Source organism: Edwardsiella sp. EA181011, from assembly GCF_000800725.1.
Lineage (GTDB): Bacteria > Pseudomonadota > Gammaproteobacteria > Enterobacterales > Enterobacteriaceae > Edwardsiella > Edwardsiella anguillarum.
Map to the genome: position 1 here is coordinate 1 of NZ_CP011364.1, position 57,671 is coordinate 57,671.

A 57,671-nucleotide genomic window follows, 5' to 3' on the forward strand; every position below is an offset into this window, starting at 1 on the left:
CCCTATACGAGAGCGGGGTCGCAAAAGCGACCCCGCGGTGGACATGTAGCGGATAACGCGGCCGTTACGCCGCCGCTTTCTGCGCCGGCAGCACCCGCCGTAGCAGCAGATAGCCCACGATAGCCGCCAGGGAGGAGCCCAGCAGGATCCCCAGGCGCGAGAAGACGGCCAGCGCCGGATCCGCATCGCCAAAGGCCAGCGAAGCGATGAAGATGGACATGGTAAAGCCGATGCCGCACAGCACGCCGATGGCAATAATCTCCTTGAAGGTGGTCCCCTGCGGCAGCGTGGCCAACTTCAGCTTAACGGCCAGCCAGCAAAACAGACTTATCCCCAGCGGCTTGCCAATAAACAGGCCGGCGATGACTCCTAGCGGCAGCAGAGAGAACAGACCTGACAGCGTCACGCCATCCAGAGAGACCCCGGCGTTGGCAAAGGCAAACAGCGGCAGAATCATATAGGCCACCCACGGATGCAGCGCATGCTCCAGCGAACGCGCCGGTGACTGGCCATCCTGCTCTTTCAACGGAACGAAGAAACCGATCACCACGCCGGCCAGCGTCGCATGGACGCCGGACTTCAGCACCGCGGTCCACAGCACCACACCGACCAAAATATACAGCCCGACGCGACGCACGTTAAACAGATTCAACAGCGCCAGCGCCACGATCGCCGCCCCGGCCACCGCCAGCGACAGGATCGACAGATCGCTGGTGTAAAACAGCGCGATGATGATGATAGCGCCCAGGTCGTCGATGATGGCCAGCGCCAGCAGGAACACCTTCAGCGCCAGCGGCACCCGGTTCCCCAGCAGCGCCAATACCCCCAGAGCAAAGGCAATATCGGTCGCAGCCGGGATAGCCCAGCCGGTGCTGGCAACGGCATCCTGACCGTTAAACAGCAAATAGATCAGCGCCGGCACCACCATCCCACCCAGGGCGGCGATCACCGGGAAAGCCGCCTGACGGGTGCTGGCCAGCGAACCGCACACCAGCTCGCGCTTCACTTCCAGACCGATCATCAGGAAGAATATTGCCATCAGGGCATCGTTAACCCACAGCAGCATATTTTTATTGATGTGCAGGCTACCTACGCGCACCTCAACCGGCGTGTTGAGGAAGGCCTGATAGATATGGCTAGTCCAGTCCGTATTGGCCAGGATCATGGCCAGCGCGGCGGCGATGATCAAAATCACGCCGCCAAAGGCATCACTGCCGACGAAACGCTGCAAACTCTTTATCATTGCACTCATCCAAGCTACTGAAACAAAGAAGATAGGAAACTCTTATTATCAGCATACTCCCTCTTATAGCTCGAAAAAAGTAATTTATTTTTCGTATATAATTCGGAAAAATAGAACTATTTTTTATAAAACAGGCACCATTAACGAACTGAGCTCGGCACGCGCACAAAATTGAGCTCAGCGCGCGCAATAAAAAATCCCCGGCGCAGCGCGCTGCCCGGGGATTGGATTGAATACGCAGAACGAACGGAGTATCAGCGCGTCAGATCATCAAAGAACTTCTTCACTCCGTCGAAGAAACGCTTGGAGCGGGGACTGTTCTTATCGCTGGCGGGGCCGCCGAAGCTCTCCTCCAGCTCACGCAGCAGCTGTTTCTGCTTGTCGTTCAGGTTCACCGGCGTCTCGACCACCACGCGGCACAGTAGGTCGCCCTGCGCCCCACCGCGCACCGACTTCACGCCCCGGCCGCGCATACGGAACATCTTGCCGGTCTGCGTCTCGGCCGGGATCTTCAGCTTAACCCGCCCATCCAGGGTCGGCACCTCAATCTCGCCACCCAGCGCCGCCATCGCAAAGTTGATCGGCACCTCGCAGAACAGGTTATTGTCTTCCCGCTCGAAGATCGGGTGTGCCTTCACCTGCACCTGTACATACAGATCGCCGGCCGGCGCCCCGTTCTCACCGGCCTCGCCCTCGCCCGCCAGGCGAATGCGATCGCCGGTATCGACCCCGGCGGGAATTTTCACCGACAGGGTTTTGGATTTTTCAATCCGGCCGTGGCCGTGACACTTGTTGCACGGATCCTTAATGATGGTACCGCGCCCGTGGCAGTGCGGACAAGGCTGCTGTACGGTGAAGAAGCCCTGCCGCATCTGCACCTGACCGGCGCCATGGCAGGTCGGGCAGGTAATCGGCTCACTGCCCTTCTTGGCACCGCTGCCATGGCAGACGTCGCACTCAACCAGAGTCGGAATTCGAATCTCTTTGGTGACGCCGCGTACCGCCTCCTCCAGCGTCAGATCCATGTTGTAACGCAGATCCGCGCCGCGCGCCGCGCGCTGGCGACGACCGCCGCCGAAGATGTCGCCGAACACGTCACCGAAGATGTCACTGAAATCCGCACCGCCGCCGAAACCACCGGCGCCGCCGCCGCCCATGCCGCCCTGCTCAAACGCCGCATGACCGTACTGATCGTAGGCCGCACGCTTCTGCGCATCGGTCAGGATTTCATAGGCTTCTTTGATTTCCTTAAACTTGTCCTCGGCCTCTTTGTCGCCCTGATTACGGTCAGGGTGATACTTCATGGCCAGGCGTTTATAGGCTTTTTTGATTTCGCGCTCATCCGCTTCACGGGATACGCCCAAAATCTCATAGTAGTCTTTCTTCGCCATTTCGGTTGCTTTGCCCCTAACATAGAGGCACGGGCGTTGAGTTTCCTCGACGCCCGTGCCGGTGAATAACGGCGGCTTATGCCGCCGTTACCATGCCCGCTTAAGGGCGATTATTTTTTATCTTTCACTTCTTCGAATTCGGCGTCAACCACGTCGTCATCTTTCTTAGCGCTGGTGTCCGCCTGCGCTTCACCGGCCTGGGCCTGCTGCTGCGCCAGCTCCTGCAGCTTGGCAGAAGACTGTACCAGCGCCTGGATTTTGGCTTCGATATCCGCCTTATCCTCACCCTTGCTGGCCGCTTCCAGCGCCTTCACAGCCTCTTCGATCGCGCTCTTGTCGGTCGCCGGCAGTTTGTCACCCGCTTCTTCCACCAGCTTACGGGTGCCGTGCACCAGCTGATCGGCCTGGTTACGCACCTGGACCAGCTCTTCGAACTTGCGATCCGCTTCGGCGTTGGCCTCGGCGTCACGCACCATCTGCTTGATCTCATCTTCGCTCAGACCAGAAGAAGCCTTGATGGTGATGTTCTGCTCGCGACCGCTGTTCTTATCCTTAGCGGAGACGTGCAGAATACCGTCGGCGTCGATGTCGAAGGTGACTTCGATCTGCGGCATACCGCGCGGCGCCGGCTGAATGCCATCCAGGTTGAACTGACCCAGAGACTTGTTATCCGCCGCACGCTTACGCTCACCCTGCAGGACATGAATGGTCACGGCAGACTGGTTGTCTTCTGCGGTCGAGAACACCTGGCTGTGCTTGGTCGGAATGGTGGTGTTCTTAGAGATCAACGCCGTCATGACGCCACCCATGGTTTCGATACCCAGAGACAGCGGGGTAACGTCCAGCAGCAGTACGTCTTTCACATCGCCCGCCAGCACGCCACCCTGAACGGCTGCACCGATGGCCACCGCTTCATCCGGGTTAACGTCTTTACGCGGCTCTTTACCGAAGAAATCAGCAACCTGTTTCTGCACCATCGGCATACGGGTCTGACCACCCACCAGGATCACGTCGTCGATGTCAGAGACGGACAGACCGGCATCCTTCAGGGCCACCTTCAGCGGCTCCATGGAGCGAGCAACCAGATCTTCAACCAGGGACTCCAGTTTAGCGCGGGTCACCTTGATGTTCATGTGCTTCGGACCGGTGGCATCTGCAGTGATATACGGCAGGTTCACGTCGGTCTGCTGAGCAGAAGAGAGCTCGATCTTCGCCTTTTCTGCGGCCTCTTTCAGGCGCTGCATCGCCAGCGGATCGTTGCGCAGGTCGATACCCTGCTCTTTCTTAAACTCATCAACCAGGTAGTTGATCAGACGGCTATCAAAGTCTTCCCCGCCCAGATGGGTATCACCATTGGTCGCCAGAACTTCGAAGGTCTTTTCGCCGTCGACATCATCGATTTCGATGATGGAGATATCGAAAGTACCACCGCCCAGGTCGTAGACCGCGATAGTGCGGTTACCCACCCCTTTGTCCATGCCGTAGGCCAGCGCAGCCGCAGTCGGCTCGTTGATGATACGCTTCACATCCAGACCGGCGATACGGCCGGCGTCTTTGGTCGCCTGGCGCTGCGCGTCGTTAAAGTAAGCCGGAACGGTAATGACCGCCTCAGTCACCGACTCACCCAGGAAATCTTCCGCCGTTTTCTTCATTTTCTTCAGGACTTCAGCCGAGATCTGCGGCGGTGCAATCTTCTGGCCTTTCACTTCTACCCAGGCGTCGCCGTTATCGGCTGCCACGATCTGGTAGGGCATGATGTCTTTATCGCGCTGTGCTTCGGCATCTTCAAAACGACGGCCGATCAAACGTTTGATCGCAAACAGCGTGTTTTGCGGGTTGGTGACCGCCTGGCGTTTTGCCGGCTGGCCGACCAGAACTTCGCCATCCTGTGTATAGGCGATGATGGAAGGCGTGGTGCGATCGCCCTCAGCATTCTCCAGCACGCGGGCTTTGCCGCCATCCATAACTGCTACACAAGAGTTAGTTGTACCCAGGTCGATACCAATGATTTTACCCATCGAACGTCTCCACTAAAAATTCGGTTTTCAAGCTCGTTGTTACCTTAGGTGGGGGCGAGTTTTCGCATTTCAACCACCGTTCTCACCACATTTGCCGAACAGGGTAACAACTTCGATGTTACTAAGATGGGGTCGCCTACGCGGGCATCAAGGGGGAAGATGCAAAAAAAAACGGATTTTTTATTACCAGAGATTGTTTCTTGTGCGATGCCTCTTTATTATGCCGCGCGCTCGGGAACAGCGGCCGTTGTGGCGGCCCGGCGCACGTACCTACGGGCCCAAGCCCGTTTCTACATTCTATAATTACAGAGGCTTTATGCACACCAACAAGTTGGCAAATCCCGGCCCCCTGGGTCTGATGGGTTTTGGGATGACTACCGTCTTGCTGAACCTGCACAACGCAGGGCTCTTTCCGCTGACTTCCGTTATTCTGGCGATGGGGATCTTCTTTGGCGGTATCGCCCAGATCCTGGCCGGACTGCTGGAGTATAAGAAGGGCAATACCTTTGGGCTGACCGCGTTTACCGCCTACGGCGCCTTTTGGCTGACCCTGGTGGCACTGCTGACGCTGCCGAAGATGGGGCTGGCCGAGGCCACCGACGCCCTGTCACTGGGGGCCTACCTGGCGCTGTGGGGCATCTTTACCCTATTTATGTTCTTTGGCACCCTGCGCAGCAACCGCGTCCTGCAGTTTGTCTTCGCCAGCCTGACCGTACTGTTCTTCCTGTTGGCCTATGGCAACATCACGGCGAATGCCAGCGTGCTGCACATCGCCGGCATTGAAGGGATTATCTGCGGCGCCAGCGCTATCTATCTGGCGATGGCCGAGGTAATTAACGAGCAGTATGGCCGCGACGTATTGCCGATCGGCGCTAAGCACGCCTAACCGCGCCACCACGCAAAAGGCTTCCTGTAGGAAGCCTTTTTTGTATCCTGTTTTACACCGCGCGTAGCAACGCGCGCCGGCTAGTGCGACAGCCGCGCCTCCCCCTGCGCTGCCCGCAGCGGAGAGCGCTGAAAATAGAATCCCAGCGCCACGCCCAGCAGCGAGAGCAGCAGTACATACCAACCCGCCGCCAGCGGCGTCAGGGTCACCGCGATCGGCGTCAGGCCACCAAAAACCGCATACGCCAGATTATAAGAAAAGGAGATCCCGCTGAAACGCACTTCAGCAGGGAACGCACAGACCATCACAAAGGGCACCGCGCCGATGGTGCCGATGCTAAAACCGGCCAGTCCATAGCGCCAGAACAGCTGAGCCGGTTCGATCTGCGGCGACAGGCTGCTGAAGAACTGCCAGGTGCACAGCGCCAGCAGCAGGCCGCCACCGATAAACAGCCGCCCCGCCCCTACGCGATCCACCAGCCCACCCGCCAATACGCAGCCCAGGGTCATCGTCACAATCGCCACGCTGTTAGCCTGCAGGGTCAGCGCCGCAGGCAGGCCATACTGCGTCTGCAGCAGGCTCGGCGTCATCAGGATCACCACGACGATGCAGGCCGACAGCAGCCAGGTCAACAGCATCGATACCGCCACCGCCCTGCGGTGATCGCGCACCACCTGCTTCAGCGGCAGCTCCGCCGCCAGCGCCCGACGGGCCTGCATCGCCAAAAATACCGGCGTCTCATGCAGCCAACGCCGCAGGTACATCGCCATCAGCCCAAACAGCCCGCCCAAGAAGAAGGGGATACGCCAGCCCCCGGCCAGCACCTCCTGAGGCGTAAGCCAGCTGTTCAGCCAGGTCGCCACTAGCGACCCCAGCAGAATACCGGACGTCAGCCCCGAGGTGAGAACCCCGCAGGCAAAGCCGATGCGCTGCGGCGGGACATGCTCCGCCACAAAAACCCAGGCGCCCGGGACCTCACCGCCGATCGCGGCCCCCTGCAGCACCCGCATCAACAGCAGTAGCAGCGGCGCGGCGATACCAATAGTTTGGTAGGTCGGCAGCATCCCCATCGCCAGCGTCGGCAGCGCCATTAATAGAATACTGAGAGAGAACATACGCTTGCGGCCAATGCGATCGCCGAAGTGCGCCATGATAATTCCGCCGAGCGGACGCGCCAGATACCCCGCGGCGAAAATGCCAAAGGTTTGCACCAGACGCAGCCACTCCGGCATGTCCGGCGGGAAAAACAGCGCGCCGACCACGGCGGCGAAAAACACGAAGATGATGAAGTCATAAAACTCCAGCGCCCCACCCAAAGCGGCCAGCGCCAGCGTTTTATAGTCCTGATGGTTCAGACGACGATGATTGTACAATTCCATATGTCTTGACGGCCCTATTTTTGTGACACTGATTGTTCATGTTGTGTTGCAAAAATAGAAATATAACGTTAGTCACAGACATACCAGTCATTCTGAATCTTATCTTGCAATGGCGCTAACTTCAGTTGATTGTTTCGCGCCGGGCACTTTTTGGCCTAAATGCTGCTATTACCGCAGAATGGGTTTCCACATAGGGTCCCTCCAGCAGCTGAATACAGTACGGGACGCTGGCAAAAATCCCGTGTACCACCGGCGCGCCGGTGGCATCCTTCAGCCCCTCCAACGTTTCGCGGATCGACTTCGGCTGACCCGGCAGATTGATGATCAGCGCCTGCTTGCGGATCACCCCCACCTGACGCGACAGGATCGCCGTCGGCACAAAGCGCAGGCTGATCTGACGCATCTGCTCACCGAACCCCGGCATCTCACGATCGGCGACCGCCAGCGTGGCATCCGGCGTCACGTCGCGCCGCGCCGGGCCGGTACCTCCGGTAGTCAGAACCAGATGACAGCCGCGTTCATCCACCAGCTCACACAGGGTCTGCTCGATCAGCGGCTGTTCGTCCGGGATCAGTCGGGTCTCCAGGGTATAAGGGGTGGCCAACGCGCTGGCCAGCCAGGCCTCCAGCGCCGGGATTCCCAAGTCCTGATAGACACCGCTGGATGCCCTGTCAGAGATCGAGACTAAACCGATGCGTAGTGTATTCATGCAATAACCTCAACGACGATGCCTTCCGGCTGTGGATGCAGGATGATACTACGCCAGCCGCCGATCACCACGTCCGCGCGCTGTAAAGAGTGACGAGGCCGACGGTGGCTCAGGGCGATGACCGTCATTCCCGCGGCCTGAGCCGCACGGATGCCGACCTCGTCGCTTTCGATGACCAGGCAGTCGCGGGGATCCAGGCCATAGTGGCTGGCGGCCAGCAGATACGGTTCGGGATCGGGACGACCGCAGCTGACCTGCTCTGCGCCGATCACCAACGGCGGCGGGCACATGCCGCTGTGGGCAATCTGCTCTGCGGCGCGCGGCTGCCCGGCCTGCGTCACTACGCCCCAGGGCGTTTCACCCAGCGTCGCCAGCCACGCGGTGGCGTCCTGGCGCAGACGGCTACGCCGTTGACGCACCGCGGCCAGCAGCGCCTGCTCCAGACGCTGGCACTCCACCTCATCGCTGTAGCGGGGCGCCAGCTGGCGCAGGGTCTCCTGTACCCGCTGACTATAAATGCGCGGACGCAGCAGGGCGTGGTCTATCTGGCGCTGATGCGCCCACTGCTCCCATACCTGCTCCGCATGACCGTCGCTGTCGAGCAGCGCGCCGTCCATATCCAGAAAGATGGCGGCGAAATGTTTTCTCCACATGACCCAATCTCCTCTGTCGGCAATCTACGATGTCGTAATGGATGCTCTGGCAAAACGTTAGCGCCATCGCCGCGAAGAGGCAAAATTTATCGAGCGGAAGGGGATGGGGAAACGGCACAGAAAACTGCCAGCGTACGCTGGCGCGCCGCGATTAACGGCGCGCCGCGCTTCTACAGACCGAGGCACAAATATTTAATTTCCAGATAGTCCTCAATGCCGTATTTGGCGCCTTCCCGGCCCAGCCCTGAGGATTTCACCCCGCCAAACGGCGCCATCTCATTGGAGATAAGCCCACTGTTGATGCCGACGATGCCATACTCCAGCGCCTCGGCGACGCGGAATACCCGCCCCACGTCGCGGGTATAGAGCGACGCGGAATACCCGCCCCACGTCGCGGGTATAGAAGTAGGAGGCCAGGCCGAACTCCGTCGCATTGGCCCGGGCGATGACCTCATCTTCGTCACGGAAACGAAACAGCGGTGCCAGCGGGCCAAACGTCTCCTCGCGCGCGACCTGCGCATCGGCGGGCACGTCCAGCAGAACGGTCGGGCAAAAGAAGTTCCCACCGCGGGCATCGGCCTGACCGCCGCAGGCGATACGGGCGCCGCGCGCCACGGCATCCGCAATATGCTCCTCCACTTTGGCCCGCGCCCGGCCGTCGATCAGCGGACCGACGGTCACGCCGTCATCCAGCCCATTGCCCATCTTCAACGCCTGTACCGCACGGCACAGCTTCTCGGCAAAGCGCTCATAAATGCCCTCCTGTATATACAGGCGATTGGCGCACACGCAGGTCTGGCCGGCATTACGAAACTTACTGGCCATCGCCCCCGCCACCGCCTGATCCAGGTCGGCATCATCAAAAACGATAAACGGCGCATTGCCGCCCAGCTCCAGAGAGACCTTCTTGATATCGTGCGCGCACTGTGCCATCAGCTGACGCCCGATCTCCGTCGATCCGGTGAAGCTCAGCTTACGCACCTGCGGATTGGCGGTCAGCTCATCGCCCACCGCCCCGGCCGAGCCGGTCACCACGCTAAAGACCCCCTGCGGTACCCCGGCACGCAGCGCTAGCTCCGCCAGCGCCAGCGCAGAGTAGGGGGTCTGGCTGGCGGGCTTCAGCACCATGGTACAGCCCGCGGCCAGCGCCGGCCCGGCCTTGCGAGTGATCATCGCCGCAGGAAAATTCCACGGCGTAATCGCCGCCGTCACGCCGATGGGCTGCTTGATCACCAGCAGGCGCTTATCGCCCTGCGGAGCGGGGATGGTATCGCCGTAGACCCGCTTGGCCTCTTCGGCAAACCACTCAATAAACGACGCCGCATAGGCTATCTCGCCGCGCGACTCCGCCAGCGGCTTACCCTGCTCCAGGGTCATCAGCCGGGCCAGATCGTCCTGATGCGCCAGGATCAGATCAAACCAGCGGCGCAGGATCTGCGCCCGTGCCTTCCCCGTACGGGCGCGCCAGCCCGGCAGCGCGTGGGCGGCAGCCTCGATCGCCCGTCGGGTCTCCGCCGCCCCCATCTTCGGTACGCTGCCCAACGTATCCCCGTTCGCCGGGTTAATCACCGTCATGACGTCGCCGCTATCGGCATCGCACCACACCCCGTCAATCAGCGCCTGTTGACGAAACAAGCCCATATCATGGAGCTGCATCATGTTTCACCTCGCTTATCGGCGTCAGCGCACCGCTATCCGCCTTGAGCCCACCGCTGCGACGCGGCAGATAAAAAAAGAACACCCCGGGCGCACGCGCGGCCGGGGTGTTCGGGATATTCGACAAAACGCGCTTACAGCAGCGCGCCGATCATGCTTTCCAGCTTACCCTGGTCAACGGCGAACTTGCGGATACCGTCCGCCAGTTTCTCGACCGCCATCGGATCCTGGTTATGCTGCCAGTAGAACTCGGCCTCGCTCATCCGCGCCGGGCGAGCCTTGATCTCACCTTGATAGGCCAGCTTACGCTCGACGCCACCCGCGCTTTCAGACAGCTCCTTAAGCAGGGACGGGGAGATGGTCAGGCGGTCGCAGCCGGCTAGCTCCAGGATCTCGCCGACGTTGCGGAAGCTGGCGCCCATCACCACGGTTTCATAGCCATGCTGCTTATAGTAGTTATAGATTTCGGTAACGGAAATCACGCCCGGATCTTCCGCCGGCGCGAACTCGCTCTTACCACCGTTGGCCTTGTGCCAGTCAAGAATACGGCCGACAAACGGTGAAATCAGGAACACACCGGCTTCGGCGCAGGCCCGGGCCTGAGCAAAGGAGAACAGCAGGGTCAGGTTACAGTTGATGCCCTCTTTCTCCAGACGCTCCGCGGCGCGGATGCCCTGCCAGGTTGAGGCCAGCTTGATCAGGATACGATCGTTGCTGATGCCGGCATCGTTATACAGATTAATCAGGCGCTTCGCCTTCGCCACGCTGGCTTCGGTGTCATAGGAGAGACGGGCGTCCACCTCCGTGGAGATGCGGCCCGGGATCAGCTTGAGGATCTCCAGACCGATATTTACCGCCAGCTTGTCTGAGGCGTCCACGATCTGCTGCGCGCGATCGCCGCTCTGGGCACGCGCCCAGGCAATGGCATCGTCGATCAGTTTACGGTATTCCGGAATTTGCGCGGCGTTGAGGATCAGAGAGGGGTTCGTCGTGGCATCCTGAGGCTGATACTGCTTCATCGCGGCGATATCGCCAGTATCAGCGACAACGGTGGTCAGTTGACGCAGGGAGGTCAGTTTATCGGTCATTTTAGCGTTCCCATTTTGGTGTATTAACCAGCTTGATACGCCAATTGTTATCTCCCCCGTCGCTTACGGCCTAATACCTCGCCGCTATCAGGGGTATCACCTTGCGCAAAGGCGAAAGCGCTAACAAATTGTGCATGAGCTTGTGACGTGCCTGCTCCGATGATAACACGCTGTTTGCGTTGCGCAATGGAGGAAACAGCACAGGGAAATGCACCGTTTTTCCACATTCTGGCCGTAAATTGTTGGGCAACCGTTTACCCAGTGACAATGACTACAGAGCAAGCGTTAACGCGAATATTCTGCCCTACCTATTAAAAATCATGCTACATTCTTGCCGCCTTTATCGGCACGGTATCGCGCCGCGTTGCGCAACGGGCGGCGGTGCGTACCGTATCATCAGGGAGATGACATAATAAAAGAGGAGCACGCATTGACGGATCTCATTAGTTTTATCAACAACATCTTATGGGGCTCGGTACTGATCTATCTGCTGATCGGCGCTGGCCTGTATTTCACGTTCCGCACCGGTTTTATTCAGTTTCGCCATTTTGGCCACATGTTTTCTGTTCTGAAGAACAGCAACAAGGCCGACAGCGGCGGTATCTCCTCCTTTCAGGCGCTGTGTACCAGCCTGGCCGCACGCGTCGGCACGGGTAACCTGACCGGCGTCGCTATCGCGCTGACCGCCGGTGGACCGGGCGCCATCTTCTGGATGTGGATCATCGCCCTGATCGGCATGGCCACCTCCTTTATTGAGAGCACCCTGGCACAGCTGTACAAGACCCGTGACGATCAGGGCAACTTCCGCGGCGGTCCGGCCTACTATATGGAAAAGGGGCTCGGCATGCGCTGGATGGGGATCCTGTTTTCCCTGTTTCTGCTGGTTGCCTTTGGGTTGGTCTTCAACGCGGTGCAGGCCAACTCTATCGCGCAGGCGACGGCCGTTGCTTTCCATATTCCGCCGCTGTACGTCGGCATCGCGCTGATGCTGATGTGCGGCGTCGTCATCTTTGGCGGCCTGCGCTCGATTGCCCGAACCGCCGAACTGGTGGTGCCGGTCATGGCGATTGCCTATCTGCTGCTGGCATTCTGGGTGATGGGACACAATCTGGCCCGAATGCCAGAGGTGCTGCTGCTGGTGATTAAAAGCGCCTTTGGCCTGCAGGAGGCCGCCGCCGGCGCCATCGGCTACGGCATCTCTCAGGCGATGACCCAAGGGATCCAGCGCGGGCTGTTCTCCAACGAGGCCGGCATGGGATCAGCGCCCAACGCCGCCGCCTCCGCCACCCCGTATCCGCCGCACCCCGCCTCACAGGGCTACGTGCAGATGCTGGGGGTCTTTATGGATACGCTGGTTATCTGCAGCGCGACCGCCGCCATCATCCTCTCCTCCGGCGTCCTGGACGCCGCGCCGGGCACCATCAGCGGCATTGAGCTGACCCAGCGGGCGCTCTCCTCCGCCGTCGGCGACTGGGGCGGCATCTTTATCGCCGTCGCCATTTTCTTCTTCGCCTTCACCTCGATCATCGCGAACTATGCCTATGCGGAGAGCAATCTGATCTTTCTGGAGCACAACCATCCGCACGGCCTGGTTTTCCTGCGCCTGTGTACGCTGGGCATGGTGATGTTCGGCGCGCTGGCGGAGCTGCCTCTCGTCTGGAAAATGGCCGATCTCTCCATGGCCCTGATGGCGATAACCAACCTGATCGCCATCCTGCTGCTGTCGGGCGTCGCCTTCAAGCTGGCGCGTGACTATAACCACCAGCGCCGTCTGGGACTACTGCCGACGCTGGACCTCAGTAAGTATCCCGAGATCCAGCAGCAGGTTGAGCCCGGTATCTGGGAAAAACCACCGCGGCAGTAAGTGATCGCCAAGGGGGAGTGTCGCCTCCCCCTATCACAGCAATTCTCCCCGCCGCCGGCGCAGTTTGCTACAGTAGACGAGGTCACTCATCTTCTTTTGCAGGACGCCGCTATGCTGACAATTATCTCTCCGGCTAAAACGTTGGATTACACCTCTCCGCTGGCCACCCAGCGCTATACCCAGCCGCAGATGCTGGCGCAGGCCGAAACCCTGATGCAGACGGTGCGCACGCTGACGCCGGCGCAGCTGGGCTCGCTGATGAAAATCAGCGACAAGCTGGCCGGACTGAACGCCGCCCGCTTCACCGAGTGGCAGCCCCGCTTCACGCCGGAAAATGCCCGTCAGGCGATCCTGGCCTTCAAGGGAGACGTCTATACCGGACTCCAGGCGGAGACGTTCAGCGAGCAGGACTTTGACTTTGCCCAACGGCACCTGTGCATGCTGTCAGGCCTGTACGGCGTGCTGCGCCCGCTGGATCTGATGATGCCCTACCGCTTGGAGATGGGAACCCGTCTGCACACCCCGTACGGCAACGATCTGTACGCCTTCTGGGGCGACAGCATCACCCGGCAGCTCAACCAGCAGCTGCAGCAGCAGGGCGATCGGGTCGTCGTTAATCTGGCCTCAGACGAATACTTTAAGGCGGTCAGACCGGCGGCGCTGGAGGGCGAGCTAATTAAGCCGATCTTTATGGATGAGAAGAATGGCAGCATGAAGGTCATCAGCTTCTACGCCAAGAAGGCGCGCGGGCTGATGAGCCGCTTTATTATCCAGGCGCGCCTGCGCGATCCGGAGCAGCTCAAAGCATTCGATCTGGAGGGCTACGCCTTTGCCGGTGAAACGCAGGGACGCCAAGGGCGCGAGCTGCTGTTTACCCGTCGCCACTCGGCGATATCCCCCGCCCTCTGACCCCTCGCCTTACTACGCCGTACCGTCCTTCTCCCCCGCACAGCGGCGGGGGAGCGAGCATCATGGGCGTCCCAGCAGCGCCGCCCGCAGACGGGAAAAATCGGCGGGCAGCGCCTGTGACAGCAGCGGCAGTTCAGCCCGCGCCGCCAACGCCTGCGGTAGCGGGATGCTCCGCTGCAGGATCGCCTCGACAGACTCTTGGAACTTGGCCGGATGGGCGGTACCCAGAAACAGGCCATACTCGCCGGGCTGTAGATTGTCACGCAGCGCCCGGTAGGCGATAGCGGCATGGGGTTCGCTGACATACCCGAGCGCCGCGAGCTCACGCATCGCCGCCGCCGTCTGCGCATCGCTCAGCGCCCCGTACCCCAGTGCGCCCAGCGGCCACACCCTACGCCGGAACAACTCCTCCACCCGCGGCCAGTTGTTGGGACGGCTGACGTCCATGGCATTGGAGAGGGTCGCGACGGTCTCATGGGGCTGCCAGACACCGCTGGATAAGAAACGCGGCACGGTATCATTGGCATTGGTCGCGGCGATAAAACGCTTCACCGGTAGCCCCAACGACTGCGCCAGCAGCCCGGCGGTCAGATCGCCGAAGTTGCCGCTCGGCACCGAGATCACCAGCTGATTGCGCGCCGCCTGCGGCAGCTGGGCTACCGCCTCAAAGTAGTAGCAGATCTGCGCCAGCAGCCGGCTGATATTGATAGAGTTAGCCGAGTTTAGCCCCAGCTCGCTGCACAGCGTCTGATCGTCAAACGCCTGTTTGACCAGCGCCTGGCAGGCATCGAAGTCGCCCTCAATCGCCAGCGTGCGAATATTGCCGCCCAGGGTACAGAACAGCTTCTCCTGCAGCGGACTGACCTTGCCGCGCGGGTAAAGGATCACCACCTGGACGTTTTTCAGACCATAAAACGCATGGGCGACCGCGGCGCCGGTATCGCCGGAGGTGGCAGTCAGAATGGTCACCGGCCGCTCCCCCGCGACCTGCTGCAGCATCTGCGCCATAAAGCGCCCGCCAAAGTCCTTGAAGGCCAGCGTCGGCCCGTGAAACAGCTCCAGCGCCGTGATATCATCGCTGACCGGCACCACCGGCGCAGGAAAGTCAAAGGCGGCCTGAACCCGATCGCGCAGCGTCTCAAAGGGGAACTCATCCCCCAGATACGCCGCTAGAATATGCGCGCTGCGGGTTACAAAATCCTGCTCCAGCAGGGCATCGATCTGCGCCCGCGCCAGGGCGGGCAGCGCATGGGGAAAGAACAGTCCCTGCTGGCGCCCCAGCCCCTGCACCAGCGCCTGCGCCTGCGCAAAGTTAACCTGCTCGTTGTGATCTTTTAAATTATACAGTTTCATGGTTTATCCCAGTTGTCGTGCGCCCGCCGTGTCCAAACGGCAAATGTGAACAAAGCCCTGTTCATTCTGCAGATAGTGCTGCGTTAGCCACTGCGCCACCGCCTGCGCCGCCGCCGGATCATCGCAGACGGCAAACAGCGTCGGGCCGGAGCCCGAGATCCCGCAGGCCAACGCGCCCAGCTCACCGGCGGCCCGGCGGGCATCGGCAAAGCCCGGCAGCAGGCCACAGCGGTAGGGTTCGGCGATCACATCCTGCATCAGCGCCGCGGCCAGCGACGGCTGGCGGGTATGGCAGGCATGAATGAACCCCGCCAAATGGCGGCCGTGGCGCACGCAGTCGCCGCGTGAGTAGTGCGGCGGTAGGATGGCGCGCGCCTCGGCGGTAGAGACCTTGATCCCGGGATACGCCATCACCCACAGCCAGTCGTCAAAGCAGGGCACGGGCTGGCTGATGATCCCCTGCGCCTCCAGCATCAGCTGCAGACCGCCCAGATAGCAGGGCGCGACGTTGTCATAGTGGACGCTGCCGGAAATACGCCCCTCCAGCTCTCCCATCAGCGTCAACAGCCGCTGGGCATCCAGCGGATCGCCGGCAAAACGGTTCAGCGCCGCCAGCGCCGCCACCACGGAGCAGGCGCTCGAGCCGAGGCCTGAGCCTATCGGCATGTTCTTTTCCAACACCATCTCGACGGCGAGCTCGCGCCCCGTCACCTCACAGAAGCGCTGCCAGCACTGATAGACAATGTTCTCCTGAGCGGCTGCCGGCAGACTGTTGACGAAGCGTCCGCGGCAGTGCAGCGCAAAACGGTCGCTGGCCTCCACGCTGACGCAGTCGCCCAGCAGCGTGCCGTCCAGCGGCGTTACCGCGGCGCCCAGGACGTCAAAACCGACGCTGACGTTGCCGATGGAGGCCGGCGCATATATTTTCACCATGTTAAACTCCCAGCTTCCATGACAAGGTCCGCAGCAGATCGGCAAAGACGCCGGCGGCGGTGACATCGTTACCCGCGCCATAGCCGCGTAGCACCATCGGCAGCGGCTGATAGTAACGGCTGTAAAACGTCAGGGCGTTTTCGCCATTTTTAACCTTATACAGCGCATCATCGCTGTCCACCTCCGCAATGCGCACCGCGCAGCGCCCCTGATCGATCTCGCCAACGTAGCGCAGCACGCAGCCACGCGCTTGCGCAGCGGCGACCCTCGCGCTAAACGAGTCATCCGCCTGCGCCAGATTGGCGAGGAACGTATCGACGTCACCGCGGGCATCGAACGCCGCCGGCAGCACCGGCTCGACGCAGATATCGTCCAGCTCCAGGGCATATCCCGCCTCACGTGCCAGGATCAGCAGCTTGCGCGCCACGTCCATGCCGGAGAGATCGTCACGCGGATCCGGTTCGGTATAGCCCAGCTGACGCGCTTCACGGGTTGCCTGTGAGAAGGTCGCCCCCTCCTCCAAGCGGCCAAAGATAAACGACAGCGAACCGGAGAGAATGCCGCAGAACCGCTGCAGCTCATCGCCGGCGCTCAGCAGATTTTGCAGGTTTTCAATCACCGGCAGCCCGGCCCCGACGTTGGTATCGTAGAGAAACTTGCGCTGGCTGCCCGCCGCCTTCTGACGCAGCAGGCGGTAATAATCCAGGGAAGCCGTATTGGCCTTTTTATTCGGCGTCACCACGTGAAAACCATTACCGAGGAAGTCAGCGTACTGATCGGCCAACGCCTGGCTGGAGGTACAGTCGACGATCACCGGATTCAGCAGGTGATACTCGTTCAGCAGGCGCATCAGGCGCCCCAGGTTAAACGGCTGCGAGGCCTGCTCCAGCGCCCCGCGCCAGTTCGCCATATCGATACCGTGTACATGGGTCAGCAGCGCTCGGGAGTTCGCGATGCCGCACACCCGCAGATCGATATGCTTACTTTTTAGCCAGGCCTGCTGACGCTCAATCTGCGCCAGCAGCGCGCCCCCCACGCCGATAACAAACACCTCGATCACCTGATCGGTGTTGAACAGCATCTGGTGCGTCACACGCACGGCGGTCGTCGCCGCATCATTGTTCACCACGACGGAGATCGAGCGCTCAGAGGAGCCCTGCGCAATCGCGACAATGTTGATGTTCGCCCGCGCCAGAGCCGAAAAGAACTTGGCCGAGATGCCGCGCTGGGTCCGCATACCGTCGCCGACCACCGAGATGATCGCCAGATGCTCGATAACATCCAGCGGCTCCAGCAGGCCATCCTTAAGCTCCAGGAAGAACTCATCCTGCAGCGCCTGGCAGGCCCGCGCCAGCTCCCCCTGCGGTACACAAAAGCTGATGCTGTATTCAGAGGAGGACTGGGTTATCAACACCACGGAAATACCGCTGCGCGACATCACAGCGAAGACCCGCGCCGCCATGCCGACCATCCCCTTCATCCCCGGGCCCGAGACGTTGAGCATCGCCATATGGTTCAGATGGGTGATCCCCTTCACCGGCAGCGCGTCGTCGGCGCGGCGCTGCGCGCCGATCAGGGTGCCGGGCGCCTGTGGATTGGCAGTATTTTTGATCAGGCAGGGGATTTGAAACTGGGCGATCGGTGCAATGGTGCGCGGGTGCAGCACCTTGGCGCCAAAGTAGGAGAGCTCCATCGCCTCTTGGTAGGACATCGACTCCAGCAGACGGGCGTCTGGAACCAGACGCGGATCGCAGGTATAGACGCCGTCAACGTCCGTCCAGATCTCACAGCACTCTGCGCGCAGGCAGGCGGCCAACACCGCCGCCGAATAGTCTGAGCCGTTGCGCCCCAGCACCACCAGCTCGCCGCGCTCGTTACCGGCGGTGAAGCCCGCCATCAGGATCAGGCTGTCGGTCGGGATCACCTGGGCGGCAATACGCCGCGATATCGACGCTGGACTCCAGATAGCCACCGCGGGCCAGCAGGCTGTTGACCGGATCGATCACGGTCACCGGACGTCCGCGCGCCCGCAGCAGCGCCGCCATGATCGCGATGGAGAGCGCCTCTCCGCGGCAAATCAGCGCCGCGTTGACGCCGTCCGGACACTGACCCAGCAGGGCGATGCCGTGCAGCACCTGACGGATCTGGCCAAACTCCTGGGACACCCGCAGACGCAGCGGCGCGGCGTCGAAGCCCGGCTGCGCCAGGGCTAAGCCATCGATCAGATCGCTAAAAATCTTCTCGGCGTCGCCGAGTATCGGCTGGATATCTTGCCCAGCGATGGTGCGTTCAATCAGCGCAACCAGATGGTTGGTGATACGGGCCGGGGCGGAAAGCACGGCGGCGACCTGTCCCTGTGAGGCCTTACTCTCCAAAATATCGGCAACGCTGAAGACCCGCTCCGCGTTGGCGACCGACGTGCCACCGAATTTTAATACTCTCATCTGACTCTCTCCGAATTTGGCCGAAAAAAAAGCCCGCACTGTGAGGTGCGGGCTTTTTCGTTTTCACTTTTCTGTATGCGTCAGCCCGCCCCGTTACCTGTGGTTCCGGTGGTGGTAATTGTTGTGGTGATATTCAGGCTGAAGTTACGCATCGTCTGTCCAATTAAATTCCTGTGTCTGCCCTATATTGGTTAAAGCAAAGCCAGCGCGGAGTCAATCGTTTTCTATTTTGCGACACCGATCTCAGTCAATTTTATACAGCATGAATATCTAAATAATAGAAATTCAAAGAATAAAACAATGGGGGTTCGCCAGATCATCACGATATAACAATAAAAAATGGCCATAACTTCCCATTATTACCCTTTTTACATTTTCTTACCTGGCACGGACCTTTCCAGCGCGGATTCGATATCATGCAGCAGACGGTGCAGCATTGCGGTATCGCGCTGGGCCAACAGACCGATGCGCTGATCCAGCCAGTCGCTCAGCTTGGTATCCCCGTCGACGCCCAGCGTCGTCAGCAGACGATCGGTACGGGCGCGCAGCGCGGCCAACTGCTCCTCCTGCGCCGCAGGAGCCTGGGCCGCCTGTACCTGCATCAGCGAGGAGAGCTGATAGCAAAACACCATCACCGCCTGCCCCAGGTTGAGCGACGGATAATCCGCCGCCATCGGCACCCCGGTCAGCAAGTCCACCAGCGCCAGCTCATCGTTGGTCAGGCCGGAGTCCTCGCGGCCAAACACCAGCGCGCAGCTGGCCATCCAGCGCTGCTTCTCCTGCAAGATCGTGCAGAGCTCCTGCGGCGTGCAATAGTAGTGAAAGCGCGCGCGGCTGCGGGCCGTCGACGCGACGCTAAAGTCAACATCCTCCAGCGCCTGCGCCAAGGTATCAAAGTGGCGAGCACCGTCCAGAATATCACCGGCGCCGTGCGCAACCCAGCGCGCCGCCGGTTCGCCGTCCACCTGACTGTCCACGATGCGCAGCGAGGTAAACCCCATGGTTTTCATCGCGCGCGCCGCAGCCCCCACGTTTTCAGCTCTGGCCGGAGCGACCAGGACGATATGAATTTGCATGCTTAGAGCCCATTTTGTTACTTAGGCGCACACTCTACCCCGCGAGACATCATTTTTCCACGCCGCTTTTAGTTACACATTTTTAACAAAAAATAACGTTTCAGTTTGTTAAATAACGTTCTTCTTAAAAATTTCCAGCAATTGATGGCCAAACGTAAATTTCGCAGAAAACGCTGCAGCATTATCATTATATTCATACAGTTAAGCTACAATAAAAATTAAAAATAGCCGCGAATACGCTATCACCGCCGTGCGGGCAGCAAGGGGAGAAGATCTCCGGGAGATAGTCATTAAGCACGCAAACTTGTAAGTGTTTTTCACAAATCTGTTAACGTGCTACAATTGGACTTGATATATGTCAACAAAGGATAGTTTTGTTAGGTGGCATTTGACGCATGCGCTGTTATATTGCTGTTAATAGGGTTAGGATGTGCGCCGCTTTTGGCACCACCGGGGCTGTAGGGAGTGACACCCCCTGACCAACCTAGCGATGTTGTTGACGTTGATGGAAAGTGCATCAAGAACGAGTTTACGTACCGTAGTCACTAGAGCCCCGCGGTTAAGCCGCCCATAATTTGGTGTTCTGGGTTCCCGGACTGCTGTACACCCCCTATTTTTCTATTTGTTGGCAATTTTAGGTAGCAAAACATGCAGACCCCGCACATTCTGATCGTCGAGGACGAACTCGTCACTCGTAATACGTTAAAAAGTATTTTCGAAGCGGAAGGTTATATCGTTCATGAAGCCAATGATGGTGCCGAGATGCATCAGATTCTGTCTGAGTTCGACATCAATCTGGTCATCATGGACATCAACCTGCCTGGGAAAAACGGCCTGTTACTGGCGCGCGAACTGCGTGAACAGGCAAATGTCGCGCTGATGTTCCTGACCGGTCGCGATAACGAAGTGGACAAAATTCTCGGCCTGGAAATCGGCGCCGATGATTACATCACCAAACCGTTTAACCCCCGTGAACTGACCATCCGTGCCCGTAACCTGCTCTCCCGCACCATGAACCTGGGCAGCGGAACCGAAGAGCGTAAAAGCGTTGAGCTCTATCGCTTTAACGGCTGGGAGCTGGACATCAACAGCCGCTCGCTGGTCAGCCCCGATGGCGAGCAGTACAAGCTGCCACGCAGCGAGTTCCGCGCCATGCTGCACTTCTGCGAGAATCCGGGCAAGATTCAGTCTCGCGCCGAGCTGCTGAAGAAGATGACCGGCCGTGAGCTGAAGCCGCACGATCGTACGGTCGACGTCACGATCCGCCGTATTCGCAAGCACTTCGAATCCACGCCGGACACACCGGAGATCATCGCCACTATCCACGGCGAAGGCTACCGCTTCTGCGGCGATCTGGAAGAGTAAGCGTCGCAACTCATCGCAAACCAAGAAAAAAGGCCGGAATATCCGGCCTTTTTTATGCAGGTCACGTCAATTAACGCGCATTCTGTCGCCACCATTCGGCCAACATAATCCCCGTGGCAACTGACACATTCAGGCTTTCAACGCTGCCAGTGCCACCGATAGAGATGCTCAGATCGCCCTGCTGCAGCGTGCCGTCAGACAAGCCATCGCCTTCATGCCCTACCACCAGCACGATTTTCGCCGGCAGCGTCGCACGGTGCAGCTGCGTCGTCCCCTTATGGCTGGAGGTCGTCACAATGGTATAGCCGGCGCGACGGAAGGTATCCAGCGTCGCAGAAAAATCCTCAGCGTCGATCGCCTGTACGTGCTCCGCGCCGCCCTCGGCGGTACGAACGGCTGCGCCAGACTCCAGCGCAGCGCTCTCCGGGGCAATGATCCCGCGGATGCCAAAGTGCGCACAGGTGCGCATAATGCCGCCCAGGTTATGAGGGTTGGCCACATTCTCCAACGCCAGCACGCAGTCCACAGCATCCTCTGCCTGATTGGCCAGATACTGCTGCGCATCAAGAGAGCGACGCTTTTTAATCAGGAAACACACGCCGCCGTGATGATCGGTCCCCGACGCCTTGGTCAGCTCGGCATCGTCCACCACATGGTAAGCCTTGCGGTTAGCCGCCATCCAGCGCAGGGCATCCCGGAAACGCGGCGTTACGGCCTGCAGGAACCAGGCACGAACGATGGCCTCCGGACGGCTCGCAAACAGTGCCTGGCAGGCATTCTCGCCATATACTCGCGTCTCTTCGGCGCGCTGACGACGCAGTTGTTCCGGATCGATAAAGCTTTTACCGCTGATACCGCCGTGATCGCTTTCAGCGCCTACGCCACCGTTATCGCCCAGAGAGACCGTACGCCACGGTGAACGATCACCGCCGCCCTTCTCACTGCGCGCCGGACGGGCTGCGCGATCGCCGCGGTCACTGCGATCGCTGCGGCTGCGGTCGCCGCGGTCATTACGATCGCTGCGGCTGCGATCGCCACGGTCATTACGATCGCTGCGGCTGCGATCGCCACGGTCATTACGATCGCTGCGGCTGCGGTCGCCGCGCGCACCCGGACGACCCTTCGCGGGGGCACGCGACTGACGATCATCGGCAGCGTCCGAGTCGCGAACATACATCACTTTTACTTTACCGTTTTTACCATTCAAAGAGTCGCTCATTACTTTCTCCACCTACGCGCAAGGCGCGAAGATTACCTGATGTGAGTACGCGTTGCCATATGCCAAGCATAAAAGCTGCTATCTATTATAGTCATTGGGTAAATCTGATTGTGGTCCCCATCATACAGCACAATAATGCTTAACCTAGCTGAAACGCCAGAGGATGTCCCGACTGTAGTTTCGCCGTTTTATGTCTGAGGATAATCATGAACACTGTCTGTCCCGCCTGTCATACAACCAACCGTATTCCCGACGATCGCCGCAGCGAACAGGCAAAGTGTGGCCGCTGCAGCCATGCCCTGTTTGACGGCGCCATCGTCAACGCCAGCGAAGAGACGCTGGATAAACTGTTGCAGGATGACCTGCCGGTACTGATCGACTTCTGGGCGCCGTGGTGCGGCCCCTGCCAGGGATTCGCCCCCGTCTTCGCCGCCGTCGCCGCGGCGCGGGCTGGCGAAGTGCGCTGTATCAAGGTGAATACCGAGGATCAGCCGGCGCTGAGCAGCCGTTTCCGCATTCGTAGCATCCCGACCATCATGCTATACCGCAACGGCCAACGCGTAGATATGCTCAATGGCGCGATGCCCCAGGCGCCGTTTGAAGCCTGGCTGGATGAGCAGCTGGCCAAGCAGGCCTGATCCCAAGATCAACCAAACGGCCCACGCGCGGGGCCGTTTGACGCTGTACCCGGTGACGAGGCTTGTTTAAAATAGCGGTTTTGCTCACCCCTGAGAACACCATGTCCGCCAATGCCGTACTGCGCCTACGCACCGCGCGCCTGAGCCAGTCAACCCGTCCATTTCACGCACGCGGCTGCCGCGTGCAGCGCTGCCAGCGCTGCCTGCTACCGCAGATCCACTGCCTGTGCGATACGCTGGCCAGCTACCCGGCCCATAGCCGCTTTTGCCTGATGATGTATGATACCGAGCCGCTGAAGCCCAGCAATACCGGGCGTCTGATCGCCGATGTCCTGCCGGATACCCTGGCCTACGGCTGGTCCAGGACGCAGCCGGATCCGCAGCTGCTGCAGCTGCTCGATGACCCTGCCTACCAGCCATACGTGGTCTTCCCGGGAAGCTACGCTGAGCCAGAGCGCGTCGTCACCGAGGTACGACACGATGAGCGCCGCCCGCTGTTTATCATGCTGGACGGCACCTGGCCGGAGGCGCGCAAAATGTTCCGCAAAAGCCCCTATCTGGACAGGTTCCCGGTCTTCTCCATCAACATGGCACAGGCACCCGGCTATCTTCTACGGGAAGCTCATCGCCCAGAACAGTACTGCACCGCCGAAGTCGCCGCTGCGCTGCTGGCGCTGGCGGACGATCGGCTGGCATCGCAGGGACTGCTGCAGCACTTTCACCATTTCCGTCAGCAATATTTGCTAGGTAAATCGCACCCTCAGGTGCCCGTCGCTGCAGCCGTGGAGTAAAGCCTCTAGAATCATGCCATCTGGCGCATTTCGCCGCGATCAGCCGCTGGGTAAACCGCACAGGAGGATGGCATGAGCCAACGCAGTCTCGAATCCCTGTTACGCCCCAAATCCATCGCCGTCATCGGCGCCTCCAATCAGCCGGGACGCAACGGCCATCTGGTTATGCTGAATCTGCTCAATGGAGGATTCCCCGGCCCGATAATGCCGGTGACACCGCGCTATCAGGCCGTCTGCGGCGTGCTGGCCTACCCGACGATCGCCGACTTACCCTGTGTGCCGGATTTGGCCATCCTATGTACCAACGCCCAGCGAACCCCGGCCCTGATCGCCGAACTGGGCACGAAAGGCTGCCGAGCCGCCATCGTCATCGCCTCCCCAGCCTCACAGGCCGACGCGCTACGCAGCCTCGCCTTACGCTACGGTGTACGACTGCTGGGCCCCAACAGCCTGGGGCTGCTGGCGCCCTGGCAAAAGCTTAACGCCAGCTTCTCCCCGGTACCGATCCTGCCAGGGCGCCTGGCCTTTATCTCCCAGTCAGCGGCGGTATCTAACACCATTCTCGACTGGGCTCGCCAGCGTGAGATCGGCTTCTCTCTCTTTGTAGCGCTAGGCGATAGCCTGGACACCGACGTCGACGAGCTGCTGGACTATCTGGCGCGGGATGCTAAAACTAGTGCGATCCTGCTCTATCTCGAACACCTGCACGATGCGCGGCGCTTCCTGTCGGCCGCGCGCAGCGCGGCGCGCAACAAACCGATCCTGGTGATTAAAAGCGGGCGTACTCCGCAGGCGCGACGCGTGCTAGGCGAGGCGGCGGGGCTCGATATCGCCTACGACGCCGCCATTCAGCGCGCCGGGCTGCTGCGGGTGCAAAATACCCACGAGCTGTTTTCCGCGGTAGAAACCCTCAGCCATATGCATCCCCTGCGCGGAGAGCGGCTGCTGATCGTCGGCAACGGCGCCGCCCCGATCGCCATGGCGCTGGATGAGCTACAGCGCCGCGGTGGCCATCCCGCCCCGTGCGATGATGCGCTGCACAGCGCGCTGTGCGCGGCGCTGCCGGCAGAGACCTACCTACAGGGTCCGATCGATCTGCGCGACGATGCTACGCCGGCCCGCTACCAGGCCGCGCTACAGCGCCTGCTCGACAGCCGCTGTTACGATGCGCTGCTGATCCAGCACGCACCCAGCGCGACTGCGCCGGCAACCGAAACCGCTCGCGCCCTGATCGAAACGCTGAGCGCACACCCGCGAGCCCGCCATGTGACGCTGATGACCAACTGGAGCGGAGAAAACACTTCTCAAGAGGCCCGCCGTCTCTTCAGCGAGGCGGGCATTCCGACCTATCGCACCCCCGAGGGGGCGGTCACCGCCTTTATGCACATGGTTGAATACCGGCGCAACCAGCGGCAGCTGATGGAAACCCCGGCCCTGCCCGCCAGTCTGCCGGCCAATACCGCGCTGGCTCATCGTCTGCTGGCACAGGCGCAGGCCGACGGCGTCACCCGCCTCGATACCCATGAGGTGCGCGATATTCTGGCCTGCTACGGCCTGGATACCCTGCCGGGCTGGATAGCCAACGACAGTACCGAAGCGGTGCATATCGCCGAGCGCATCGGTTATCCCATCGCCCTTAAGCTGCGCTCCCCCGATATCGCCCATAACTCGGATGTTCAGGGCGTCATGCTCTATCTGCGCAACGCGCGTGAGGTCGAGCAGGCCGCCAATGCGATCTTCGACCGAGCCCGTCAGGCCTATCCCCAGGCGCGGATCTTAGGGCTTCTGGTACAGGGTACGGCCAACCGTATCGGGGCGCAGGAGCTACGTATCTGCGTGGAGAACGACGCCGTCTTCGGCCCGCTGATTTTGCTGGGTGAAGGCGGCGCCGAGTGGGATGCCCAGCGGGATGCCGCGGCGGCGCTCCCCCCGCTGAATATGAACCTAGCCCGTTACCTGATAGTCCAGGCGCAAAAGCGCGGCCATATTCGGCGGCGCGCGCCGCTGGCCGATCTGGATATCGCCGGGCTCAGTCAGGTGCTAGTGCAGGTATCCCACCTGATCGTCGACTGTCCAACGATCCAGCGTCTGGAAATTCATCCGCTGCTGGCCTGCGGGAGCACCTTCACCCTATTGGATGTCTCACTGCAGCTACTCGATCGGCACGCGGCACCAACCCGGCTTGCCATCTGTCCTTATCCGTACCGGCTTAAGGAGTCCATCCGGCTAAAAAACGGCGGCGACGCCCTGCTGCGCCCGATCCTCCCGGAGGATGAGCCCCTGCTTCAGCAGTTTATCCAGCGCGTCAGCAAAGAGGACCTCTACTATCGTTACTTCAGTGAGATCAATGAGTTTACCCATGAAGATCTCGCTAAGATGACCCAGATCGACTACGAGCGGGAGATGGCATTCGTCGCGGTACAGTCCACGCCGCAGGGCGAGGAGATCCTCGGCGTCACCCGCGCGCTGATCGACCCCGATAATACCGACGCAGAATTCGCCGTGCTGGTGCGCAGCGATCGTCACGGCCTGGGCTTAGGCTCTATCCTGCTGGATAAACTGATCCGCTATGCGCGTCAGCGCCAGCTACGACGTCTACAGGGCATCACCATGCCAACCAACCGCGGCATGATCGCGCTGGCGCGTAAAATCGGCTTTCAGGTGGAAATTCTGCTGGAGGACGGGATAGTCAATCTTTCACTATCGCTGTCGGACAGTACGCTGCCAGACAGCGAAAAATGCTGAGACAATTTCGACAAATCGTGGCAAAACATACGCAACGGGATAAAACTAGTGTTATTATCGTCCGATTCCGTTGGTTAAACTGAGCGTGTGCAACCGCCCGCGCTGCACTACGACAAGAGAAGAAGCGCACTGTGATGTTGTCCAAATTTAAGCGAGCCAAACATCAACAACACCTTGCTCAACTGCCCAAACTCCCGCAACAGGTCGGTGAGGTAGAAACGCTGTTTTCGCCAGCGGCATTCCGTCAGGCGCTGCTGGAGGCCATCGGCCAGGCAACTCAGCGGATCTATCTGGTAGCGCTGTACCTGGAAAATGACGATGGCGGCCGGGACGTGTTAAATGCGCTCTATCAGGCTAAACGGCAGCGTCCGCAGCTGGAGATTTTCGTTCTGGTCGATTGGCACCGGGCACAGCGCGGCCGCATCGGCGCAGAGGCCAGCAACACCAATGCTGACTGGTACTGCCGGATGGCCAGCGAATACCCTGATGTCATCGTGCCGATCTATGGCGTGCCGGTCAACACGCGCGAGGCTCTGGGAGTACTGCATCTAAAAGGTTTTATCATCGACGATCGGGTGATCTACAGCGGCGCCAGCCTGAACGATGTCTACCTGCACCGTCATGACAAGTACCGCTACGATCGCTACCACTTTATCCAAAATCCGCGCCTGGCCGGGGTTATGTGCCAATTTGTTCAGTCCACCTTGCTGAGCAACCCCGCGGTACAGCGTCTGGATCGCTGCGATCGCCCTAAAAGCCCGGAGATCCGTAATGAAACCCGCCAGTTCCGCCATGCGCTGCGCGATAGTGGCTATCAGGTGCCGGCAGAGGCTGGGAACGAAGAGCTGGCGGTGACGCCGTTGGCCGGTCTGGGTAAGCAGAATATCCTGAATAAGACCATTCACCACCTTATCTGCAGCACTGAGCGGACGCTCACGCTGTGTACTCCCTATTTCAACCTGCCAGCCCCGCTGGTGCGCGATATTATCTTTCTGCTGCGCCAGGGAAAACAGGTTGAAATCATCGTCGGGGACAAGAAGGCCAATGACTTCTTTGTTCCGGAAGAAGAGCCATTCAAGATCATCGGCGCACTGCCCTATCTGTATGAGATCAACCTGCGGCGCTTTATCAGCCGGCTCCAGCCCTACCTCGATAACGGGCAGCTGACCGTGCGCCTGTGGCGCGACGATGACAATACCTATCATCTGAAAGGCATGTGGGTCGACGATCGCTGGCAGCTGATCACCGGCAACAATCTCAATCCGCGCGCCTGGCGTCTGGATCTGGAGAATGCGATTTTAATCCACGATCCGCAGGGCGAGATCCAGCATCAGCGTCAGCACGAACTGGAGTGTATCCGCCGTCATACCCAGGCCGTGCGTAGCTATGAGGATCTGGAAACCATCCAGCAATATCCGCTGAAAGTGCGCAAGCTGATCCGCCGCCTGCGCCGTATTCGCGTCGATCGCCTCATCAGCCGCATTCTGTAACGCCCATCTCATGGCCTCCCACTCTGGAGGCCTTTTTATCTCCCGCCGCACGCTTTGCACAGGCCGCGCTTATACTCATAGCATCTGAACGTCACCGAGATAGATGCGATGGTTCGTCTCCTGCGCGTTATCCTGCCGCTGTTGTCACTAATGTGGGGCGCAGCCCTTAGCGCCGCCGAGCCACGCCTGGCGCCGGACGAGGCCGAGCAGGCCCGCACCGTCACTATCCTACAGCAGCCGATCGTGATGCTGCAGGCTCACTTTGGCCTGGCGACGCCGGAGGAGCGGGTCAAACAGGCGGCGCAAGATCTGCAGAAGATCGCGCCGGGCGATCTGCTGTCGCCGGTGCAGATCACCCCGACTCAGCGCTATGGTCAGCCGGTGCGCCTGTTCTCTATCAATGGAAAACCGCTGCTGCTGCTAGCCCAGCAGGATCTGGACGTTGGCGACGACCTGTCGTTGGATCAGGCGGCAGAGCGCATACAGCAGCGGCTGGAAAATCTGCGCGGGGCGTTGATAGAGCAGCATTCGACGCACTATCTGGCGCTCGCGGCGCTGCGATTCGCCGGCGGCAGTGCGCTGCTATTGGCGCTGCTGTGGCTAGCGCGGCGAGTGCAAAAACGGATCCGCAGCCATTTCGATATCCTCATCATGCAGCATCGCGGCTGGGTTCCCTATCGCCTACGCAGCTACGTTGGCAGCCTTGAGCGCCGCATATCAGCGGCACTCCTGCTGCTGGGATGCGCCATTGCGAGCTATATCTGGCTGGTATGGGCCTTAAAACTATTTCCCGCCACGCGCTACTGGGGCTACTCGCTTCATCGCTTTAGCCTGGCAGCGGCGGCACAGCTGTTACAGGATCTGATCGCCGCGCTGCCGGATCTGTTGAGCCTGGCCGCGATCGCCGCGATCGCGCTACTGATCCAGCGCCTGTTGCGCCTGCTGTTCCGCCAGGTGGAGAGCGGGCGCCTCAGGCTGCCGGGACTCTACCCGGATACCATCAAGGCTACCCGCCGCCTACTCAGCGTCATCATCTGGATGTTCGCCCTGTCGATGGCCTACCCGTTCTTCCCCGGCGCCGATACCTTGGCGTTCAAGGGCGTCAGCGTCTTTTTTGGACTGATGATCACGCTGGGCTCGGCGGGTCTGGTCAGCCATGCCATGAGCGGCCTGGTCCTGATCTATTCACGCGCCCTGCACCAGGGGGACTATGTTCGCATAGGGGAGTATGACGGCTTTGTTGATGATATTGGCATACTGGCGACCAAGCTGAAAACCCGCGAAGGCTTTGACGTCACGATCCCCAACGCCGTCGTCGCCAGCGGCAAGATCGTCAATCTCAGTACCCACGCCGCTCACGGCGGGATTATTATCAGTACCGGGGTCACCATCGGCTACGATGTTCCCTGGCGTCAAGTTCACGCCATGCTGCTACTGGCGCTGCAGCAAACCGAGGGAATACAGCACGATGTCGAACCCGCGATCCGGCAGAACGAATTGCAGGACTGGTATGTCAGCTATGAGCTACGGGCAGAGATTGTCGCGGGAGCGACGCCGGCACAGGTAAAAAGCACGCTGCACGGCCATATTCTGGATGTATTTAACCGCTTTGGCGTCCAAATTATGTCTCCGCACTTTGTCATGCAGCCTAAGGAGGCGATATGGGTCAGCCAGGAGAAATGGTTTAGCCCTCCGGCACAATCTCCTACGCCATCCGCACCTGCAGAAAACGGCGGCGATAAGAAGATCCCTTAAGGCGGGCCAGCGCATGCGGCATTCAGATACACGGCCGGCGCCGCAGTTCGCCTCGGGAGTCGCCCACTGCCCGACAACAGCCCGATAAACAAAAGACCTCATGCTTACGCATGGGATCTTTCCGTCTATTTGATGCCTGGCAGTTTATGGTTCACTAAGTGAACCACCCTGCGGGCCGTCGCTCGCGACGTTCAAACGCTAACGCGTTTATCCTACTCTCTTTCGCGTAACGAACTGCACCGTCTTCCCCATCGGCGAACCACATCGATAACCTACTGAGGCTTAAATTCTGACATCCATATAACTTAGTATGCTGCCATTTACGATAAGCGCATCTAACATCGTGCAGCGGGATTAGGCTATAAAACGATAGATAAACAAAAAGACCCCATGCTTGCGCATGGGGTCTTTTTGTTTGTTTGATGCCTGGCAGTTCCCTACTCTCGCATGGGGAGACCCCACACTACCATCGGCGCTACGGCGTTTCACTTCTGAGTTCGGCATGGGGTCAGGTGGGACCACCGCGCTATCGCCGCCAGGCAAATTCTGTTTTACCAACCGCCATCACTGGCCATCGGTTCCAATCTTGAACAAGCTAAATTCGTCTCTCTAAAAACACCTTCGGTGTTGTAAGGTTAAGTCTCACGGATCATTAGTACTGGTTAGCTCAACGTATCGCTACGCTTACACACCCAGCCTATCAACGTCTTAGTCTTAAACGTTCCTTCAGTGGGCTCAAGGCCCAAGGGAAGACTCATCTCGAGGCAAGTTTCGCGCTTAGATGCTTTCAGCGCTTATCTTTTCCGCACGTAGCTACCGGGCAATGCAATTGGCATCACAACCCGAACACCAGCGGTGCGTCCACTCCGGTCCTCTCGTACTAGGAGCAGCCCCTCTCAATCTTCCAACGCCCACGGCAGATAGGGACCGAACTGTCTCACGACGTTCTAAACCCAGCTCGCGTACCACTTTAAATGGCGAACAGCCATACCCTTGGGACCTACTTCAGCCCCAGGATGTGATGAGCCGACATCGAGGTGCCAAACACCGCCGTCGATATGAACTCTTGGGCGGTATCAGCCTGTTATCCCCGGAGTACCTTTTATCCGTTGAGCGATGGCCCTTCCATTCAGAACCACCGGATCACTAAGACCTGCTTTCGCACCTGCTCGAGCCGTCACTCTCGCAGTCAAGCTAGCTTATGCCTTTGCACTAACCTCCTGATGTCCGACCAGGATTAGCTAACCTTCGTGCTCCTCCGTTACTCTTTGGGAGGAGACCGCCCCAGTCAAACTACCCACCAGACACTGTCCCTACCCCGGATCACGGGGCCAGGTTAGAACATCAAACATTAAAGGGTGGTATTTCAAGGTCGGCTCCATGCAGACTGGCGTCCACACTTCAAAGCCTCCCACCTATCCTACACATCAAGGTTCAATGTTCAGTGTCAAGCTATAGTAAAGGTTCACGGGGTCTTTCCGTCTTGCCGCGGGTACACTGCATCTTCACAGCGAGTTCAATTTCACTGAGTCTCGGGTGGAGACAGCCTGGCCATCATTACGCCATTCGTGCAGGTCGGAACTTACCCGACAAGGAATTTCGCTACCTTAGGACCGTTATAGTTACGGCCGCCGTTTACTGGGGCTTCGATCAAGAGCTTCGCCTTGCGGCTGACCCCATCAATTAACCTTCCAGCACCGGGCAGGCGTCACACCCTATACGTCCACTTTCGTGTTTGCAGAGTGCTGTGTTTTTATTAAACAGTTGCAGCCAGCTGGTATCTTCGACTGGCTTCGGCTCCATCCGCAAAGGACTTCACCTACATGCCAGCGTGCCTTCTCCCGAAGTTACGGCACCATTTTGCCTAGTTCCTTCACCCGAGTTCTCTCAAGCGCCTTGGTATTCTCTACCTGACCACCTGTGTCGGTTTGGGGTACGATTCAGTGTTATCTGAAGCTTAGAGGCTTTTCCTGGAAGCAGGGCATTAACCACTTCAGCACCGTAGTGCCTCGTCATCACGCCTCAGTGTTAAAGATGACCGGATTTGCCAGGTCATCACACCTACACGCTTAAACCGGGACAACCGTCGCCCGGCCGGTCTAGCCTTCTCCGTCCCCCCTTCGCAATAACACCAAGTACAGGAATATTAACCTGTTTCCCATCGACTACGCCTTTCGGCCTCGCCTTAGGGGTCGACTTACCCTGCCCCGATTAACGTTGGACAGGAACCCTTGGTCTTCCGGCGAGCGGGCTTTTCACCCGCTTTATCGTTACTTATGTCAGCATTCGCACTTCTGATACCTCCAGCAGCCCTCACAGGCCACCTTCAACGGCTTACAGAACGCTCCCCTACCCAACAACGCCTAAGCGTCGCTGCCGCAGCTTCGGTGCATGGTTTAGCCCCGTTACATCTTCCGCGCAGGCCGACTCGACCAGTGAGCTATTACGCTTTCTTTAAATGATGGCTGCTTCTAAGCCAACATCCTGGCTGTCTATGCCTTCCCACATCGTTTCCCACTTAACCATGACTTTGGGACCTTAGCTGGCGGTCTGGGTTGTTTCCCTCTTCACGACGGACGTTAGCACCCGCCGTGTGTCTCCCGTGATAACATTCTTCGGTATTCGTAGTTTGCATCGGGTTGGTAAGTCGGGATGACCCCCTAGCCGAAACAGTGCTCTACCCCCGAAGATGAGTTCACGAGGCGCTACCTAAATAGCTTTCGGGGAGAACCAGCTATCTCCCGGTTTGATTGGCCTTTCACCCCCAGCCACAAGTCATCCGCTAATTTTTCAACATTAGTCGGTTCGGTCCTCCAGTTAGTGTTACCCAACCTTCAACCTGCCCATGGCTAGATCACCGGGTTTCGGGTCTATACCTTGCAACTAGACGCCCAGTTAAGACTCGGTTTCCCTACGGCTCCCCTATTCGGTTAACCTTGCTACAAAATATAAGTCGCTGACCCATTATACAAAAGGTACGCAGTCACACCCCGAAGGATGCTCCCACTGCTTGTACGTACACGGTTTCAGGTTCTATTTCACTCCCCTCGCCGGGGTTCTTTTCGCCTTTCCCTCACGGTACTGGTTCACTATCGGTCAGTCAGGAGTATTTAGCCTTGGAGGATGGTCCCCCCATATTCAGACAGGATAACACGTGTCCCGCCCTACTCATCGAACTCACAGCTGTGCACCTTCGTGTACGGGGCTATCACCCTGTATCGCGCGACTTTCCAGACGCTTCCACTAATGCACAAACTGATTCAGGTTCTGGGCTCTTCCCCGTTCGCTCGCCGCTACTGGGGGAATCTCGGTTGATTTCTTTTCCTCAGGGTACTTAGATGTTTCAGTTCCCCTGGTTCGCCTCGTTAAGCTATGTATTCACTTAACGATAGTGCAACGGATTGCACTGGGTTTCCCCATTCGGACATCGCCGGCTAATAATGCTTCATATCAGCTCACCGACGCTTATCGCAGATTAGCACGTCCTTCATCGCCTCTGACTGCCTAGGCATCCACCGTGTACGCTTAGTCACTTAACCTCACAACCCGAAGGTGTTTCACTTCGTGCTGTAAGCATTTGAGAGACTCTCGAATCACTTATTAAAAGCAATTCGATTGTTTTCGAATTTTCAGCTTGTTCCAGATTGTTAAAGAGCAAAATATTGCAAACATGACTCGTAAGTCCGTTTTGCAATACTGTTGGCACCGTCTTTCACCCGATACCGCAAATGGCGTCCCCTAGGGGATTCGAACCCCTGTTACCGCCGTGAAAGGGCGGTGTCCTAGGCCTCTAGACGAAGGGGACACAAGGGTCGGCTTCGCAGACGCGTTTGCTCGAACATCTATCAGACAATCTGTGTGAGCACTACACAATTTCGTATCTTCAGGTAAGGAGGTGATCCAACCGCAGGTTCCCCTACGGTTACCTTGTTACGACTTCACCCCAGTCATGAATCACAAAGTGGTAAGCGCCCTCCCGAAGGTTAAGCTACCTACTTCTTTTGCAACCCACTCCCATGGTGTGACGGGCGGTGTGTACAAGGCCCGGGAACGTATTCACCGTGGCATTCTGATCCACGATTACTAGCGATTCCGACTTCATGGAGTCGAGTTGCAGACTCCAATCCGGACTACGACGTACTTTATGAGGTCCGCTTGCTCTCGCGAGGTCGCTTCTCTTTGTATACGCCATTGTAGCACGTGTGTAGCCCTACTCGTAAGGGCCATGATGACTTGACGTCATCCCCACCTTCCTCCAGTTTATCACTGGCAGTCTCCTTTGAGTTCCCGGCCGAACCGCTGGCAACAAAGGATAAGGGTTGCGCTCGTTGCGGGACTTAACCCAACATTTCACAACACGAGCTGACGACAGCCATGCAGCACCTGTCTCAGCGTTCCCGAAGGCACTCCCGTATCTCTACAGGATTCGCTGGATGTCAAGAGTAGGTAAGGTTCTTCGCGTTGCATCGAATTAAACCACATGCTCCACCGCTTGTGCGGGCCCCCGTCAATTCATTTGAGTTTTAACCTTGCGGCCGTACTCCCCAGGCGGTCGATTTAACGCGTTAGCTTCGGAAGCCACGCCTCAAGGGCACAACCTCCAAATCGACATCGTTTACAGCGTGGACTACCAGGGTATCTAATCCTGTTTGCTCCCCACGCTTTCGCACCTGAGCGTCAGTCTTCGTCCAGGAGGCCGCCTTCGCCACCGGTATTCCTCCAGATCTCTACGCATTTCACCGCTACACCTGGAATTCTACCTCCCTCTACGAGACTCTAGCTTGCCAGTCTTGGATGCAGTTCCCAGGTTAAGCCCGGGGATTTCACATCCAACTTAACAAACCGCCTGCGTGCGCTTTACGCCCAGTAATTCCGATTAACGCTTGCACCCTCCGTATTACCGCGGCTGCTGGCACGGAGTTAGCCGGTGCTTCTTCTGTAGGTAACGTCAATTGTGAACGCTATTAACGCTCACACCTTCCTCCCTACTGAAAGTACTTTACAACCCGAAGGCCTTCTTCATACACGCGGCATGGCTGCATCAGGCTTGCGCCCATTGTGCAATATTCCCCACTGCTGCCTCCCGTAGGAGTCTGGACCGTGTCTCAGTTCCAGTGTGGCTGGTCATCCTCTCAGACCAGCTAGGGATCGTCGCCTAGGTGAGCCATTACCCCACCTACTAGCTAATCCCATCTGGGTTCATCTGATGGCATGAGGCCCGAAGGTCCCCCACTTTGGTCTTGCGACGTTATGCGGTATTAGCTACCGTTTCCAGTAGTTATCCCCCTCCATCAGGCAGATCCCCAGACATTACTCACCCGTCCGCCGCTCGTCAGCGGAGAAAGCAAGCTTTCTCCCTGCTACCGCTCGACTTGCATGTGTTAAGCCTGCCGCCAGCGTTCAATCTGAGCCATGATCAAACTCTTCAATTAAAAGCTTGATGCTCAAAGAAATTAAACTGTTTATTCGTAATGAATTAACTGCTGTCACTCTTCAAGACTTTAAATATTTTGGCATTCCGAGGAATGCTTAATACGAATCTTGCGAGTGCCCACACAGATTGTCTGATAATTTGTTAAAGAGCGTCGCCGTGAAAACCCGTTGAGTTATCACCGGCGTGGGCTGCGTATACTACGCTTTTCGCCCGCAGAGTCAAGCATTTATTTTTGCTTTCTCTGCCTGACTGGGCGACGAGTTGGTCGTTGTTCCCGGTCAGTGGAGGCGCATTATAGGGACTTCTCGCGACGAGACAAGTCTTAATTTCAACTTTTTTATCACCTGCACCATTTTCGACCAAAGCGGAGAAATAAACGACTACTGGCGGGCTTTAATCGCCTGCGGTAGCTGCGCCAGGCTATCCAACACAATGTCCGCCAACGCCTCGCCGTCCGCACTCAGGGGTTTACCGCTGCGCACGAGAACCTTGGTTCCCACGCCGGCCGCCTGCGCCGCCTGTAAATCCTCCAGCTTATCGCCGACCATATATGAGGCCGCCATATCTATATGCAGAAAACGCTGTGCCTCCAGCAGCATGCCTGGCTGGGGTTTACGGCAGTCGCACGCCTGTGTGTATTCGGGCACCGTACCCTGCGGGTGATGCGGACAATAGTAGATACCGTCCAGATCCACGCCGCGATCGGCCAGTGACCAGTCCATCCACTCAGTCAGGTGCATAAACTGATCCTCCGTAAACATCCCGCGGGCGATGCCGGACTGGTTGGTCACCATCACCAGGGCAAACCCCATCGCCTTCAGTTCGCGCATGGCGTCAATCACGCCATCAATAAACTGAAAGTCGTCGCTGTCGTGTACATAGCCGTGATCGACGTTCATCGTGCCGTCACGATCGAGAAAAATGGCAGGAATCTGCTGGGCCATTTACCTATTACTCCTTAAAACGAGAAATCGGCGCACAGTATCGCACGTTTCCACGGAAAAAAGAGCGTGCCATACTGACCGTTCACCGGTTGACTTAGACGTCTAGACGCCTTAACATCCACTCCAGCGTATAACGTGACTCAAATCACTGATGATGACGGCCCAGGCCACGGCGAAGAAAAAATATAAAAATGATCAAACTCACTCATATCACCAAGGTATTCCAGCAGGGACAGCGCCGTATCAGCGCGCTGGACGATGTGTCGCTGCACGTGCCCGCCGGACAGATTTACGGCGTAATCGGTTCATCCGGCGCGGGTAAAAGCACCCTGATCCGCTGCGTCAATTTACTCGAGCGTCCAACGCAGGGGCAGGTTTGCGTCGACGGCCAGGATCTGACGGCGATGAGCACCGGACAGCTGACGCGTACGCGCCGCCAAATCGGCATGATTTTCCAGCACTTCAATTTACTCTCCTCGCGAACGGTCTATGGCAACGTCGCCTTGCCGCTGGAGCTGGATCGCGTACCGCGCGATGAGATCGCGCGCCGGGTTACCGAACTGCTGGCATTGGTCGGTCTAGCAGACAAGCGCGATGCTTACCCCGCTAACCTCTCCGGCGGTCAGAAACAGCGCGTGGCTATCGCCCGAGCATTGGCCAGTAACCCCAAAGTGCTGCTATGCGACGAAGCCACCAGTGCGCTGGATCCGGCTACCACCCGCGCGATTCTGGAGCTGTTGAAAGATATCAACCGCCGCCTGGGGCTGACCATTCTGCTGATCACCCATGAGATGGACGTGGTCAAGCGTATCTGCGATCAGGTTGCCGTCATCAGTCAGGGAAAGCTGATCGAACAGGGCAGCGTCGGCGAGGTGTTCTCGCATCCCAAGACGCCGCTGGCCCAGCAGTTTATCCACGCCACGCTGCATCTGGATATCCCGGATGACTTCGCCAAGCGGATGACGCCCACCCGCGGCGCCGATAGCCAGCCGTTGCTACGCCTGGAGTTTACCGGCCAGTCGGTCGATGCGCCGCTGATTTCACAGGCGGTGCGGCGTTTCAATGTCGACATCAGCATTCTCAGCTCCCAGATGGATTATGCCGGCGGAGTGAAGTTTGGCGTTATGTTGGCCGAAGTCCACGGCGACGATGCCGATGCCCGAGCCGCTATCGCCTTTTTTGAACAGCATCACGTGAAAGTTGAGGTACTGGGTTATGTCTGAGGCAATGATGTGGTTAATGGTTCGCGGCATCTGGGAAACCGTCGTCATGACTCTGGTCTCCGGTTTCTTTGGCTTTGTCATCGGACTGCCGGTCGGCGTACTGCTGTACACCTCGCGCCCGGGGCAAATTCTGGAAAATGCTCGGCTGTATAAGCTGCTGTCCGCGCTGGTGAATATCTTTCGCTCCATCCCATTTATCATCCTACTGGTCTGGATGATTCCGTTTACTCGCCTGATCGTTGGCACCTCTATCGGCCTGCAGGCGGCGCTGGTTCCCCTGACCATCGGCGCTGCGCCCTTCATTGCCCGAATGGTGGAAAACAGCCTGCTGGAGATCCCAAGCGGCCTGATTGAAGCGGCGCGGGCAATGGGAGCGACCCCGATGCAGATCGTCAACAAGATCCTGTTGCCGGAGGCGCTGCCGGGGCTGATTAACGCGGCGACCATTACGCTGATCACGCTGGTCGGCTACTCGGCGATGGGGGGAGCAGTCGGCGCCGGTGGCCTCGGGCAGATCGGCTACCAGTACGGTTATATCGGTTACAACGCGACGGTAATGAATACGGTATTAGTATTGCTGGTCGTTTTAGTGTATTTGATCCAGTTCAGCGGTGACCGTATCGTCAAGGCGATCAGTCGTAAATAAGCAACGGAAACAATAAAGAATCAAGCGTGCAGAGCACAACATCACATACGGAAGGATATGCTATGTCAACGAAATTCAAGTCCCTGGCACTGGTCGGTACATTACTCGGCACGCTGGCGCTGGCTGGCTGTGGACAGGAAGAGAAAGATCCTAACCATATCAAGGTCGGCGTTATCGTCGGCGCAGAGCAGCAGGTTGCCGAAGTCGCCCAGAAGGTGGCCAAAGATAAATACGGTTTGAACGTCGAGCTGGTGACCTTTAACGACTACGTCCTGCCCAACGAAGCGCTGAACAAAGGCGATATTGACGCCAACGCCTTCCAGCATAAACCCTACCTCGATCAGCAGATTAAAGATCGAGGCTATAAGCTGGTCGCGGTCGGCAATACCTTCGTGTACCCGATCGCCGGCTATTCTAAAAAGATTAAGTCACTGGACCAGCTTCAGGACGGCGCTCAAATCGCCATTCCGAACGATCCGACCAACCTGGGTCGCTCCCTGCTGCTGCTGCAAAGCGTAGGATTGATTAAGCTGAAGGATGGCATCGGCCTACTGCCGACGGTGCTGGATATCACTGAAAACCCGAAGCATCTGAAGCTGGTTGAGCTGGAAGCGCCCCAGCTGCCGCGTTCCCTGGACGATAATCAGATCGCACTGGCCGTCATTAACACCACCTATGCCAGCCAGATTGGCCTGACGCCGGCGAAGGACGGGATCTTTGTCGAAGGGAAAGACTCCCCCTACGTTAACCTGATCGTCACGCGTGAAGACAATAAAGATGCTGAGAACGTAAAAAAATTCGTTCAGGCCTATCAGTCTGATGAAGTGTATAACGCAGCAAACAAAATCTTTAACGGTGGGGCAGTAAAAGGCTGGTAATTTCTTGCAGTCTCCCTCCGCTTGACCAGATGGGCGTTCTGCCCATCTGGTCATTTGCGCTATAGATTGTTTCAATACTCCTCAATTCCATTAATCCCAGGACATTTTCCATGCGTGCATTACCGTTATGCCTGCTTACGGCCAGTCTTGCGCTGGGCGGCTGCTCTCTGCTGTCTCGCCCGGCTGCCCCGATCAAGCCCCTGCCCGCAGACAAAACGCCGGAAACCGTCGCCAAGCCACGCGCCGTAGCGCCGCGTCAGACGCCGATTACGCTGTATGAGAGCGCTGAAGATCTGATCGGCAAACCCTTTCGCGATCTCGGCGAAGTCAGCGGCAGCGTTTGTCAGACCCGCCCCCACCATAGCGCCCCTAGCCTGACTACCGCGCGTAAGCGCATGCTATATAAGGCCGCTCAGCTAAAGGCGAACGCCGTACTGCTGCACAGCTGCCAGATCCTTAGCCAGAGCCATGGCTGCTATCGCCAAGCCACCTGTACCGGCTCCGCCCTTAGCATCGCAACCTCAGCCCAATGAGCCACTTTCAGTTTGCGCCGATAGGCGTCATCCGCTCACCCTATAAGGAAAAATTCGCTATCCCGCGTCAGCCGGGGCTGATCTGCGACGGCGGAGGAACGCTGGAGCTCTTGCCCCCCTATAATCAGCCGGATGCCGTACGCGGGCTGGAGAGCTTTAGCCATCTGTGGGTCATCTTTGTCTTTCACCAAACCATGGACGGTGGCTGGCGCCCCACGGTGCGTCCGCCGCGCCTCGGGGGTAACGCGCGCGTGGGCGTTTTCGCTACCCGCTCCACCTTCCGTCCCAACCCGATCGGAATGTCTCTGGTCGAACTGCACGGCATTGAGACGCGCAACGGTGTGCGACTCCAGCTCGGCAGCCTGGATCTGGTAGACGGGACTCCGGTACTGGACATTAAGCCCTACCTGCCCTTCGCCGAGAGCCAACCGCAGGCGCGCGCAGGGTTTGCCCAGCAGGCGCCGCCGGCCGATATGCCCGTCGTCTTCAGCTCCGAAGCACAGGCGCACATCGCCCTGCGGCAGCGGGACTACCCGCATCTGACGCGCTTTATCCGCCAGGTTCTGGCGCAGGATCCTCGTCCAGCCTACCGCCATGCGGAAGAGGATGGCCGGGTTTATGCGGTGCACCTGCTGGATTTCAACCTGCGCTGGCAGGTAAAAAACGGCGTCTGCGAAGTGCTGGGACTCGATCCGCGCTAGGCGGCGCCTGCGATCGTAACGGCACCGCGCCTAAAAAATCCTGCGGCTCTCTTTTGACACCTCGCAGGCACTGGTAAACTAGACTACTTTTTTTTTGCTCGTTCGAACGGAACCATACTCATGCGTACTAGCCAATATCTGCTCTCCACCCTCAAGGAGACACCCGCCGACGCGGAAGTCGTCAGCCACCAGCTGATGCTGCGCGCCGGGATGATCCGCAAGCTGGCGTCCGGCCTGTATACCTGGCTGCCGACCGGCTTGCGTGTTCTGAACAAAGTCGAAAACATCGTGCGAGAAGAGATGAACTACGCCGGTGCGATCGAGGTATCCATGCCCGTGGTGCAGCCGGCCGATCTGTGGCTGGAGAGCGGGCGCTGGGAGCAGTATGGTCCCGAGCTGCTGCGCTTTGTCGACCGCGGCGATCGCCCGTTTGTGCTCGGTCCAACCCATGAAGAGGTCATTACCGATCTGGTACGCAATGAAATCAGCTCTTATAAGCAGCTGCCGCTGAACTTCTACCAGATCCAGACCAAATTCCGCGATGAAGTACGCCCACGCTTCGGCGTAATGCGCTCCCGCGAATTCCTGATGAAGGACGCCTACTCCTTCCACACCACTCAGGAGTCCCTGCAGGAGACCTATGAGGCCATGTATGCCGCCTACAGCCGCATCTTTAGCCGCATGGGTCTGGACTTCCGCGCCGTACAGGCCGACACCGGCTCCATCGGCGGTAACGCCTCCCATGAGTTCCAGGTGCTGGCCCAGAGCGGGGAGGACGACATCGTCTTCTCTACCGCCTCTGACTATGCCGCCAATATCGAGCTGGCCGAGGCCCTGGCACCGGCCACCGGTCGTGCAGCGGCAACCCAGCCTATGCAACTGGTGGACACCCCGAATGCCAAGACCATCGCGGAGCTGGTTGAACAGCATGGCCTGCCGATCGAAAAAACCGTGAAGACTCTGCTGGTTCACGCCAGCGAGGAGAGCGGCCATACGCTGGTTGCCCTGCTGGTACGCGGCGATCACGAACTGAACGAGGTGAAGGCCGAGAAGCTAACGCTGGTTGCTAGCCCGCTGAGCTTCGCCAACGAAGCGGAAATCCGTGCGCTGGTTAACGCCGGGCCGGGCTCCCTGGGGCCGGTCAATCTGCCGCTGCCGGTCGTGGCCGACCGCGCCGTTGCGGTGATGAGCGATTTTGGCGCCGGCGCCAATATCGATGGCAAACACTACTTTGGCATCAACTGGGAGCGTGACGCCGCGCTGCCGCAGGTCGCCGATATCCGTAACGTAGTCGAAGGCGATCCCAGCCCGGATGGTAAGGGGACGCTGCTCATCAAACGCGGCATCGAAGTGGGGCACATCTTCCAGCTAGGCACCAAGTACACCGAGGCGCTCAGCGCCACCGTACAGGGCGAAGATGGCCGCAATCAGCTGATGACCATGGGCTGCTACGGTATCGGGGTCACCCGCGTCGTCGCCGCGGCGATCGAGCAGAACCACGATGAGCGCGGTATCATCTGGCCGGACGCCATCGCACCGTTCCAGGTCGCCATCCTGCCGATGAACATGCACAAGTCGTTCCGGGTAAGAGAGGTGGCCGAGCGTCTGTACGACGAGCTGCGCGCCAAGGGCATTGAGGTCCTGCTGGACGATCGCAAAGAGCGCCCGGGCGTGATGTTTGCCGATATGGAGCTGATCGGGATTCCGCATACCGTCGTCATCGGCGATCGTAACCTCGATAACAACGAGATCGAGTACAAGTATCGCCGCAGCGGTGAGAAGCTGATGATCAGCGTCGATGAGATCGCCGCCTTCCTGCAGGCGCAGATCGCACACTGATCGCGCCGCGCTTGATCGTTAACAAACAGGCCGACGCTGTCGGCCTGTTTTTTTTTGCTTGAATGCGATGTTACCCCTGCGGCGCCGCGCTCCACGGCATCACCGGCACCGCGCTGATCGCGTTCTTCGGCGATCCCTCCACGACCCGATCAGAATAGGAGAGATAGATCAGCGCATTGCGCTTGCTGTCATAAAAGCGCACGACCTGTAGCTTCTTAAATACCAGCGAGGTACGCTTACGAAACACCACCTCGCCATCCGATTTTTTGTTACGAATTTTTTCACTCAGCGCGATCGGTCCCACCTGCTGGCAGGAGATCGCCGCATCCGAGGTATCCTCTGCCAACCCCAGACCGCCTTTGATTCCGCCGGTTTTCGCCCGGCTGACGTAGCAGGTCACATTTTCCACGTCGGGATCGTCAAAGGCATCGACCACAATCTTATGATCTGGGCCAAACAGCTTAAATACCGTGTCGACAGAGCCGATCTCCTCGGCGTGGACCGAGGCACCCCACAGGGCCGTCAGCGAGACACATAAGCCAACAAAATATTTATTCACTACTTTACCTCTGAAATTTTATAATAACAGTCGTTACTACTTTGCCGACGTTGAATAGAAAAGATAACAAGCCATTTTTTTATTATACTGCTTGCCCTTAAGTTCGTATTGCAATCAGCACGTTTCGTCGGATCATGGTTGCTTCCCTGCACATTGTATGCAGCCTATGTATACCACCGCATTAAGGACGCTTTATGGATCAGGCCGATATTATTCATGACCTGCTAAATTGGTTAGAAGGACACCTCGATCACCCTCTTACCCTCGACAACGTCGCGGCCAAGGCAGGCTACTCCAAATGGCATTTACAGCGCATGTTCAAAGATGTCACCGGACAGGCCATCGGCGCCTATATTCGCGCCCGCCGCCTCTCTAACGCGGCGGCGGCGCTGCGCCTGACCAGCCGGCCCATTCTGGATATCGCGCTGCAATACCGCTTTGACTCTCAGCAGACGTTCACCCGCGCCTTCAAAAAGCAGTTTAACAAAACACCAGCGCTATATCGCAGGGCGGAGGAGTGGCATGCCTACGGTATGCGCCCGCCGATCCGTCTGGGGGATTACGCTATCCCTACGCCAGAGTTCATCACGCTGCCTAGCCTATCGCTGGTCGGCGTCACCCAGAGCTACACCTGTACCTTGGAGCAGATCTGCCGCGTACGTACCGAGCTGCGCACGCAGTTCTGGCGCGATTTTTTACACGCGGTGCAGGATATCCGCGATATTCCGCCGGTGCTGTATGGGCTGCACCATTCTCATCCGAACCCGGACAAGGATGATGAGCAGTCGATCATGTATACCACGGCCCTGGAGCCGCACCTGCTGCCCAAGCAGGTCACCCGCGAAGTGCAGTCTATCGAGCTGGCCGGCGGTGAATATGCCAAATTCAGCTATCAGGGCCCGACCGAGCACTTCCAGGCCTTCATTATGAGCCTGTATAACAGTGCCCTGCCGACCCTGAATCTGACCCGTCGCCGCGGCTATGATGTGGAGCGTTTCTATCCCCTAATAGACTCCACCCAGCGCCCGCCAAAAAATCTGCGCTGTGAGTACCTGATCCCCATCTGACACACGCCGTCGTCCTAACGTAACACTTCATCCATCGACGGCTGGGCCAGATGCTGCACATCGCCCGCCGTTTCGACCACCCACCCGCTCGCCAGCCATGCGCTCTGCTGATAGTCCACCCGCGACAGCGAGCAGTTGCGCAGGCGCAGGCGGCGCTCAGCGTACGGCGGCAGCCCCAGCACCGTGGAGAGCAGGCAGCCCAGGGCAATGCCATGACTTACCAGCACCGGACGGCTCCCCGGCGGTAGCGCCAGGCAATCGTTCAGCGCCTGCTGCATGCGCTCAGCCAGCTGCGCCATGGTCTCCCCCTGCGGAATACAGCCCTGCGGCGAACCATCCAGCATGCTCAGGCGCCACTGCTCCTCCTGCGGCGACAGCGAGGCCAACAGACGCGACTCCAGCACCCCCATGCTCAGCTCGCGCAGGCGGGCATCCAGCGTCAGCGGACAGCGGCAGGCCGCGGCGATGATCTCCCCCGTCTGCTGGGTGCGCCCCAGATCGCTGGCGATCACGTGGGTAATGCCCATCTGGCCTAAGCGCGCGCCGACCTGCCGCGCCTGCCGTTCGCCCATCACGGTCAGCGGGCTGTTCGACTGTCCCTGAATGCGCCGCTGTACGTTCCAGTCCGTTTCGCCGTGACGAATAAGATATACCTGTCTCATCTCTTTTTTACCTATACTGGGCTGTCTTCAGCCACTGCTATGCTTACTGACCGGATATTCCCGGCCGAATCGCTACACGGAGCCCCGCTGCCGCGCACGCGCAGCCGTCGGCTGCGCTCCGGACAGTCGCGATACCCACTCGTTTAAAGGAAACCGGAACCGTATGTACCATGTTGTCGCCGCGACCACCAATCCGGCAAAAATTCAGGCCATTACGCTGGCATTTGACGCGGCCTTTGGCGCCGGACAATACCGCATTGAAGGGATAGACGTCGATAGCGGCGTGCCGGAGCAGCCCTTGGGCAGCACGCAAACGCGCAGCGGAGCGCGTCACCGCGTCATCTGCGCCCGTCAGCTGCGGCCAGAGGCAGACTTTTGGGTCGGCATTGAGGCGGGAATTGAGGATAATATGACCTTTGCCTGGATGTCGGTGGAAAACCGCTGCCACCGCGGCGAATCCCGCTCCGCCAGCCTAACGCTGCCGGACCGCGTCATGGACGGTATCCGACAGGGAGAGACGCTGGGACATGAGATGCAACGCCTGAGCGGTATCGAGGATATTAATCGGCGGGAGGGCGCCATCGGCATCTTTACCCAGGGGCGACTCAGCCGCACCAGCGTGTATTACCAGGCACTGCTGTTAGCCCTGGCGGCGCTGGAGCCCGGCTACCACCGCGAGCCACCGCCCCATTACGCCTGAGGCGTCGATGGCAACAGCTGACGCACCAGCCAGCGCTTAAAGTCAGGCGACGCCATTTTTAGGCTGTTTGAGCCTCGGGTTATCGTGGCGATACCGGCGCCCAGCTGACTCTTCAGCTCACGCTGGCTCATCTCCCCCTTCAGCAGCTCTTCAATGATGCGCACCCGGGTTGCTAATGCATCGCGCTCATCCGGCGTCAGAAACAGCTGTAGCATCGGCTCCTGACACCCCTCTTGATAGGCCTGCTGTAAGAGCTGAATGAAGCGTTGCCAGTCATCAGGCTCTGCGGGAGCCTGATCCGGCGCGGGCGTTGTCTTTTGCATCGTCTGATCTACCTTGCCTACGGCTGAACTATTCAACGAGTACAAGCATACCATAGACCCCGCGCAGGATGTAGGCCGCGGCGCGCTAGTAGCGGCGCGCCCACTCGGCATCCGTCAGTATCTGGTCCGGGCGATGCATGAAATAGCGATAGTAGGCATCGTAGGCTAATACGTTCTTCACATAGCCACGCGTCTCCGAAAACGGAATGCTCTCGATAAACGCCACCGCATCGACCCGTCCGCCGCTGTTGCCGAGCCAGGTATTCACCCGCGACGGCCCCGCATTGTACGCCGCGCTCGCCAGAATACGGTTACGCCCCAGGCTCTGGTAGACATACTCCAGGTAACGGGTACCGATATCGATATTAGTTTTGGGATCGAACAGCTGGCTGCTGTTCTGATAGTGACTCAGGCTGAACATCTTGGCCGTGTGCTCCGCCGTCTTCGGCATCAGCTGCATCAGGCCGCTGGCGCCGACCGATGAGCGCGCCTCTGGATTCCAGGCGCTCTCCTGGCGGGCGATAGCCATGGCATAGCTTGGCGTGATCCCCTTATCCTCCGTTGCACTGCGAAACTCCTGCGGCCAGGCCAGCGGGAATCGCTCCTGTAGATGATCCCACAGCTTAGCCACAATCGTCGCCTGCACGCTCAGATCGGCCCACCCCTGATCCAGGGCATAGCGCGCCAGCGCCTCCTGCTGGGGACGAGGCTTGCTGGCAACCAGCGCGCTCCACTCACTGCGCGCGGTATTATCCATGTTCCAGTACATCAGCTCGCGCACCCGGGCGATCGCCGGCTCCTGCGCCAGGGCGGCATCCGGGCGTACCGCGCGCATCACCTGCAGCGGATAGGGAATACCCAGCCGTTGGGCGGCCACCATGGGATAAAAGCCGCGCTGCGTGATCAGCGCCCGCAGAATCGCCTGCCCCTCGCTGCGCTTCCCCTCATCCATCAGCGCCACCGCTTGCCAATAGCGCCATTCATCCTTATCGCGCACCGACGGCGGCAGACGTCCCAGCCATTCGCGCACCTGTGCCGGGTTGCCCTCGCCCAGCGCCATGCGCAGGCGTCGCTCCAGCAACGCCGCATTATGGCTGCGGCGGATCACGCCGTCGCGCCAGCGGCGATCGTCGGCGCTGGCATCACTGCCCATCAGGCGCCAGGCAATGGTCTCCTCCATAGCCTGCCGCTGACTCGACGGAATATGCTGCAGTCGCACCAGCGTAGGCAACATCGCCCGCGCGGCATCCGCATCCTGGCGCGCCAGCGAGGCAAAGGCGACCCCCACGATATCGCGGGTAAAATCGCTCGGCGCGACGCTGCGGGCAAAGGCCTCTACGCTGCGCGGATTGGCCTGCAGCGCCGTCAGCGCTGTATTCAGGGTCTGGTAGTTCGTCGGCAGCTGCTGCTGCAGATATCTCACCAACCCTGCGTTGCCTTTCTCCAGCGCCAGACGCAGGCGGGCCAGCACCGCCTGATCCCGTAGCCCACCGGCCCCCCTCCAGGCATCGAACAGCCTATCACAGCTGGCGGGCAGCGACTGACCGCTCATCCAGACCGCCTGCGCGCCGCGCCACGCCGCCTCCGCATGCCCCGTGGCATACTGGGCGTAGTAATAGTTACAGCGCGCCGCCACCGGCTGCGGCGGCTGGGGACTGAAGGCGAGCAGACCTATCCAATCCTCGCGCCGCGCCAGCTCATTGACATAGCGCGACGTCAGGCTGCGCGCCGGCGGCAGCGTCGGATACTGCTGCAAAAAGGCCTTAATCTGCTGCGCGTTAACCTGGGACATATCCTGCGTCAGCGCCCGATAGGCCAGATAGGGGTACAGCGGATAGTCTCGCAGCGTCGGCATCAGCTGATTGACGCTGTCCATCCGGTTGCCGTCCCACGCCTGCTTAATCTGTTGATAGCGCGTGCGCTGCGCATCGAGCGAATCTGCCGAGGCCGCCGCCGCGCTCAGCGCCAGGCACAGCCCGACGCTCCAATAGCGCCATTTGCCCACCATGACCATGTGTCTCTTTCCTTTACTGACCCTCGCGCCCCGCGCGTCCACCGAATGATCTCCATCGCTCCGCGTAGAGCGTTGGCTAACCGTCTGAAATTCTATGACAGTGATTTTAGCAAAGCATTCCCCGTATCCAGCTTTTCTTGCACGCATTTACACGTTGCCTACGGCCTGTCGCCATCCCTTTTATCCTTTACGCACTCAATCGGGGAGAATTCACCTGGAACCGACAGAGATCGCAAGGAAAAAGCGCGATGGCACGCTATACTCGCGCTTTGTCCACCCCCTGCCCGCGGGTCGTTGTTATCCGTGGATGAACGGGCTACACTCCGCATCCACTATCGATCCGCAGCATATTCATCCGATAACAAGAGGCTCAGAGCAACGTGGCTCAATACGTCTATACCATGAACCGCGTCGGCAAAATCGTCCCGCCGAAGCGTCACATCCTGAAAGATATTTCCCTCAGTTTCTTCCCGGGTGCCAAAATCGGCGTGCTGGGTTTAAACGGCGCGGGGAAATCCACCCTGCTGCGCATTATGGCCGGCGTTGATACCGATATCGAAGGCGAGGCACGTCCGCAGCCAGGGATTAAGATCGGCTACCTGCCGCAGGAGCCGAAGCTCAATCTGGAGCAGACTGTCCGCGAGGCGGTGGAAGAGGCCGTGGGCGAGGTTAAGCAGGCGCTGACCCGTCTGGATGAGGTGTACGCCCTGTACGCCGATCCGGACGCCGACTTTGACAAGCTGGCCAAAGAGCAGGGAGAACTGGAGGCGATCATCCAGTCCCACGATGGCCACAATCTGGATAACCAGCTGGAGCGCGCCGCCGATGCGCTGCGCCTGCCAGCCTGGGATGCCAAGATCGCCAATCTCTCCGGCGGTGAGCGTCGCCGTGTGGCTATCTGTCGTCTGCTGCTGGAAAAACCGGATATGCTGCTGCTCGACGAGCCAACCAACCACCTGGACGCCGAATCCGTCGCCTGGCTGGAGCGCTTCCTCCACGACTATGAGGGCACCGTCGTCGCCATCACCCACGACCGCTACTTCCTGGACAACGTCGCCGGCTGGATCCTCGAGCTGGACCGCGGCGAGGGGATCCCGTGGGAGGGTAACTACTCCTCCTGGCTTGAGCAAAAGGATCAGCGCCTGGCGCAGGAGGCCTCTGCTGAAGCCGCCCGCCGTAAATCCATTGAGAAAGAGCTGGAGTGGGTGCGTCAGGGCGCCAAGGGGCGTCAGTCGAAGGGCAAGGCCCGCCTGGCCCGCTTTGAAGAGCTCAATAATACCGATTACCAAAAGCGTAACGAGACCAGCGAGCTATTCATTCCGCCGGGACCGCGCCTGGGCGACAAAGTGCTGGAGGTCAGCAACCTATCCAAATCCTACGGCGATCGCCTGCTGATCGATGCGCTCTCATTCAGCATCCCGAAAGGGGCTATCGTCGGCATCATCGGCCCGAACGGCGCCGGTAAGTCCACCCTGTTCCGCATGATCTCCGGCCAGGAGCAGCCGGACAGCGGTAGCATCACGCTGGGCGACACCGTGACCCTGGCCTCCGTCGACCAGTTCCGCGATGCCATGGACGATAAGAAAAGCGTCTGGGAAGAGGTCTCCGGCGGGCAGGACATCATGCGTATCGGTAACTTTGAGATCGCCAGCCGCGCCTATGTCGGCCGCTTCAACTTTAAAGGCACCGATCAGGGCAAACGCGTCGGCGAGCTCTCCGGCGGGGAGCGTGGCCGTCTGCATCTGGCCAAGCTGCTGCAGGTCGGTGGCAATATGCTACTGCTCGACGAACCGACCAACGATCTGGACGTTGAAACCCTGCGCGCACTGGAGAACGCCCTGCTGGAGTTCCCGGGCTGCGCCATGGTCATATCCCATGACCGCTGGTTCCTCGACCGTATCGCCACCCATATCCTCGACTATCAGGATGAGGGACGCGTCGAATTCTTCGAGGGGAACTTCAGCGAGTACGAAGAGTACAAGAAGCGCACCCAGGGCGCCGAAGCCCTGCAGCCGCACCGTATCAAATACAAGAAGATCGCCAAATAAGCGCGTCATGCTACGAAAAAGGCTCCCTCGGGAGCCTTTTTAACGTCAGGTTGGCATCCGCATCATGCCAGATCCTGCAGAATATCCAGCGCGTCCGACAGCTTCTTCACGCCGTACACCGTCATATTGGGGATCGCCTTCTTCGGCACGTTGGCATGGGGGACTATCGCCCGCCGGAAGCCGTGCTTGGCCGCCTCAATAATACGCTCCTGACCGCTGGCAACCGGACGCACCTCGCCCGCCAGCCCCACCTCGCCAAAGATCACCAGATCCTGCGGCAGCGGCCGGTCGCGCAGGCTGGACACCAGCGACATCAGCAGCGCCAGATCCGCGCTGGTCTCGCTGACCTTTACCCCGCCGACCACGTTGACAAACACATCCTGATCGGCCATCTGCAGCCCACCGTGACGATGCAGCACCGCCAGCAGAATCGCCAGACGGTTCTGCTCCAGCCCCACGGCAACCCGCCGCGGATTGGACATCATGGAGGTATCCACCAGCGCCTGGATCTCCACCAGCAGCGGGCGGGTCCCCTCCCACACTACCATCACCGAACTGCCGGCGGTGATCTCCTCGCCGCGGCTGAGGAAGATGGCCGACGGGTTGCTGACCTCGCGCAGCCCCTGCTCGGTCATGGCGAAGACCCCCAGCTCATTGACCGCGCCGAAGCGGTTTTTATGGCTGCGCAGGGTACGAAAGCGCGAGTCGGCGTCGCCGTCGAGCAGCACAGAGCAGTCGATGCAGTGCTCCAGCACCTTGGGACCGGCCAGAGAGCCATCCTTGGTGACGTGGCCGACCATAACGATCGCTACGCCGCGCGTCTTGGCAAAGCGCGTCAGATAGGCCGCCGTTTCACGCACCTGCGCTACGCTGCCGGGCGAAGACTGAATATCGGCCATATGCATCACCTGGATCGAGTCGATCACCATCAGCTTCGGCTGTTCTTGCTCGGCGATCAGGCAAATCTGCTCAATACTGGTCTCCGACAGCATATTCAGCCCCTCCGTCGGCAGGCCAAGGCGATGGGCGCGCATCGCCACCTGCTGCAGCGACTCCTCACCGGTCACATACAGGGTCTTCATCTGCTGTGACAGGCGGCACAGGGTCTGCAGCAGCAGCGTACTCTTGCCTGCGCCGGGATTTCCGCCGATCAAAATGGCGCTTCCGGGCACTACGCCGCCGCCCAGCACCCGGTCAAACTCGGTAAAACCGGTCGAAAAACGCGGCAGCGCCTCCAGGCTAATCTCCGACAGCTTCTGTACCTTGCTCAGGCTTCCTGCATCGCCGGCATAGCCAGACAGACGCGCGCTACGCCCCGCCGCCGGCGCCGCCGCCAGGCGTACCTCGCTGATGCTATTCCAGGCCTGACAGGCCGAGCACTGCCCCTGCCAGCGCGGATAGTCCGCCCCACACTCATTACAGACAAACGCCCGTTTCACCGCCTTTGCCACTGCCGACCTCCTTTCTGATGACTGCCCGGCGCCGCCGCTCCGCGCGGATACGCCCTAACGCTCTTCATGCTTTAACGTCGCGCTCAACACGCACAGGACACCGATGAGATCCGCATGACGAATCGCCAGCGGCGCCCGATCGTAGACGCAGGGCTTGGCATGGAATGCGATCCCCAACCCGGCACGCTGGATCATCTTCAGATCGTTCGCGCCATCGCCGATGGCGACGGTCTGGGCCAATGGGATATTCAGCCGCTGCGCCAGCTCGCACAGGGTATCCTCTTTGCACTGCGCATCCACGATCCGCCCCGTGACCCGTCCAGTCAGACGCCCGTTGTGCACCTCCAGCGCGTTGGCCACCGCGGCGCTCAAATTCAGGCGCGTGCGCAGGTGATCGGCAAAGTAGGTAAAACCACCGGAGGCAATCGCCACATGCCAGTCAAACGCCTGCAGCTTGCGCACCAGGCTGGTTAACCCCGGCATCAGCGGCAGAGCATCCCTGACCTGCTGCAGGATGGCGGCGTCGGCCCCCTCCAGCGCCGCCACGCGCTGGCGCAGGCTGGCGGCAAAGTCCAGCTCGCCGCGCATGGCGCGCTCGGTCACCGCGGCCACCTCTCCGCCGACCCCGGCCAGACGCGCGATCTCGTCAATGCACTCGATGGTAATGGCCGTCGAGTCCATATCCATCACCAGCAGCCCCGGCGAGCGCAGGTGCGGCAGACGCCCCAAGACCGCGGTATCGATGCCCTGCTCATTGGCAAGCCTGGCGGCCCTGGCGGGCATACCGCCGGCCAGGCGCACCACCTGGTAGTCCTCGATGCACCACGCGGCCACCACCACCAGTGGCGCCGCCAAGCGGCGCTGGAACGCCTGCAGCGCCGCCTTATCCAGATGACGTCCATACAGCAACCAGCCAGTATGACCGGCGCGATAGTCCAAAGGCATTACCTCATCACCGCTCAGCGACAGCGGCAGGCCGGGCCAGCGATAAATCTCGGCGGGCAGATCGCAAAAGGTAAGACTGTTGGGCATAACCACTCCTTAAAAACGCCATCCCGGCGTCAAAACTGTGCCTCAAGCTATCCTATCGTCAAGGCTTCTGGCAACATAAAGTCATTACCGGCGCAAAGGATCCCCAATGGTTAAGGCTACGCTTCGCTTCCGCCTGCACAGAACAGCCATCGTGCTGATATGTCTGGCATTATTGGTCATTCTGATGCAGGGGGCGTCCTATTTCAGCCTCAGTCATCAGCGGGCGCGGCTCGATCAGGTCGGCGAGCTGGCGCAAACCCTGGCTCAGCAGGTTGCCGCCCGCCTCTCCCCGCTCATCAATGACGATACGCCGGATACCAAAAAAATCGCCCCCATCCTGGAAACGCTGACCCGCCACAGCCGTATCCTGGATGCCAGCGTCTATGCGCTGGACGGGTCGTTGATCGCCCAGGCCGGCGAACGGGTGGAGGTGCGCGATCGGCTGGCGCTGGATGGCCAGCGCGCCGGCAGCTATTTTAACCACCAGATAGTCCAGCCGATCGACGGCCGCGATGGCCCCCTCGGCTTCCTGCGCCTGACGCTGGACACCCACGTTCTGGCAACCGAATCACAGCAGGTAGACAACACCACCAGCCTGCTGCGCCTGATGATGCTGCTAGCGCTGGCGATTGGCATCATTTTGGCACGCACACTGCTGCAGGCGCGGCGCAGTCGCTGGCAACAATCCTCCTACCTGCTGACCGCCAATGCTCCGCTGGCGGAGGAGAGCGAACGCGAGGCGTCAGCGCAGGAGCATAGCGCATCGCCGCCGCCGCCAACGTCCTAAAAAGCAAAACCCCGCCGAGGCGGGGTTTTTAGATGAAGGGAGTTGACCGGTAAGCCGGGTTCTGTCGTGGACAGTCATTCGTCTAGGCCAGCAATCGCTCACTGGCTCAAGCAGCCTACCCGGGTTCAGTACGGGCCGTACCTTGTGAACCCCTATTTGGCCTTGCTCCGGGTGGAGTTTACCGTGCCACGGTCTGTTGCCAGCCGCGCGGTGCGCTCTTACCGCACCCTTTCACCCTTACCTGATCCCGCTTTGCAGCGGGCCATCGGCGGTTTGCTCTCTGTTGCACTTGTCGTGGGCTTACGCCCCCCAGGCGTTACCTGGCACCCTGCCCTATGGAGCCCGGACTTTCCTCCCCTGCGCCCGTCTCCCCGAAAGGACGACGACACAGCGGCGACTGTCTAGTCAACTCCGGCGCGGATGATAGGCTATTCCGCCTCACTTGTCACCTGATTGCTGCGCGAGTGCGTATTTATACAGCGCATTCCTCTTCACGCCGTGAATTTCCGCCGCCAGCGCCGCCGCCTTTTTCAGCGGTAGCTCTGCCTGCAGCAGCGCCAGGGTGCGCAGCGCCTCGGGCGACAGCGCCTCTTCATCCGCCTGGTATCCCTCGACGATCAGCACCATTTCACCCTTACGCCGATTCTCATCCTGCTGCACCCAGGCCAGCAGCTCAGCCACCGGCGCGCCGTGGATACTCTCCCAGGTTTTGGTCAACTCACGCGCCAGCACCACATAGCGCTCGGCGCCCAGTTCACTGACCATATCCGCCAAACTCTCCAGCAGGCGATGGGTCGACTCGTAGAAGATCAGCGTACGGGCCTCCTGCTGCAGATCGCGCAGCCGATCGCGCCGCGCTTTCCCCTTGGCGGGTAAAAAGCCCTCGTAGCAGAAGCGATCCGACGCCACGCCCGCCGCGCACAGCGCCGTGATCGCCGCACAGGCACCCGGCAGCGGCACCACGCGAATCCCGGCCTCGCGACAGCGGCGCACCAGGTGATAGCCGGGATCGTTAATCAGCGGCGTACCGGCGTCGGAGACCAGCGCAATACTCTGTCCCTCGCGCAGCTTCGCCAGTAGCTGATCCGCTTTTTGCTGCTCATTGTGGTCATGCAATGCAAAGAAGCGCGCATTTATGGCAAAATGTTGTAACAGCATTCCCGTATGACGGGTATCTTCCGCCGCTATCAAATCGACCGCTTTCAGCGTCTCCAACGCCCGCTGAGTAATGTCTCCGAGGTTACCGATAGGCGTCGGCACCACGTACAGCGTCGCCGCAGAAATGGCAGCATGATCGTTTTGATTCATTGTTTCATCCGGTTTGTCGATTTAATATTGAGCATTCTGAAAAAATTTACTGGGTACAGTATGCTTTCCTCAATCACTGTCCGCACCAAGTCCGGACGCCTTATCCCGCTGGTTTTGGCCGCCACACTGCTGGCCGCCTGTTCCGGGCGCATATCTACCACGCCACCGGCCCCCGTACAGAGCGAAGCCACCGCTTCTGCCGACTACTATCTGCAGCAGATGCAGCAGAGTAGCGATGATAGCAAGGCTGACTGGCAATTACTTGCCATTCGTGCACTGCTGCGGGAGGGAAAGCTACCTCAGGCGGCCGACCTGCTCGGCCAGCTGCCGTCGCAGCTAAGCGAGGCTCAGCAACTGGAGCAGCGCCTGGTCAGCGCCGAGCTGGAGATCGCACGGCACGCCCCGGCGCAGGCGCAGACCATCCTGGCCAACCTGGACGTCGCCCAGCTCAGTCAGGCGCAGCAGCTGCGCTACTATCAGACGGTGATCGCCGCCGCGCAGGGGAAAACCACCCTGGCGCAGATCCGCGCCTATATCGCGCTGCAGCCGCTGCTGACGCAGGAGAAGCAGCGCAAGGCCAACATTGACGCCACCTGGGCCGCGCTGAGCACCCTGAGCCCGGCCGATCTCAACGGCATGGTGATCAACGCCAACGAAGATATTCTGCGCGGCTGGCTGGACCTGCTGCGGCTGTACCAGGATAACCGTCAGGATCCGGCGCTGCTCAAGGCGGCGATCAAAGATTGGCAGACCCGCTACCCCAATAACCCGGCGGCGACGCTGCTGCCCAGCGCACTGGACAATATCCTGCACCTGCAGTCGGCCTCTACCGCCAGCATTGCGCTGCTGCTACCCCTGAACGGTCAGGCCAAGGTCTTCTCTGACGCCATTGAGGCCGGTTTCAACGCCGCGAAAAACGGCGCGTTTACCCCGAACAGCGCCCCGGCAGCGACGGCCGACGTTAACGCCGCCGGCGCCGCCGGCGCCGTCAGCCCCAGCGCCCAGGGGGCGGACGCCGCGGCGCCCGCGGCCCCTAACGATAGCGCTGCCCTGCCGCCGCTGGACGCCGCTGGCGATCCGATCGCGCCCGGCGTCAGCCCGGGCAATCCCGACGCGCATATTCAGGTCTATGACACCAGCAGCCAGCCGCTGCCCGCGCTGCTGAGCCAGGCGCAGCAAACCGGCGCCAGCCTGGTCGTCGGTCCGCTGCTGAAAAACAACGTGGATCAACTCAATACCCTTTCTACGCCGCTGAATATTCTGGCGCTCAACCAGCCCGAGCAGGTGCAGAACCATCCCAACATCTGCTATTTCGCGCTGTCACCGGAAGATGAAGCGCGCGATGCCGCGCGGCATATCTGGACTCAGGGTAAGCGTACCCCGCTGCTGCTGATCCCGCGCAGCCCGCTGGGCGATCGCGTCGCGAAGGCCTTTGCCACCGAATGGCAGTCGTTGGGCGGCGGCAGCGTGCTGCAGCAAACCTTCGGCTCCAGCGCCGAGCTGCGCAGCACCATCAACGGCGGCACCGGGATCCGCCTGACCGGCCAGCCGGTCAGCGTCGCACCGGCCCCGTCGGCCTCGGTGACGATTGCCGGCCTGACCATCCCGGCGCCGGTGCAGCCGCCGGTAGCCAGCGGCGGCGGCGTGGACGCCGTCTATATCATTGCGACGCCGGCCGAGATCACCCTGATCAAGCCGATGATCGATCTGGCCAACGGCACCCATAACGGCATCGGTCTATATGCCAGCTCACGCAGCTATCAAGCGGGCGCCGGTCCCGATTTCCGCTTGGAAATGGAGGGCATTCAGTTCAGCGATATTCCGCTGTTGGCCGGCAGCGATCCGGCCATTCTGCAGCAGGCGCCGGCCCAGTACCGCAACGACTATTCGCTGATGCGGCTGTATGCCATGGGCGCTGATGCCTGGACGCTGGCCAACCACTTCGCCCAGCTGCGCCAGATCCCCGGCTTCCAGGTTCAGGGCGCGACCGGGACGCTGAGCGCCAACGACAACTGCGTCATCCAGCGGAAACTGCCGTGGCTGCAGTACCAGAAAGGCAGCATCGTCCCGGTTCAATAACCGCTCACCAGATCGGCGCGCACCATGAACAGCGGGCGCGCCGCTATCTGGAGCAGGCCGGGCTGCGTTTTCACGCCGCAAACGTACGCCTGCGCGGCGGTGAGATCGATCTGATTATGCGCGACGGTGCCACCTGGGTCTTTGTCGAGGTGCGCTACCGAAAAAACGCCTGCTACGGCGGCGCGGCCGCCAGCATTGATCGCCGTAAACGCCAGCGTCTACAGTGCTGCGCGGCCCGCTGGCTGGCGACGCAAAATCAGAGTATAGAGACAGCCGATTGTCGTTTTGACGTTTTGGCAATCACCGGCGGCCAGTTACAATGGCTGCCCAATGCATTTGTCTGAAGCGCATAACGCTGTTCAGGCTTTTCCAAATAAATGGACACTTACCGTGCTGGAAAGAATTAAAGGCTGTTTTACTGAAAGCATACAAACGCAAATTGCCGCAGCGGAAGCCCTGCCCGATGCCATTTCCCGCGCGGCAATGACGCTGGTGCAGTCACTGCTGAACGGCAATAAAATTCTGAGCTGCGGCAACGGCGCCTCCGGCGCCAATGCCCAGCATTTCGCCGCGACGCTGATCAATCGCTTTGAAACCGAGCGTCCAAGCCTGCCGGCCATCGCACTAAACGCCGATAGCGTGGTCTTAACCGCCATAGGCAACGATCGCCTGCACGATGAGATCTACGCCAAGCAGGTACGTGCCCTGGGCCATGCGGGAGACGTACTGCTGGCTATCTCAACCCGGGGCAATAGCCGTGATATCGTCAAGGCAGTCGAGGCGGCGGTTACCCGCGATATGACGATCGTGGCGCTGACCGGCTATGACGGCGGCGAGCTGGCCGGTCTGCTGGGGCAGCAGGATGTGGAGATCCGCATCCCGTCGCACCGCAGCACCCGTATCCAAGAGATGCATATGCTGACCGTAAACTGCCTGTGCGATTTAATTGATAATACCCTGTTTCCTCACCAGGCTGACTGAAGGAGTCGTCATGACGATGCGTTTTCCCTTAACCCGATGTTTTCCCGCGCTGGTCGTCCTCAGTGCCCTGCTGCTGCAAGGCTGCGTCGCCGCCGTGATCGGCAGTGCGACTATGGCAACCCAGGCGGCCAGCGATCCCCGCAGCGTGGGTACCCAGGTCGACGATGGCACCCTGGAGGCCCGTATCTCCAACGCCCTGAGCAAAGACGCCCAGCTGAAGAAAGAGGCGCGCGTCGTGGTAACCGCCTATCAGGGGCAGGTGCTGCTGACCGGTCAGGCGCCAAGCCAGGCGCTGATTAGCCGCGCTAAGCAGATCGCGATGGGCGTTGAAGGCACTAAGGCGATCTATAATGAGATCCGTTTAGGCCAGCCGGTCAGCCTGGGCACGGCCTCGGCCGATGCCTGGATCACCACCAAGGTACGCTCCCAGCTACTGGCCAGCGATCAGGTGAAATCCACCAATGTGAAGGTGACCACCGAAAATGGCGAGGTCTTCCTGCTGGGGTTAGTGACGCCCAAAGAGGGACAGGCCGCCGCGCAAACGGCCAGTAAAGTCAGCGGGGTGAAACATGTCACCACCGCCTTCTCGCTGCTGAAGTAAAGCCGCAACGCAATAGCCAAACATCCCCGCCGCGGCGGGGATGTTTGATGTCTATCGGCGGCTAACGCAGATCGTAGCGCTGTAAAAAAGCCTCTCCGCCCAGCTGGCGCATCTGGCGTAGGATCCAGCGCTGACGCTGCAGCACATAGCGCGAGGGTGCCCGTACGCTGAAGCGATGTGGATTAGGCAATACCGCCGCCAGCAGCGCCGCTTCTCCCGCCGTCAGCCGGCTGGCCGACTTGTGGAAATAGCGCTG

Annotated in this window: 44 protein-coding genes, 1 tRNA gene, 3 rRNA genes, 1 other RNA gene, 3 pseudogenes and 1 other annotated feature (1 of these 53 running past the window's edge); of the genes and pseudogenes, 23 read left to right on the top strand and 29 right to left on the bottom strand. The window is 59.6% G+C overall.

Features of this window, described 5'->3' with window-relative positions; genetic code table 11:
• Positions 1-64: 64 nt before the first annotated feature.
• From nhaA to dnaK, 3 genes are all read right to left on the bottom strand, one after another.
• Positions 65-1,243, bottom strand: a complete 1,179-nt coding sequence (gene nhaA, locus QY76_RS00005; RefSeq protein WP_034163073.1) for a Na+/H+ antiporter NhaA — start codon at positions 1,241-1,243, stop codon at positions 65-67.
• 254 nt (positions 1,244-1,497) lie between these two features.
• Positions 1,498-2,634: a molecular chaperone DnaJ gene (gene dnaJ / locus QY76_RS00010; protein WP_012847448.1), complete on the bottom strand. Its 1,137-nt coding sequence runs from the start codon at positions 2,632-2,634 to the stop codon at positions 1,498-1,500.
• 110 nt (positions 2,635-2,744) lie between these two features.
• On the bottom strand, positions 2,745-4,652 hold the full coding sequence (gene dnaK / locus QY76_RS00015; protein WP_034163072.1) for a molecular chaperone DnaK: 1,908 nt from the start codon (positions 4,650-4,652) through the stop codon (positions 2,745-2,747).
• A gap of 316 nt (positions 4,653-4,968) precedes the next feature.
• On the opposite strand from dnaK, the gene satP reads away from it, so the two are divergent.
• On the top strand, positions 4,969-5,538 hold the full coding sequence (gene satP / locus QY76_RS00020) for an acetate uptake transporter (RefSeq protein ID WP_034163070.1): 570 nt from the start codon (positions 4,969-4,971) through the stop codon (positions 5,536-5,538).
• An 80-nt stretch (positions 5,539-5,618) separates the two neighbouring features.
• Here satP and QY76_RS00025 read toward each other — a convergent pair whose 3' ends face one another.
• The 5 genes and pseudogenes from QY76_RS00025 to tal all read right to left on the bottom strand — a co-directional run bounded on the left by QY76_RS00025 (position 5,619) and on the right by tal (position 11,023).
• On the bottom strand, positions 5,619-6,917 hold the full coding sequence (locus tag QY76_RS00025; RefSeq protein WP_045425189.1) for an MFS transporter: 1,299 nt from the start codon (positions 6,915-6,917) through the stop codon (positions 5,619-5,621).
• Between the two features lie 121 nt (positions 6,918-7,038).
• Positions 7,039-7,626, bottom strand: a complete 588-nt coding sequence (mog, locus tag QY76_RS00030; RefSeq protein WP_034163068.1) for a molybdopterin adenylyltransferase — start codon at positions 7,624-7,626, stop codon at positions 7,039-7,041.
• On the bottom strand, positions 7,623-8,279 hold the full coding sequence (locus QY76_RS00035) for an HAD family phosphatase (protein ID WP_034163067.1): 657 nt from the start codon (positions 8,277-8,279) through the stop codon (positions 7,623-7,625). The genes mog and QY76_RS00035 overlap by 4 nt, the downstream gene beginning before the upstream one ends.
• A 170-nt stretch (positions 8,280-8,449) precedes the next feature.
• Positions 8,450-9,935: pseudogene (gene gabD, locus QY76_RS00040) on the bottom strand (NADP-dependent succinate-semialdehyde dehydrogenase).
• Between the two features lie 134 nt (positions 9,936-10,069).
• Positions 10,070-11,023 (bottom strand): transaldolase, encoded by a 954-nt coding sequence (gene tal / locus QY76_RS00045; RefSeq protein WP_034163065.1) that lies wholly within the window; start codon positions 11,021-11,023, stop codon positions 10,070-10,072.
• A gap of 430 nt (positions 11,024-11,453) precedes the next feature.
• On the opposite strand from tal, the gene QY76_RS00050 reads away from it, so the two are divergent.
• Complete coding sequence (locus QY76_RS00050) at positions 11,454-12,887, top strand: sodium:alanine symporter family protein (protein WP_012847440.1); 1,434 nt, start codon at positions 11,454-11,456, stop codon at positions 12,885-12,887.
• 111 nt (positions 12,888-12,998) lie between these two features.
• Positions 12,999-13,796, top strand: a complete 798-nt coding sequence (gene yaaA, locus QY76_RS00055; RefSeq protein ID WP_034163064.1) for a peroxide stress protein YaaA — start codon at positions 12,999-13,001, stop codon at positions 13,794-13,796.
• Between the two features lie 60 nt (positions 13,797-13,856).
• On the opposite strand, the gene thrC is transcribed toward yaaA, so the two are convergent.
• The 6 genes and pseudogenes from thrC to QY76_RS19120 all read right to left on the bottom strand — a co-directional run bounded on the left by thrC (position 13,857) and on the right by QY76_RS19120 (position 20,148).
• Positions 13,857-15,149, bottom strand: a complete 1,293-nt coding sequence (thrC, locus tag QY76_RS00060; RefSeq protein WP_045425194.1) for a threonine synthase — start codon at positions 15,147-15,149, stop codon at positions 13,857-13,859.
• A 3-nt stretch (positions 15,150-15,152) separates the two neighbouring features.
• Positions 15,153-16,082, bottom strand: a complete 930-nt coding sequence (thrB, locus tag QY76_RS00065; protein WP_045425196.1) for a homoserine kinase — start codon at positions 16,080-16,082, stop codon at positions 15,153-15,155.
• A gap of 1 nt (position 16,083) precedes the next feature.
• Positions 16,084-18,526 (bottom strand): annotated as a pseudogene (thrA, locus tag QY76_RS00070) (bifunctional aspartate kinase/homoserine dehydrogenase I).
• Between the two features lie 22 nt (positions 18,527-18,548).
• Positions 18,549-18,665: a sequence feature (Thr leader region), on the bottom strand.
• Positions 18,607-18,678: a thr operon leader peptide gene (gene thrL, locus QY76_RS19650; RefSeq protein ID WP_071818548.1), complete on the bottom strand. Its 72-nt coding sequence runs from the start codon at positions 18,676-18,678 to the stop codon at positions 18,607-18,609. Its footprint overlaps the feature before it by 59 nt.
• 216 nt (positions 18,679-18,894) lie before the next feature.
• Positions 18,895-19,602, bottom strand: coding sequence for a tRNA/rRNA methyltransferase (locus tag QY76_RS00075; RefSeq protein ID WP_034163061.1), 708 nt, complete (start codon positions 19,600-19,602; stop codon positions 18,895-18,897).
• Between the two features lie 403 nt (positions 19,603-20,005).
• Positions 20,006-20,148: pseudogene (locus tag QY76_RS19120) on the bottom strand (hypothetical protein).
• A 102-nt stretch (positions 20,149-20,250) separates the two neighbouring features.
• On the opposite strand from QY76_RS19120, the gene arcA reads away from it, so the two are divergent.
• The gene (gene arcA / locus QY76_RS00080) at positions 20,251-20,967 is read left to right on the top strand and encodes a two-component system response regulator ArcA (RefSeq protein WP_034163060.1); all 717 of its coding nucleotides are present in this window, start codon (positions 20,251-20,253) and stop codon (positions 20,965-20,967) included.
• A 70-nt stretch (positions 20,968-21,037) separates the two neighbouring features.
• Here arcA and QY76_RS00085 read toward each other — a convergent pair whose 3' ends face one another.
• On the bottom strand, positions 21,038-22,186 hold the full coding sequence (locus QY76_RS00085; protein WP_034163059.1) for a tRNA/rRNA methyltransferase: 1,149 nt from the start codon (positions 22,184-22,186) through the stop codon (positions 21,038-21,040).
• A gap of 206 nt (positions 22,187-22,392) precedes the next feature.
• Between QY76_RS00085 and trxC the strand changes: the two genes are divergently transcribed.
• The 5 genes from trxC (at position 22,393) to QY76_RS00110 (ending at position 29,605) form a co-directional block, all read left to right on the top strand.
• Positions 22,393-22,824 carry a thioredoxin TrxC gene (gene trxC / locus QY76_RS00090; RefSeq protein WP_034163058.1) on the top strand — a complete coding sequence of 144 codons (432 nt, stop codon included), beginning with the start codon at positions 22,393-22,395 and terminating at the stop codon, positions 22,822-22,824.
• Between the two features lie 101 nt (positions 22,825-22,925).
• Positions 22,926-23,615: a tRNA-uridine aminocarboxypropyltransferase gene (locus QY76_RS00095; protein WP_034163057.1), complete on the top strand. Its 690-nt coding sequence runs from the start codon at positions 22,926-22,928 to the stop codon at positions 23,613-23,615.
• Between the two features lie 72 nt (positions 23,616-23,687).
• Complete coding sequence (locus tag QY76_RS00100) at positions 23,688-26,360, top strand: bifunctional acetate--CoA ligase family protein/GNAT family N-acetyltransferase (protein ID WP_045425203.1); 2,673 nt, start codon at positions 23,688-23,690, stop codon at positions 26,358-26,360.
• A gap of 134 nt (positions 26,361-26,494) precedes the next feature.
• Positions 26,495-27,850, top strand: coding sequence for a CDP-diacylglycerol--serine O-phosphatidyltransferase (gene pssA, locus QY76_RS00105; protein ID WP_045425205.1), 1,356 nt, complete (start codon positions 26,495-26,497; stop codon positions 27,848-27,850).
• A 108-nt stretch (positions 27,851-27,958) separates the two neighbouring features.
• Positions 27,959-29,605, top strand: a complete 1,647-nt coding sequence (locus tag QY76_RS00110) for a mechanosensitive ion channel family protein (protein ID WP_034163054.1) — start codon at positions 27,959-27,961, stop codon at positions 29,603-29,605.
• Between the two features lie 424 nt (positions 29,606-30,029).
• Here the strand turns inward: QY76_RS00110 and rrf are convergent.
• The 5 genes from rrf to gmhB form a co-directional block, all read right to left on the bottom strand.
• Positions 30,030-30,145 (bottom strand): 5S ribosomal RNA (gene rrf, locus QY76_RS00115).
• Positions 30,146-30,236: 91 nt separating this feature from the next.
• Positions 30,237-33,144: ribosomal RNA gene (locus QY76_RS00120) — 23S ribosomal RNA — on the bottom strand.
• Between the two features lie 190 nt (positions 33,145-33,334).
• A tRNA-Glu gene (locus tag QY76_RS00125) sits at positions 33,335-33,410 on the bottom strand.
• An 83-nt stretch (positions 33,411-33,493) separates the two neighbouring features.
• Positions 33,494-35,037: ribosomal RNA gene (locus QY76_RS00130) — 16S ribosomal RNA — on the bottom strand.
• The 16S, 23S and 5S rRNA genes sit together here with 1 tRNA gene alongside, the layout of an rRNA operon.
• 382 nt (positions 35,038-35,419) lie before the next feature.
• Positions 35,420-35,983 (bottom strand): D-glycero-beta-D-manno-heptose 1,7-bisphosphate 7-phosphatase, encoded by a 564-nt coding sequence (gene gmhB / locus QY76_RS00135; RefSeq protein WP_034162749.1) that lies wholly within the window; start codon positions 35,981-35,983, stop codon positions 35,420-35,422.
• Positions 35,984-36,174: 191 nt separating this feature from the next.
• On the opposite strand from gmhB, the gene metN reads away from it, so the two are divergent.
• The 6 genes from metN to proS all read left to right on the top strand — a co-directional run bounded on the left by metN (position 36,175) and on the right by proS (position 41,803).
• Complete coding sequence (gene metN / locus QY76_RS00140) at positions 36,175-37,206, top strand: methionine ABC transporter ATP-binding protein MetN (protein WP_034162750.1); 1,032 nt, start codon at positions 36,175-36,177, stop codon at positions 37,204-37,206.
• Positions 37,199-37,852 carry a methionine ABC transporter permease MetI gene (locus QY76_RS00145; protein WP_015460910.1) on the top strand — a complete coding sequence of 218 codons (654 nt, stop codon included), beginning with the start codon at positions 37,199-37,201 and terminating at the stop codon, positions 37,850-37,852. Before metN ends, QY76_RS00145 begins: the two co-directional genes overlap by 8 nt.
• 62 nt (positions 37,853-37,914) lie before the next feature.
• Positions 37,915-38,730 carry a MetQ/NlpA family lipoprotein gene (locus tag QY76_RS00150; RefSeq protein ID WP_034162751.1) on the top strand — a complete coding sequence of 272 codons (816 nt, stop codon included), beginning with the start codon at positions 37,915-37,917 and terminating at the stop codon, positions 38,728-38,730.
• A 110-nt stretch (positions 38,731-38,840) separates the two neighbouring features.
• Positions 38,841-39,263: an Rcs stress response system protein RcsF gene (rcsF, locus tag QY76_RS00155; protein WP_034162752.1), complete on the top strand. Its 423-nt coding sequence runs from the start codon at positions 38,841-38,843 to the stop codon at positions 39,261-39,263.
• Positions 39,260-39,964 (top strand): tRNA (N6-threonylcarbamoyladenosine(37)-N6)-methyltransferase TrmO, encoded by a 705-nt coding sequence (gene tsaA / locus QY76_RS00160; RefSeq protein WP_034162753.1) that lies wholly within the window; start codon positions 39,260-39,262, stop codon positions 39,962-39,964. The genes rcsF and tsaA overlap by 4 nt, the downstream gene beginning before the upstream one ends.
• Positions 39,965-40,084: 120 nt before the next feature.
• Positions 40,085-41,803, top strand: coding sequence for a proline--tRNA ligase (gene proS, locus QY76_RS00165; RefSeq protein WP_034162754.1), 1,719 nt, complete (start codon positions 40,085-40,087; stop codon positions 41,801-41,803).
• Between the two features lie 70 nt (positions 41,804-41,873).
• Here proS and creA read toward each other — a convergent pair whose 3' ends face one another.
• Entirely contained in the window at positions 41,874-42,362 is a 489-nt protein-coding gene (creA, locus tag QY76_RS00170; protein WP_045425248.1) for a protein CreA, read from the bottom strand.
• Positions 42,363-42,556: 194 nt separating this feature from the next.
• On the opposite strand from creA, the gene robA reads away from it, so the two are divergent.
• Complete coding sequence (robA, locus tag QY76_RS00175) at positions 42,557-43,429, top strand: MDR efflux pump AcrAB transcriptional activator RobA (protein WP_045425252.1); 873 nt, start codon at positions 42,557-42,559, stop codon at positions 43,427-43,429.
• Between the two features lie 14 nt (positions 43,430-43,443).
• On the opposite strand, the gene gpmB is transcribed toward robA, so the two are convergent.
• On the bottom strand, positions 43,444-44,091 hold the full coding sequence (gpmB, locus tag QY76_RS00180; protein WP_045425254.1) for a 2,3-diphosphoglycerate-dependent phosphoglycerate mutase GpmB: 648 nt from the start codon (positions 44,089-44,091) through the stop codon (positions 43,444-43,446).
• Between the two features lie 163 nt (positions 44,092-44,254).
• Here gpmB and yjjX point away from each other — a divergent pair, with 163 nt between their 5' ends.
• Positions 44,255-44,791 (top strand): inosine/xanthosine triphosphatase, encoded by a 537-nt coding sequence (gene yjjX / locus QY76_RS00185; protein WP_034162759.1) that lies wholly within the window; start codon positions 44,255-44,257, stop codon positions 44,789-44,791.
• Here the strand turns inward: yjjX and trpR are convergent.
• Both trpR and sltY read right to left on the bottom strand, forming a co-directional pair.
• Positions 44,782-45,114 carry a trp operon repressor gene (trpR, locus tag QY76_RS00190; protein ID WP_012847414.1) on the bottom strand — a complete coding sequence of 111 codons (333 nt, stop codon included), beginning with the start codon at positions 45,112-45,114 and terminating at the stop codon, positions 44,782-44,784. The genes yjjX and trpR overlap by 10 nt on opposite strands.
• An 85-nt stretch (positions 45,115-45,199) precedes the next feature.
• The gene (gene sltY / locus QY76_RS00195; protein WP_174434950.1) at positions 45,200-47,119 is read right to left on the bottom strand and encodes a murein transglycosylase; all 1,920 of its coding nucleotides are present in this window, start codon (positions 47,117-47,119) and stop codon (positions 45,200-45,202) included.
• Positions 47,120-47,508: 389 nt separating this feature from the next.
• On the opposite strand from sltY, the gene ettA reads away from it, so the two are divergent.
• Positions 47,509-49,176: an energy-dependent translational throttle protein EttA gene (gene ettA, locus QY76_RS00200; protein WP_015870044.1), complete on the top strand. Its 1,668-nt coding sequence runs from the start codon at positions 47,509-47,511 to the stop codon at positions 49,174-49,176.
• Between the two features lie 62 nt (positions 49,177-49,238).
• On the opposite strand, the gene radA is transcribed toward ettA, so the two are convergent.
• Positions 49,239-50,627: a DNA repair protein RadA gene (gene radA / locus QY76_RS00205; protein ID WP_012847411.1), complete on the bottom strand. Its 1,389-nt coding sequence runs from the start codon at positions 50,625-50,627 to the stop codon at positions 49,239-49,241.
• A 54-nt stretch (positions 50,628-50,681) separates the two neighbouring features.
• Positions 50,682-51,659 carry a phosphoserine phosphatase gene (serB, locus tag QY76_RS00210; RefSeq protein WP_045425262.1) on the bottom strand — a complete coding sequence of 326 codons (978 nt, stop codon included), beginning with the start codon at positions 51,657-51,659 and terminating at the stop codon, positions 50,682-50,684.
• Positions 51,660-51,765: 106 nt separating this feature from the next.
• Between serB and QY76_RS00215 the strand changes: the two genes are divergently transcribed.
• Positions 51,766-52,446, top strand: a complete 681-nt coding sequence (locus QY76_RS00215) for a YtjB family periplasmic protein (protein ID WP_034162763.1) — start codon at positions 51,766-51,768, stop codon at positions 52,444-52,446.
• 34 nt (positions 52,447-52,480) lie between these two features.
• Here the strand turns inward: QY76_RS00215 and rnpB are convergent.
• An RNA gene (rnpB, locus tag QY76_RS17460) (RNase P RNA component class A) lies at positions 52,481-52,859 on the bottom strand.
• A gap of 25 nt (positions 52,860-52,884) precedes the next feature.
• On the bottom strand, positions 52,885-53,754 hold the full coding sequence (gene rsmI / locus QY76_RS00220) for a 16S rRNA (cytidine(1402)-2'-O)-methyltransferase (protein WP_045425265.1): 870 nt from the start codon (positions 53,752-53,754) through the stop codon (positions 52,885-52,887).
• A 60-nt stretch (positions 53,755-53,814) separates the two neighbouring features.
• Here rsmI and QY76_RS00225 point away from each other — a divergent pair, with 60 nt between their 5' ends.
• From QY76_RS00225 to dolP, 4 genes are read left to right on the top strand one after another with little or no spacing between them, the layout of a single operon-like run.
• The gene (locus QY76_RS00225; protein ID WP_045425268.1) at positions 53,815-55,833 is read left to right on the top strand and encodes a penicillin-binding protein activator; all 2,019 of its coding nucleotides are present in this window, start codon (positions 53,815-53,817) and stop codon (positions 55,831-55,833) included.
• A complete protein-coding gene (locus QY76_RS00230; protein WP_034162766.1) occupies positions 55,791-56,177 on the top strand; it encodes a YraN family protein in 387 nt (128 codons plus the stop codon). The genes QY76_RS00225 and QY76_RS00230 overlap by 43 nt, the downstream gene beginning before the upstream one ends.
• A gap of 46 nt (positions 56,178-56,223) precedes the next feature.
• A complete protein-coding gene (diaA, locus tag QY76_RS00235) occupies positions 56,224-56,814 on the top strand; it encodes a DnaA initiator-associating protein DiaA (RefSeq protein WP_012847405.1) in 591 nt (196 codons plus the stop codon).
• 10 nt (positions 56,815-56,824) lie between these two features.
• Complete coding sequence (dolP, locus tag QY76_RS00240; RefSeq protein ID WP_045425275.1) at positions 56,825-57,415, top strand: division/outer membrane stress-associated lipid-binding lipoprotein; 591 nt, start codon at positions 56,825-56,827, stop codon at positions 57,413-57,415.
• Between the two features lie 61 nt (positions 57,416-57,476).
• Here the strand turns inward: dolP and mtgA are convergent, their stop codons facing one another.
• Positions 57,477-57,671, bottom strand: partial view of a monofunctional biosynthetic peptidoglycan transglycosylase gene (mtgA, locus tag QY76_RS00245; RefSeq protein ID WP_045425278.1) — the 3' portion only. It continues 540 nt past the right edge of the window; the window shows 195 of its 735 coding nt (coding positions 541-735); its start codon lies beyond the right edge, outside the window — the gene reads right to left on this strand; its stop codon occupies positions 57,477-57,479.

Excerpts from the sequence above, each read along its gene's own strand:
- proS (WP_034162754.1), top strand. The coding sequence starts at position 40,085 with ATGCGTACTAGCCAATATCTGCTCTCCACCCTCAAGGAGACACCCGCC.
- dolP (WP_045425275.1), top strand. The coding sequence starts at position 56,825 with ATGACGATGCGTTTTCCCTTAACCCGATGTTTTCCCGCGCTGGTCGTC.
- satP (WP_034163070.1), top strand. The coding sequence starts at position 4,969 with ATGCACACCAACAAGTTGGCAAATCCCGGCCCCCTGGGTCTGATGGGT.
- QY76_RS00225 (WP_045425268.1), top strand. The coding sequence starts at position 53,815 with ATGCTTTCCTCAATCACTGTCCGCACCAAGTCCGGACGCCTTATCCCG.
- thrC (WP_045425194.1), bottom strand. The coding sequence starts at position 15,149 with ATGAAACTGTATAATTTAAAAGATCACAACGAGCAGGTTAACTTTGCG.
- QY76_RS00025 (WP_045425189.1), bottom strand. The coding sequence starts at position 6,917 with ATGGAATTGTACAATCATCGTCGTCTGAACCATCAGGACTATAAAACG.
- yjjX (WP_034162759.1), top strand. The coding sequence starts at position 44,255 with ATGTACCATGTTGTCGCCGCGACCACCAATCCGGCAAAAATTCAGGCC.
- QY76_RS00075 (WP_034163061.1), bottom strand. The coding sequence starts at position 19,602 with ATGCAAATTCATATCGTCCTGGTCGCTCCGGCCAGAGCTGAAAACGTG.
- QY76_RS00100 (WP_045425203.1), top strand. The coding sequence starts at position 23,688 with ATGAGCCAACGCAGTCTCGAATCCCTGTTACGCCCCAAATCCATCGCC.
- gmhB (WP_034162749.1), bottom strand. The coding sequence starts at position 35,983 with ATGGCCCAGCAGATTCCTGCCATTTTTCTCGATCGTGACGGCACGATG.
- trpR (WP_012847414.1), bottom strand. The coding sequence starts at position 45,114 with ATGCAAAAGACAACGCCCGCGCCGGATCAGGCTCCCGCAGAGCCTGAT.
- arcA (WP_034163060.1), top strand. The coding sequence starts at position 20,251 with ATGCAGACCCCGCACATTCTGATCGTCGAGGACGAACTCGTCACTCGT.
- QY76_RS00095 (WP_034163057.1), top strand. The coding sequence starts at position 22,926 with ATGTCCGCCAATGCCGTACTGCGCCTACGCACCGCGCGCCTGAGCCAG.
- dnaJ (WP_012847448.1), bottom strand. The coding sequence starts at position 2,634 with ATGGCGAAGAAAGACTACTATGAGATTTTGGGCGTATCCCGTGAAGCG.
- gpmB (WP_045425254.1), bottom strand. The coding sequence starts at position 44,091 with ATGAGACAGGTATATCTTATTCGTCACGGCGAAACGGACTGGAACGTA.
- mog (WP_034163068.1), bottom strand. The coding sequence starts at position 7,626 with ATGAATACACTACGCATCGGTTTAGTCTCGATCTCTGACAGGGCATCC.
- nhaA (WP_034163073.1), bottom strand. The coding sequence starts at position 1,243 with ATGATAAAGAGTTTGCAGCGTTTCGTCGGCAGTGATGCCTTTGGCGGC.
- QY76_RS00035 (WP_034163067.1), bottom strand. The coding sequence starts at position 8,279 with ATGTGGAGAAAACATTTCGCCGCCATCTTTCTGGATATGGACGGCGCG.
- yaaA (WP_034163064.1), top strand. The coding sequence starts at position 12,999 with ATGCTGACAATTATCTCTCCGGCTAAAACGTTGGATTACACCTCTCCG.
- serB (WP_045425262.1), bottom strand. The coding sequence starts at position 51,659 with ATGCCCAACAGTCTTACCTTTTGCGATCTGCCCGCCGAGATTTATCGC.
- QY76_RS00145 (WP_015460910.1), top strand. The coding sequence starts at position 37,199 with ATGTCTGAGGCAATGATGTGGTTAATGGTTCGCGGCATCTGGGAAACC.
- QY76_RS00215 (WP_034162763.1), top strand. The coding sequence starts at position 51,766 with ATGGTTAAGGCTACGCTTCGCTTCCGCCTGCACAGAACAGCCATCGTG.
- rsmI (WP_045425265.1), bottom strand. The coding sequence starts at position 53,754 with ATGAATCAAAACGATCATGCTGCCATTTCTGCGGCGACGCTGTACGTG.
- metN (WP_034162750.1), top strand. The coding sequence starts at position 36,175 with ATGATCAAACTCACTCATATCACCAAGGTATTCCAGCAGGGACAGCGC.
- dnaK (WP_034163072.1), bottom strand. The coding sequence starts at position 4,652 with ATGGGTAAAATCATTGGTATCGACCTGGGTACAACTAACTCTTGTGTA.
- trxC (WP_034163058.1), top strand. The coding sequence starts at position 22,393 with ATGAACACTGTCTGTCCCGCCTGTCATACAACCAACCGTATTCCCGAC.
- QY76_RS00085 (WP_034163059.1), bottom strand. The coding sequence starts at position 22,186 with ATGAGCGACTCTTTGAATGGTAAAAACGGTAAAGTAAAAGTGATGTAT.
- robA (WP_045425252.1), top strand. The coding sequence starts at position 42,557 with ATGGATCAGGCCGATATTATTCATGACCTGCTAAATTGGTTAGAAGGA.
- pssA (WP_045425205.1), top strand. The coding sequence starts at position 26,495 with ATGTTGTCCAAATTTAAGCGAGCCAAACATCAACAACACCTTGCTCAA.
- rcsF (WP_034162752.1), top strand. The coding sequence starts at position 38,841 with ATGCGTGCATTACCGTTATGCCTGCTTACGGCCAGTCTTGCGCTGGGC.
- thrB (WP_045425196.1), bottom strand. The coding sequence starts at position 16,082 with ATGGTGAAAATATATGCGCCGGCCTCCATCGGCAACGTCAGCGTCGGT.
- tal (WP_034163065.1), bottom strand. The coding sequence starts at position 11,023 with ATGACCGATAAACTGACCTCCCTGCGTCAACTGACCACCGTTGTCGCT.
- tsaA (WP_034162753.1), top strand. The coding sequence starts at position 39,260 with ATGAGCCACTTTCAGTTTGCGCCGATAGGCGTCATCCGCTCACCCTAT.
- QY76_RS00110 (WP_034163054.1), top strand. The coding sequence starts at position 27,959 with ATGGTTCGTCTCCTGCGCGTTATCCTGCCGCTGTTGTCACTAATGTGG.
- QY76_RS00150 (WP_034162751.1), top strand. The coding sequence starts at position 37,915 with ATGTCAACGAAATTCAAGTCCCTGGCACTGGTCGGTACATTACTCGGC.